The organism is Deinococcus sp. Arct2-2 (assembly GCF_004801315.1).
GTDB lineage: Bacteria > Deinococcota > Deinococci > Deinococcales > Deinococcaceae > Deinococcus.
Genome location: NZ_SSNW01000027.1, coordinates 1 through 55,453, shown reverse-complemented (window position 1 = coordinate 55,453; position 55,453 = coordinate 1). Strand labels below are relative to the sequence as shown.

The 55,453-nt window shown below is 62.2% G+C and carries 55 protein-coding genes and 1 riboswitch; of the genes, 23 read left to right on the top strand and 32 right to left on the bottom strand.

Annotated elements, in window-relative coordinates:
- Window positions 1–372 precede the first annotated feature (372 nt).
- The 5 genes from E7T06_RS12420 (at window position 373) to E7T06_RS12400 (ending at window position 6,090) form a co-directional block, all read left to right on the top strand.
- Window positions 373–894: a DUF4388 domain-containing protein gene (locus E7T06_RS12420; RefSeq protein WP_136366099.1), complete on the top strand. Its 522-nt coding sequence runs from the start codon at window positions 373–375 to the stop codon at window positions 892–894.
- Between the two features lie 154 nt (window positions 895–1,048).
- The gene (locus E7T06_RS21805; RefSeq protein WP_240741036.1) at window positions 1,049–1,843 is read left to right on the top strand and encodes a hypothetical protein; all 795 of its coding nucleotides are present in this window, start codon (window positions 1,049–1,051) and stop codon (window positions 1,841–1,843) included.
- 385 nt (window positions 1,844–2,228) lie between these two features.
- Entirely contained in the window at window positions 2,229–2,738 is a 510-nt protein-coding gene (locus tag E7T06_RS12410) for an NUDIX domain-containing protein (RefSeq protein ID WP_136366098.1), read from the top strand.
- A complete protein-coding gene (locus tag E7T06_RS12405) occupies window positions 2,731–5,559 on the top strand; it encodes a valine--tRNA ligase (RefSeq protein ID WP_240741035.1) in 2,829 nt (942 codons plus the stop codon). The genes E7T06_RS12410 and E7T06_RS12405 overlap by 8 nt, the downstream gene beginning before the upstream one ends.
- A gap of 69 nt (window positions 5,560–5,628) precedes the next feature.
- On the top strand, window positions 5,629–6,090 hold the full coding sequence (locus tag E7T06_RS12400) for an AAA family ATPase (protein ID WP_136366097.1): 462 nt from the start codon (window positions 5,629–5,631) through the stop codon (window positions 6,088–6,090).
- 110 nt (window positions 6,091–6,200) lie between these two features.
- Here E7T06_RS12400 and E7T06_RS12395 read toward each other — a convergent pair whose 3' ends face one another.
- Window positions 6,201–6,737: a TetR/AcrR family transcriptional regulator gene (locus tag E7T06_RS12395; protein WP_136366096.1), complete on the bottom strand. Its 537-nt coding sequence runs from the start codon at window positions 6,735–6,737 to the stop codon at window positions 6,201–6,203.
- Window positions 6,738–6,905: 168 nt separating this feature from the next.
- Between E7T06_RS12395 and E7T06_RS12390 the strand changes: the two genes are divergently transcribed.
- Entirely contained in the window at window positions 6,906–7,718 is an 813-nt protein-coding gene (locus E7T06_RS12390) for an SDR family oxidoreductase (protein ID WP_136366095.1), read from the top strand.
- Between the two features lie 202 nt (window positions 7,719–7,920).
- On the opposite strand, the gene E7T06_RS12385 is transcribed toward E7T06_RS12390, so the two are convergent.
- The 5 genes from E7T06_RS12385 to E7T06_RS12365 all read right to left on the bottom strand — a co-directional run bounded on the left by E7T06_RS12385 (window position 7,921) and on the right by E7T06_RS12365 (window position 12,568).
- On the bottom strand, window positions 7,921–8,538 hold the full coding sequence (locus tag E7T06_RS12385) for an HD domain-containing protein (RefSeq protein ID WP_240741034.1): 618 nt from the start codon (window positions 8,536–8,538) through the stop codon (window positions 7,921–7,923).
- Window positions 8,535–9,668, bottom strand: coding sequence for a cysteine desulfurase family protein (locus tag E7T06_RS12380; protein WP_136366093.1), 1,134 nt, complete (start codon window positions 9,666–9,668; stop codon window positions 8,535–8,537). The genes E7T06_RS12385 and E7T06_RS12380 overlap by 4 nt, the downstream gene beginning before the upstream one ends.
- Window positions 9,669–9,692: 24 nt before the next feature.
- The gene (locus tag E7T06_RS12375; protein ID WP_136366092.1) at window positions 9,693–11,435 is read right to left on the bottom strand and encodes a PASTA domain-containing protein; all 1,743 of its coding nucleotides are present in this window, start codon (window positions 11,433–11,435) and stop codon (window positions 9,693–9,695) included.
- Window positions 11,436–11,612: 177 nt separating this feature from the next.
- Window positions 11,613–11,909 (bottom strand): AzlD domain-containing protein, encoded by a 297-nt coding sequence (locus tag E7T06_RS12370; RefSeq protein ID WP_136366091.1) that lies wholly within the window; start codon window positions 11,907–11,909, stop codon window positions 11,613–11,615.
- On the bottom strand, window positions 11,906–12,568 hold the full coding sequence (locus E7T06_RS12365; protein ID WP_136366106.1) for an AzlC family ABC transporter permease: 663 nt from the start codon (window positions 12,566–12,568) through the stop codon (window positions 11,906–11,908). Before E7T06_RS12365 ends, E7T06_RS12370 begins: the two co-directional genes overlap by 4 nt.
- A gap of 410 nt (window positions 12,569–12,978) precedes the next feature.
- Here E7T06_RS12365 and E7T06_RS12360 point away from each other — a divergent pair, with 410 nt between their 5' ends.
- A complete protein-coding gene (locus tag E7T06_RS12360) occupies window positions 12,979–13,731 on the top strand; it encodes a MerR family transcriptional regulator (protein WP_136366090.1) in 753 nt (250 codons plus the stop codon).
- Window positions 13,732–13,853: 122 nt separating this feature from the next.
- Here the strand turns inward: E7T06_RS12360 and E7T06_RS12355 are convergent, their stop codons facing one another.
- Window positions 13,854–14,549, bottom strand: coding sequence for an amino acid ABC transporter permease (locus tag E7T06_RS12355; protein WP_136366089.1), 696 nt, complete (start codon window positions 14,547–14,549; stop codon window positions 13,854–13,856).
- The gene (locus E7T06_RS21255) at window positions 14,546–14,695 is read right to left on the bottom strand and encodes a hypothetical protein (protein WP_168733513.1); all 150 of its coding nucleotides are present in this window, start codon (window positions 14,693–14,695) and stop codon (window positions 14,546–14,548) included. The genes E7T06_RS12355 and E7T06_RS21255 overlap by 4 nt, the downstream gene beginning before the upstream one ends.
- 537 nt (window positions 14,696–15,232) lie before the next feature.
- Between E7T06_RS21255 and E7T06_RS12350 the strand changes: the two genes are divergently transcribed.
- The 3 genes from E7T06_RS12350 (at window position 15,233) to E7T06_RS12340 (ending at window position 17,450) form a co-directional block, all read left to right on the top strand.
- On the top strand, window positions 15,233–15,628 hold the full coding sequence (locus E7T06_RS12350; RefSeq protein ID WP_240741033.1) for a multidrug efflux SMR transporter: 396 nt from the start codon (window positions 15,233–15,235) through the stop codon (window positions 15,626–15,628).
- Entirely contained in the window at window positions 15,625–15,948 is a 324-nt protein-coding gene (locus E7T06_RS12345) for an SMR family transporter (RefSeq protein WP_136366088.1), read from the top strand. The genes E7T06_RS12350 and E7T06_RS12345 overlap by 4 nt, the downstream gene beginning before the upstream one ends.
- Window positions 15,949–16,253: 305 nt before the next feature.
- Complete coding sequence (locus E7T06_RS12340) at window positions 16,254–17,450, top strand: ABC transporter substrate-binding protein (RefSeq protein WP_136366087.1); 1,197 nt, start codon at window positions 16,254–16,256, stop codon at window positions 17,448–17,450.
- A 46-nt stretch (window positions 17,451–17,496) separates the two neighbouring features.
- On the opposite strand, the gene zapE is transcribed toward E7T06_RS12340, so the two are convergent.
- Window positions 17,497–18,501 (bottom strand): cell division protein ZapE, encoded by a 1,005-nt coding sequence (zapE, locus tag E7T06_RS12335; RefSeq protein ID WP_136366086.1) that lies wholly within the window; start codon window positions 18,499–18,501, stop codon window positions 17,497–17,499.
- A gap of 171 nt (window positions 18,502–18,672) precedes the next feature.
- The gene (locus E7T06_RS12330) at window positions 18,673–19,371 is read right to left on the bottom strand and encodes a S4 domain-containing protein (protein WP_136366085.1); all 699 of its coding nucleotides are present in this window, start codon (window positions 19,369–19,371) and stop codon (window positions 18,673–18,675) included.
- A gap of 85 nt (window positions 19,372–19,456) precedes the next feature.
- On the opposite strand from E7T06_RS12330, the gene E7T06_RS12325 reads away from it, so the two are divergent.
- The 4 genes from E7T06_RS12325 (at window position 19,457) to E7T06_RS12310 (ending at window position 23,257) form a co-directional block, all read left to right on the top strand.
- Window positions 19,457–19,927, top strand: coding sequence for a DUF3197 domain-containing protein (locus E7T06_RS12325; RefSeq protein WP_240741032.1), 471 nt, complete (start codon window positions 19,457–19,459; stop codon window positions 19,925–19,927).
- A 431-nt stretch (window positions 19,928–20,358) separates the two neighbouring features.
- Window positions 20,359–21,849 (top strand): sensor domain-containing diguanylate cyclase, encoded by a 1,491-nt coding sequence (locus E7T06_RS12320; RefSeq protein ID WP_136366083.1) that lies wholly within the window; start codon window positions 20,359–20,361, stop codon window positions 21,847–21,849.
- A gap of 566 nt (window positions 21,850–22,415) precedes the next feature.
- On the top strand, window positions 22,416–22,871 hold the full coding sequence (locus E7T06_RS12315) for a VOC family protein (RefSeq protein WP_168733512.1): 456 nt from the start codon (window positions 22,416–22,418) through the stop codon (window positions 22,869–22,871).
- On the top strand, window positions 22,868–23,257 hold the full coding sequence (locus E7T06_RS12310; RefSeq protein ID WP_136366082.1) for a VanZ family protein: 390 nt from the start codon (window positions 22,868–22,870) through the stop codon (window positions 23,255–23,257). Before E7T06_RS12315 ends, E7T06_RS12310 begins: the two co-directional genes overlap by 4 nt.
- Window positions 23,258–23,286: 29 nt before the next feature.
- Here E7T06_RS12310 and uvsE read toward each other — a convergent pair whose 3' ends face one another.
- The 4 genes from uvsE to E7T06_RS21250 form a co-directional block, all read right to left on the bottom strand.
- Complete coding sequence (gene uvsE, locus E7T06_RS12305) at window positions 23,287–24,345, bottom strand: UV DNA damage repair endonuclease UvsE (protein WP_136366081.1); 1,059 nt, start codon at window positions 24,343–24,345, stop codon at window positions 23,287–23,289.
- Complete coding sequence (locus tag E7T06_RS12300; RefSeq protein ID WP_136366104.1) at window positions 24,342–24,509, bottom strand: DUF2256 domain-containing protein; 168 nt, start codon at window positions 24,507–24,509, stop codon at window positions 24,342–24,344. The genes uvsE and E7T06_RS12300 overlap by 4 nt, the downstream gene beginning before the upstream one ends.
- 356 nt (window positions 24,510–24,865) lie before the next feature.
- Complete coding sequence (locus E7T06_RS12295) at window positions 24,866–25,960, bottom strand: 3-deoxy-7-phosphoheptulonate synthase (RefSeq protein ID WP_136366080.1); 1,095 nt, start codon at window positions 25,958–25,960, stop codon at window positions 24,866–24,868.
- A 101-nt stretch (window positions 25,961–26,061) separates the two neighbouring features.
- Window positions 26,062–26,202, bottom strand: a complete 141-nt coding sequence (locus E7T06_RS21250; protein WP_168733511.1) for a hypothetical protein — start codon at window positions 26,200–26,202, stop codon at window positions 26,062–26,064.
- A gap of 82 nt (window positions 26,203–26,284) precedes the next feature.
- Here E7T06_RS21250 and E7T06_RS12290 point away from each other — a divergent pair, with 82 nt between their 5' ends.
- Together E7T06_RS12290 and E7T06_RS12285 are read left to right on the top strand one after the other, a co-directional pair.
- Window positions 26,285–27,022, top strand: a complete 738-nt coding sequence (locus E7T06_RS12290; RefSeq protein ID WP_136366079.1) for a hypothetical protein — start codon at window positions 26,285–26,287, stop codon at window positions 27,020–27,022.
- Between the two features lie 537 nt (window positions 27,023–27,559).
- Entirely contained in the window at window positions 27,560–32,065 is a 4,506-nt protein-coding gene (locus tag E7T06_RS12285) for a DUF11 domain-containing protein (RefSeq protein ID WP_168733510.1), read from the top strand.
- Window positions 32,066–32,319: 254 nt separating this feature from the next.
- On the opposite strand, the gene E7T06_RS12280 is transcribed toward E7T06_RS12285, so the two are convergent.
- Together E7T06_RS12280 and E7T06_RS12275 are read right to left on the bottom strand one after the other, a co-directional pair.
- On the bottom strand, window positions 32,320–32,544 hold the full coding sequence (locus E7T06_RS12280) for a hypothetical protein (RefSeq protein ID WP_136366077.1): 225 nt from the start codon (window positions 32,542–32,544) through the stop codon (window positions 32,320–32,322).
- Complete coding sequence (locus E7T06_RS12275) at window positions 32,541–34,469, bottom strand: alpha-amylase family protein (protein WP_136366076.1); 1,929 nt, start codon at window positions 34,467–34,469, stop codon at window positions 32,541–32,543. The genes E7T06_RS12280 and E7T06_RS12275 overlap by 4 nt, the downstream gene beginning before the upstream one ends.
- Before the next feature lie 232 nt (window positions 34,470–34,701).
- On the opposite strand from E7T06_RS12275, the gene E7T06_RS12270 reads away from it, so the two are divergent.
- Entirely contained in the window at window positions 34,702–35,118 is a 417-nt protein-coding gene (locus E7T06_RS12270; RefSeq protein WP_136366075.1) for a hypothetical protein, read from the top strand.
- 198 nt (window positions 35,119–35,316) lie between these two features.
- Here E7T06_RS12270 and E7T06_RS12265 read toward each other — a convergent pair whose 3' ends face one another.
- The 11 genes from E7T06_RS12265 to E7T06_RS12215 all read right to left on the bottom strand — a co-directional run bounded on the left by E7T06_RS12265 (window position 35,317) and on the right by E7T06_RS12215 (window position 47,398).
- The gene (locus E7T06_RS12265) at window positions 35,317–37,686 is read right to left on the bottom strand and encodes a penicillin acylase family protein (RefSeq protein ID WP_168733509.1); all 2,370 of its coding nucleotides are present in this window, start codon (window positions 37,684–37,686) and stop codon (window positions 35,317–35,319) included.
- Window positions 37,687–37,776: 90 nt separating this feature from the next.
- The gene (locus E7T06_RS12260) at window positions 37,777–38,973 is read right to left on the bottom strand and encodes a permease prefix domain 1-containing protein (RefSeq protein ID WP_136366074.1); all 1,197 of its coding nucleotides are present in this window, start codon (window positions 38,971–38,973) and stop codon (window positions 37,777–37,779) included.
- Window positions 38,970–39,299, bottom strand: a complete 330-nt coding sequence (locus tag E7T06_RS12255) for a PadR family transcriptional regulator (protein WP_136366073.1) — start codon at window positions 39,297–39,299, stop codon at window positions 38,970–38,972. The genes E7T06_RS12260 and E7T06_RS12255 overlap by 4 nt, the downstream gene beginning before the upstream one ends.
- A gap of 168 nt (window positions 39,300–39,467) precedes the next feature.
- The gene (locus tag E7T06_RS12250; RefSeq protein ID WP_136366072.1) at window positions 39,468–40,430 is read right to left on the bottom strand and encodes an acetyl-CoA carboxylase carboxyltransferase subunit alpha; all 963 of its coding nucleotides are present in this window, start codon (window positions 40,428–40,430) and stop codon (window positions 39,468–39,470) included.
- A complete protein-coding gene (accD, locus tag E7T06_RS12245) occupies window positions 40,430–41,329 on the bottom strand; it encodes an acetyl-CoA carboxylase, carboxyltransferase subunit beta (RefSeq protein WP_136366071.1) in 900 nt (299 codons plus the stop codon). Before accD ends, E7T06_RS12250 begins: the two co-directional genes overlap by 1 nt.
- A gap of 466 nt (window positions 41,330–41,795) precedes the next feature.
- A complete protein-coding gene (gene sugE / locus E7T06_RS12240; protein WP_136366070.1) occupies window positions 41,796–42,116 on the bottom strand; it encodes a quaternary ammonium compound efflux SMR transporter SugE in 321 nt (106 codons plus the stop codon).
- Window positions 42,117–42,132: 16 nt separating this feature from the next.
- Window positions 42,133–42,202: riboswitch (guanidine-III (ykkC-III) riboswitch) on the bottom strand.
- A 265-nt stretch (window positions 42,203–42,467) separates the two neighbouring features.
- On the bottom strand, window positions 42,468–43,175 hold the full coding sequence (locus E7T06_RS12235) for an ABC transporter ATP-binding protein (RefSeq protein WP_136366069.1): 708 nt from the start codon (window positions 43,173–43,175) through the stop codon (window positions 42,468–42,470).
- Window positions 43,168–44,028, bottom strand: a complete 861-nt coding sequence (locus E7T06_RS12230) for an ABC transporter ATP-binding protein (RefSeq protein ID WP_240741031.1) — start codon at window positions 44,026–44,028, stop codon at window positions 43,168–43,170. The genes E7T06_RS12235 and E7T06_RS12230 overlap by 8 nt, the downstream gene beginning before the upstream one ends.
- Entirely contained in the window at window positions 44,021–45,049 is a 1,029-nt protein-coding gene (locus E7T06_RS12225) for a branched-chain amino acid ABC transporter permease (RefSeq protein ID WP_136366068.1), read from the bottom strand. The genes E7T06_RS12230 and E7T06_RS12225 overlap by 8 nt, the downstream gene beginning before the upstream one ends.
- Complete coding sequence (locus E7T06_RS12220; protein WP_136366067.1) at window positions 45,049–45,909, bottom strand: branched-chain amino acid ABC transporter permease; 861 nt, start codon at window positions 45,907–45,909, stop codon at window positions 45,049–45,051. The genes E7T06_RS12225 and E7T06_RS12220 overlap by 1 nt, the downstream gene beginning before the upstream one ends.
- Window positions 45,910–46,222: 313 nt before the next feature.
- Window positions 46,223–47,398 carry an ABC transporter substrate-binding protein gene (locus E7T06_RS12215; RefSeq protein WP_136366066.1) on the bottom strand — a complete coding sequence of 392 codons (1,176 nt, stop codon included), beginning with the start codon at window positions 47,396–47,398 and terminating at the stop codon, window positions 46,223–46,225.
- A 650-nt stretch (window positions 47,399–48,048) separates the two neighbouring features.
- Here E7T06_RS12215 and E7T06_RS12210 point away from each other — a divergent pair.
- Entirely contained in the window at window positions 48,049–48,501 is a 453-nt protein-coding gene (locus tag E7T06_RS12210) for an acyl-CoA thioesterase (RefSeq protein WP_136366065.1), read from the top strand.
- The gene (locus E7T06_RS12205; protein ID WP_136366064.1) at window positions 48,498–49,130 is read left to right on the top strand and encodes a histidine phosphatase family protein; all 633 of its coding nucleotides are present in this window, start codon (window positions 48,498–48,500) and stop codon (window positions 49,128–49,130) included. The genes E7T06_RS12210 and E7T06_RS12205 overlap by 4 nt, the downstream gene beginning before the upstream one ends.
- Before the next feature lie 236 nt (window positions 49,131–49,366).
- Here the strand turns inward: E7T06_RS12205 and E7T06_RS12200 are convergent, their stop codons facing one another.
- The 3 genes from E7T06_RS12200 to E7T06_RS12190 are packed head-to-tail and all read right to left on the bottom strand — an operon-like array spanning window position 49,367 to window position 50,909.
- A complete protein-coding gene (locus E7T06_RS12200) occupies window positions 49,367–50,053 on the bottom strand; it encodes an HD domain-containing protein (RefSeq protein WP_240741030.1) in 687 nt (228 codons plus the stop codon).
- Window positions 50,050–50,352, bottom strand: a complete 303-nt coding sequence (locus E7T06_RS12195) for a hypothetical protein (RefSeq protein ID WP_136366063.1) — start codon at window positions 50,350–50,352, stop codon at window positions 50,050–50,052. The genes E7T06_RS12200 and E7T06_RS12195 overlap by 4 nt, the downstream gene beginning before the upstream one ends.
- Complete coding sequence (locus E7T06_RS12190) at window positions 50,349–50,909, bottom strand: DinB family protein (RefSeq protein WP_136366062.1); 561 nt, start codon at window positions 50,907–50,909, stop codon at window positions 50,349–50,351. The genes E7T06_RS12195 and E7T06_RS12190 overlap by 4 nt, the downstream gene beginning before the upstream one ends.
- 81 nt (window positions 50,910–50,990) lie before the next feature.
- On the opposite strand from E7T06_RS12190, the gene E7T06_RS12185 reads away from it, so the two are divergent.
- The 3 genes from E7T06_RS12185 to E7T06_RS12175 are packed head-to-tail and all read left to right on the top strand — an operon-like array spanning window position 50,991 to window position 52,692.
- Entirely contained in the window at window positions 50,991–51,320 is a 330-nt protein-coding gene (locus E7T06_RS12185; RefSeq protein WP_136366061.1) for a helix-turn-helix transcriptional regulator, read from the top strand.
- Window positions 51,317–51,931 (top strand): hypothetical protein, encoded by a 615-nt coding sequence (locus E7T06_RS12180; protein WP_136366060.1) that lies wholly within the window; start codon window positions 51,317–51,319, stop codon window positions 51,929–51,931. The genes E7T06_RS12185 and E7T06_RS12180 overlap by 4 nt, the downstream gene beginning before the upstream one ends.
- A 20-nt stretch (window positions 51,932–51,951) precedes the next feature.
- Window positions 51,952–52,692 (top strand): GNAT family N-acetyltransferase, encoded by a 741-nt coding sequence (locus E7T06_RS12175; RefSeq protein WP_136366059.1) that lies wholly within the window; start codon window positions 51,952–51,954, stop codon window positions 52,690–52,692.
- A gap of 142 nt (window positions 52,693–52,834) precedes the next feature.
- Here the strand turns inward: E7T06_RS12175 and E7T06_RS12170 are convergent, their stop codons facing one another.
- Window positions 52,835–53,356, bottom strand: a complete 522-nt coding sequence (locus tag E7T06_RS12170; protein WP_136366058.1) for a multidrug DMT transporter — start codon at window positions 53,354–53,356, stop codon at window positions 52,835–52,837.
- 118 nt (window positions 53,357–53,474) lie between these two features.
- Window positions 53,475–54,665, bottom strand: a complete 1,191-nt coding sequence (locus E7T06_RS12165) for a S1C family serine protease (protein WP_168733508.1) — start codon at window positions 54,663–54,665, stop codon at window positions 53,475–53,477.
- Window positions 54,666–54,826: 161 nt separating this feature from the next.
- Here E7T06_RS12165 and E7T06_RS12160 point away from each other — a divergent pair, with 161 nt between their 5' ends.
- On the top strand, window positions 54,827–55,300 hold the full coding sequence (locus tag E7T06_RS12160) for a gamma-glutamylcyclotransferase family protein (RefSeq protein WP_136366057.1): 474 nt from the start codon (window positions 54,827–54,829) through the stop codon (window positions 55,298–55,300).
- The last annotated feature ends 153 nt before the right edge of the window (window positions 55,301–55,453 follow it).

Sequence of the window (55,453 nt, the reverse complement as noted above, 5' to 3'; positions counted from 1 at the left end):
ATCGCTGACCCTCTTCCCCTGGATTAAACATGTTCTGGACTCATTTTAGTTTGGTATTAGACTTGAAAAGCTCCGCAGGAGAGGGGAGGATCCAACAGCTTTTGCACTCCCCTTTAAGGGGGCTGGCTGCGAAGCAGACTGGGTGGTTTACACGCGACTTAAATCTGACTTGGCGAGTGAACCCCCCCGTTGCTGCGCAACGCCCCCCCTTGAGGTGGGGACAAAAGCTGTTGTAGCTCCCATTTAGGCAGGCTGGTTGCTGGACAAACTGGGCGCTTTCTCGGAATCGTCAGTCAAATCTTCCCTCCCCCCCCGTCAGCTCAAGCCGCCCCCTGCCTTTTCAAGTCCCCAGCCCCTAGAATGCGTTTACTCATGGTACGTGGCGATCTGGCTATTTTTCCCCTGTTGTCGGTGATGCAGATGCTGCTGTCTAGTGGCCGGGCAGGCCGCTTTAGCGTCGAGCACCCACGCGGTGGGGCGCTGTGGCTCGATCCCGGCGAGGTTATTCATGCCCAAGCGGGCAACCTGAGCGGCGAGGCAGCCCTGCAAATGCTCGCCAGCCTAGACGGCGGTCAGTTTCAATTCGAGCCGAACCTGATTCCACCCTCCCGCACGCTGGCCCTGCGGCGCGACGCCACCCTCAGGCGCATGCTGGACGACAACGAAGCGTGGATTGTCTTGCTGCGCTCCTTTCCGGATTGGGAAAAGCCAGTGCGCTTTACCGCCCGCTGGAACGACAGCCAACCCGTGACCCGCAACCAATACCGCGCCCTGAGCCTGATCCCTGACGGTGTGGCCCTGCGCACCTTGCTAGACCGCAGCGGCCTTCCCCCTCGCCAAGTGCTGGATACCCTCAAGCCGTTTCTGACGGCAGGCCTGATCGAAGTCGGCTGAACAACAGGTGGGGCAGACGATCCTTGAGCGTTGGCTGCTAGGATGTTCATCCGGTCATGTGGATCACGCCGAACATAAAGATGAGCTTGGTGTGTGGACGCTCTTTCCCACGCATCAACAAGCTCAGGCATGATGGGGAAAGTGGAGGACACGCATGAGCGCGATCACATCTAGACCCGGCACGCACAATTCAGAGCCGCAGACTCAAAAGGAAATCGCGGAGCGCGGGGCAACGGCTGCCGCCGGAGCGCATCCCAGTTGGCAATACCAAGACCGATTCGAATTGTGGGTGGACTGGATGCAGCGCGGTTCGGGCGGCCACTGGCAACCCCACGAACCCGTGCTGCAACGGGCTTTTCGTACCCGCGAAGAAACCTTGTTGCAAGCCGAACGCTTTATTCAGCGCGGCGATTTTCCGATGGGACAGCGCAGCACAGGCGGCACCACCGCCCCCGTAACCCTGATGAAAAACCGACGCGCCGCCCTGCTGCAAGCCTTCCGCGAGGCCGAGGGCGACGGCGTGACCCTGATCCGCGAAGTGGTGTTTCCGATTGGGGAATATGCGCTGGCGGTGAAGGTGACCCGCGAGCGCCTGCCCGACGAAATCCGCACGGCCTTTGAACAAGACGCCAACCCGCTGCGGAGCTTGGTGGGCCAACAGGTCAAGCTGACGGTCATGATTCAGCACCCGTATGACGTGCTGAGCCGCGCTGAAGGCCTGCTGGACATCGGGGACAGGAGCGCCCGCGTAGGCAGCGAAGTGCTGACTTTTCCTGTGGGGGCCGCTGTAACGGGTGTGCCGTACCGCACGGTAACGGTAGCCGTGCCGCGTGGATTCATGAAGAAGCCGCTACTGTACCGCTTCGACATCGCCGATTTACCCAGTGCCGATTTGCCCAATGCCGCGTTGCCGAGTGCTGATTCGTCCTCTGCGCCCGCTGGGGAATAAAGGCACGTCTTTCGCCCCCCTCACGCCGTATACTGAATGTGCAGTGACCGGGAAGAGTATCTGGACGTTCTGATCGGAATGATCGTAGTTGAACTTGGCCCCACAGGAAGCCCCGCCGAGACTGAGAGCCGGGGCGGGTAAGCCACCAGAGAACGTCGCCCGCGAGCATGACGGCAGAACGGCCCGCCCTCATCCGGCATCGCAGGCCCAGTAGAGCCGTCCGGGTGCGCCCGCTATAGCGCAGCAAGAGCGCCCTACATTCAGTAGGGAAGTGCGGTGGTACCACGGGATACAGAGCTTAACGTCTCGTCCGCGTCCGGAAGCAATTCCGGCGGACGAGACGTTTTTTGTTATCTCTGAGGGCCAAAAGGATGGAGGTGAAGCGGTGGTCACATTCTACAATTCCGAAGTTCAATCTTCTGAAGCACAGGCACAGGCCGACGCCCAAGCTTTGGGCCTGCGCGAGAAAGTCCTCTGCTTTGTGCATGACGGCCAAAAGCTGCTGGTCTTCGATCATGTAGATGTATCCGATGCAGGCGTGCAAGTGCCTGCGGGCAGCGTGGAAGTGGGCGAAACCCCAGCGCAAGCCGCCGTGCGTGAACTGTGGGAAGAATCTGGCCTGACGCTCAGCTATCCGCACTTTCTGGCCGCCTACCGCTGGGAAGCCCAGACGCCCGAACGCTTCACCCGCCAAGTCTGCTACGCCTTCGCATTTACCGCCCCTGACGACTTACCCCACAGTTGGATGCAGCACGCAGACGGCCACCGATTCGCCTTCCGCTGGGCCGACTTGAACCGCCCCAAACTGGATTGGGAAATGGACGCCGCCTTACCCCACTTACATTCCTTCCTTGCCGAAACGATCCACTCAAACAGGAGCCTCGCCCATGACTGACCCCACGCTTGCTGAGACCGCCCCCACCGAAACTGCCCCCACCGAGTTGCCCACCGAAACACCCGAAAACACTTCCGCCCTTGCCAAGCAGTTCGACCCCGCCGCCATTGAACCCGCTTGGGCTGGACGCTGGCGCAGCGAACCCTTCCGGGCCGATGCCAACAGCGGGAAGCCCCCCTTCACCATCGTGATTCCGCCGCCCAACGTGACCGGAAACCTGCACTTGGGGCATGCGCTGGACAACACCCTCATTGACACGCTGATCCGCTTCAAGCGCATGCAGGGCTTTGAGGCGCTGTATTTGCCGGGGATGGATCACGCGGGGATTGCGACGCAGGGCGTGGTGGAAAAGCAGTTGCGGGAAGCGGGGCAATCGCGTTTTGATTTGGGGCGCGAGGAGTTCCTGAAGCGGGTGTGGGACTGGAAAGGGCAGTCGGGCGGCGTGATCTTGAGCCAACTGACCCGTTTGGGCGTGAGCGTGGACTGGACACGCGAGCGCTTTACGATGGATGAAGGCCTGAGCCGCGCCGTGCGTGCCCAATTCGTGCGGCTGTATCACGAGGGGTTGGCCTACCGGGGCGAGCGGATTGTGAACTGGGATCCGGCGGCGCAGACCACCCTGAGCGAACTGGAAGTTGACCGCGAGGAACGCAAAGGCAAGATGACCACGCTGGCCTACAAGCTAGAAGACGCCAGCCAGCCCGCCAGCAACGGTGAGATAGGCGAAATCCGCATCGCCACCGTGCGCCCCGAAACGATTTTTGCCGATCAAGCTATTGCCGTACATCCCGACGACGAGCGGTTCAGGCATCTGGTGGGTCAGCAAGCCCGCATTCCCCTTACGGGCCGCCTGATTCCGATCATTGCCGACCACGCCGTAGAAATGGGCTTTGGCGTGGGCGCACTGAAAATCACGCCTGCCCACGACGCCACCGATTTCGAGGTGGGCGAGCGGCACGGTCTCCCCCGCCCCAGCGTCATCGATTTGCAGGGCAACCTGACTTCGGACTTAGTTCCCGAAGCCTTCCGGGGCATGGAACGCTTCGCGGCGAGAAAAGCCGTCACTGCCGCTCTCATAGAAAGCGGCGACCTGATCGAAGAACGCGACCACATCACTGCCATTGGCCTGAGCGAGCGCACCAAGGTTCCGGTGGAGCCGATCATCAGTACGCAGTGGTACGTGAACGTGAAACCGATGGCCGCCAAGGTGCTGGAGGGCTTAGAGCGGGGCGAAATCAAGCTGACGCCGGAGCGCTACGCCAAGGTAAACCGCGACTGGCTGGAGAATATCCGCGACTGGAACATCAGCCGCCAACTGTGGTGGGGCCACCAGATTCCCGCTTGGTACGACGAGGAAGGCAACGTGTACGTGCCTGACGCGGGGAATCCGGAACTGGACTGCGACAAAGACCCCCGCTACGCCCACTTGACCTTGCGCCGCGATCCCGACGTGTTCGACACTTGGTTTTCCTCGAACCTGTGGCCCTTTTCCACGCTGGGCTGGCCCGACACCGACAGCGAAGATTTCCGCAAGTTCTACCCCACGCAGGTGCTGGTCACGGGCTACGACATCCTGTTTTTCTGGGTCACGCGCATGGAGATGGCCGGTTACCACCTGACCGGGCAAGCGCCCTTCAGCACGGTGATGCTGCACGGCCTGTATCTGGACAGCAAGGGCAAGAAGATGTCAAAAACTACGGGTAACGGGATCGACCCGGTGGATTTGTTCGACCAGTACGGCGTGGACGCTTGCCGCTTCGCCTTTGCCAGCCTCAGCACGGGCGGGCAGGACATCAAGCACGATCCGCGCCGTTTCGAGCAGGGGCGCAACTTTGCCAACAAGCTGTGGAACGCGGCCCGCTTTGCGCTGATGCGAATTGGCGAAGCCGCGCTCGCGCTGACGGGTGAAGACGACCTGACCCGCTACGTGCGGAGCGCCACCCCCGAAGCTCAGCAGGATGCCGACCGGCACGGCTCCGACCCGCTGCGCTCCGGCGACGCGCTGACCAAGCTGAAGGCCCGCGCCGACCTGACGCTGGCAGACCGCTGGATCATCAGCCGCCTGAATGCGGTGACAGTCGAAACAGCGGCACACTTGGACGCCTTCGACATCGGCGCGGCCATTCGCACGCTGTACTCGTTTACGTGGGATGAATTCTGCGACTGGTACATTGAGGCCGCCAAGCCCACGCTGAGCAGCGGCAACCTCGGCACACTGGCGACCCTGAAGGCCGTGCTGGAGCATATTTTGAAGCTGCTGCATCCCTTTATGCCTTTCATTACCTCGGAGGTGTACGCCGCGCTGGGCCACCGCCGCCAACTGGCGCTGCACTCGTGGCCCAAGGAAAATGCCGCGCTGCACGACCCCGAAGCCACCCGCGCCTTTGCCGCCCTGCGCGGAGCCGTGAGCGCCGCCCGCAGCCTGAAAGCCGAACTGGGACTGGCCCCGCAAGACCGCCTCGGCATGACGGTGGAGGGCGAGCAGGCCGCGCTGGTCACGCAAAACGCCCGGGTGGTGGAAACGATTGCCCGCGTGACGCTGGTGCCCTCGCTGGAAGGCCGCACCCTGAGCGCCGTGGAGCAAGGCGTGCTGGTTCGCGCCCCGTTGGAAGGCACCGTAGACGTGCAGGACTGGCTGGGCAAGCAGCGCAAACGCCTGACGGAACTTGATAAACAGATCAAGCAGGCGCAGGCCAAGCTGGACAACGCCGGATTCGTGGCCCGCGCCCCCGCCGAAGTGATCGAAGAAGAGCAGCGCCGCGTACAGGACTTCGGTGTGCAGAAAGAAAGACTGGAAGGCGTGCTGGCGCAGTTCTCTTAAGCATTTTCAGTACGGAACACGCCCCCGCGCTGGAAGGTGTCGGGGGTTTGTTTGCTCTAGATTCGCCCTATGACACCCACCCTGTTTCTCCTGTGTGGCCTGCCCGGTGCGGGCAAAACCACGCTGGCAAGGCAACTGGAGCAAGAACATGCGGCCCTGCGCCTGACTCCCGATGAATGGATGATGCCGCTGTTTGGGGCGAGCGACGGCGAGGGCGGAGGCAAACGTGACATCATGGAGGCGTTGCTGTGGGGTATAGCAGCGCGGGCGCTGACACTGGGCCTGAATGTAGTGCTGGATTATGGCCTGTGGGGGCGGGGAGAACGCGAGAACTACCGGGCACGGGCTTGGAGCGTGGGCGCACGGGTCAAATTGCTGGCCCCGCAGGTCACGCGGTCAGAACTGCTGGCCCGTCTGGAGGCCCGCAACCGCGACTTGCCGCCGGGGACATTCCACATTCCTGCCGCCATGCTGGATGAATATCTGCAGATTTTTCAGGCTCCCAGCGCGGAGGAGTTGGCTCTGGAATAAATTCTGACTTACCCCAGCAACCACCCCATCAATCCCGGCAGTAGGCGGTGAACACTGACGCCGCAGACCCCATCAACGTGGGCCTTAAAACCTAAGACTTTCCCCCAACATCACCCAGCTTTGGCAATCAAGCTGACCTGCAACGCAATAATGTGCCGGAGTCCGGTGTCATCTTTGATGTCCGACTTGAAGGCTTTGAGCGACGTGACCAACAACAGAGCCAAGTCGTCTGCGGCAGCGGCGTGACGCCCATGCTTCATTAGAAGGCGGCTCAGGAAGGCCCGAAAATCGTCGTACAACTGGGTCACGCCGCCGAACTTGGTATCGAACAGGTCAGCGGCGTCTGGGTAAGTGCTGGCAAGCTGTCTGCCTCTCAGAATCCACTGCAAGCAGGCGTGGTTCAGTTGGCTTTCCAAATCAGGGAGGGCGTCCAATTCGGCGGCGAGTTGCTGTAAGCCCTGCTCGCTCATCCACCCGATCACCGCTCTGAACAGGTCTTCTTTATTGGGAAAGACCAAGTACAGCGCGGGGCGAGACATGCCCGCCGCCTGCGCCAGATCGCCCATCGTGGTGCGGCTGTAGCCGTAGCGGGCAAAAACCTCATAGGCTTGCTGGATAACAAATTGGCGTTTGGGGTCTGGTGTCATGGGGGATGTGGGCCGTGTTCAGGCGCTCTCCTGACCAGTAAAGCACACTCTTGACAAATTCTGTCACCGCGTCAATACTAACCACACGAACACCCTGACAATTTGATAAAAACTGTCAGAGTGAACAGACTACTGCCCTTCCGCCCTCTCTGTCTCAGGAGACTGACCATGCCTAAAACCATCTTTATTACCGGAGCTTCCACTGGCTTAGGCCGCGCCACCGCCCTGCTCTTTGCCGAACAAGGCTGGAACGTGATTGCCACCATGCGGACTCCCGAAAACGGTGCAGACCTCGCCGCGCACAGCAAGATCACCGTGTTGCCGCTGGACGTAACCAACCCGGAGCAGATTAAGAGCACCGTAGCGCAGGCACTCGCGCAGGCCGATGTGGACGTGGTCTTCAACAACGCGGGTTACGGTTTGGCAGGCCCCCTCGAAGGCATGACCGACGCCCAGATGGTGCGCCAGATCGACACCAACCTGCTGGGCGTGATGCGGGTCACGCAGGCGTTTTTACCTCACCTGCGGGCCAAAGGCTCAGGGCTGATCGTCACGACTACCTCTATTGGCGGCCTCGTCACCTTCCCTATGAACTCGGCCTACCACGCCACCAAGTGGGCGCTGGAAGGCTGGAGCGAAAGCCTCGCCTTTGAACTCAAACGGTTTGGAATCGCCGTGAAAACCGTGTCTCCCGGCGGCATCAGCACCGATTTTGCCAGCCGCTCGCTGGATATGGCGATGCACGAAGCCTACGCTGAAGACATCCAGAAAGTGTGGACGGCGTTCACCGATCCCACACGCGGAACGGGAAGCTCGACTGCCGAACAGATCGCGGCGGTGGTCTGGGAAGCCGTGACCGACGGCAAAGAGCAACTGCGCTATGTGGCGGGCGCGGACGCTCAGGCCCTCTACGCTCAGCGCCTGCAAGTGGGCGACGAAGCCTTCCGCGCAGGCATCCGCCAAACCTTTTTGGGCGACTGACACCAAGACATTGGGCGGGTTCGCCACTGGTGGCCCCCTCACCCCGCTGCGGTGCAGCGCCCCTCTCCCACAAGGGGCGAGGGAATAGAAATCAATACAACGCTCTAGTTGCTGAGTTTTCCCCCATCCCCACTCACCCTCTGCACCGCTACCGACACCGGATTGAAGGCCTCCCGTTTGGGCTTTCCATCCGGTTTTCGTTTTACGCCAGCAACCGTTCTACGAATCCCGGCAGCAGGCGGTAGATGTTGACGCCGCAGACCTGATCGAAGTGAGCTTTGAGGGCCAGCTTTGCCCGCCATTTTTCCGGCGTTCGTCCGTTGACGGTGTAGCGCAGGGCCACATCCAAAATCCGCTCCTGAATGGTGCAAAAGCCGTCTGGGAGCGCCAGCATGTCGCACAGTTGCAGCAAACGGTCTTCTTCCGACAGGGTAACTGCGGCCAACAAGTTTCCCAGCCGGGTCAATTCGTCCGGCGTGCCGTCCCACGCGCCTTGCAGGGTGGCGACATCGGGAATCACGAAGGAATGGGTCAGGGCAATTCGGGCCGCGTCTTCATAGCCCAACGTCGTTAAAAAGTCGTAGCCGTCCAGAATATGACGGTCTTTGTTCGGCCCAGTACGGCGGCCTATGTCGTGCAGCAGGCCCAGCGTGTGCATCCGCTGAGGGTCTAGGGTGGGGTGGTGCTCAGCAATGGAGCGGGCGGCCAGAGCGACATAGCGCGAGTGCGGCACCCACCCGCCGGGGTTCAGGGCTTCGGCGTCCAGCAGCAATTGTTCGGCCACCTCACGGCTGGGCAGCGCAGCACCAAGAAGGGTCAACCCCGGCTCCATGCTGCCGCCTGCGCCAGAGCCTCTGCCGCTAGGTCTACTTCTGCGCCTGTCGTGGCCCGCCCAAAAGAAAAGCGCAGGCTGGCGCGGGCGTCGGGTTCACTCAGGCCGAGGGCGGTCAGCACATGGCTGGGCTGCATAGTTCCGGCGGCGCAGGCACTCCCGGCACTCGCGGCGACGCCCAGCATGTCCAGATTCATCAGCAGGGCTTCTCCATCGGCCCCCGGCACTGTGACCGACACGACTTTGGGGCTGCCTTCGGGCGGATGGTTGACGCGCAGACCGGGAATGGCGGCGACTCGGCTCAGAAACCGTTCGCGCAGGGCCGACAGGTGGGCAAACGTCGCTTCGCGCTCGGCCTCGGCGTGGGTGAGGGCCACACCCGCCGCGTACACGCCCGCCGTGTCCTGCGTGCCGGGGCGCAGGCCGCCTTCTTGCCCGCCGCCCAGCGTAAGTGCGGGCAGCACCGTGCCGCGCCGCACGTACAGGAAACCCACGCCACGCGGCCCGCCCCATTTGTGGGCGCTGATGGTGGCAAAAGTCACGCCCCACGCGGCCACATCCAGCTTCAGCACGCCGGGAGCCTGCACCGCGTCGGTGTGGTACGGCACGCCCCGCGCAGCGGCCACCGCAGCCAGCGCGGGCGTGTCCTGCACGGTGCCAATCTCGTTGTTGGCATGGTGAATACTGACCAACGCGGTATCGGGGCGCAGGGCTTCGGCCAGTTGATCGGGGGTGTAGCGGCCATGCGCGTCGGGGGCCAAGAACGTGACGGCCCAGCCGTGCGCGGCCAACCAGCGGGCGGGGGCCAGCACCGCCGAATGCTCGGTGGGCGTGGTGATCAGGTGGCCGGGGCTGCCGTGCTGTTCCTCCCACGCCCGCGCCATGCCCAGCAACACATGGTTATCGCCTTCTGTACCGCCGCTGTTGGCGATCAGATTGCGGGGATCGGTGTTCAGGGCGGCGGCCACCCGCGCCCGCCCCTCTTCCAGCCGTTCGCGGGCTGCCTGCCCCGCCCCGTGTACGCTGGCCGGGTTGCCGGGAAGCGCCGCTGCCTGCGCGTAGGCCGCCAGAGCCTCCGGGGTCATGGGGTGTGTGGCCGCGTAATCGAGGTAGATCATCTGGGGCTTAGTCTGCGCCAAACCTTACGGCGTAACGGTAGCGTAGTCCTGTCCGTCGCGGCGGATGATGAATACGGTGTCTCCGCGCACTGCCAAGTCAGTTTTGGTCGCGGTGGCTTCGGCCAGTTGCCCGCTGTCGGTGGCCGACAAGATTTCGCGCTCGCCGTCTAGGTCGCGCACCACGATGGTGTAGCTTCCAGCGGGCAAATCGGCGGGAAAGAGGTACTTGAAATTGATGTTACGGGAGGCCGGGGCGTTGGCGTCCGGGGTGGCCGGATCGGTGGCCGGGGTAGCCGGGATGCTGTCGGGTGTGACGGGTTCGGCGTCGGGCGTGGCCGGATCAGGTGTGACTTCCGGCACAGGATCGGGCACGACTTCCGGCGTGGGATCAGGCTGAGCAGGCTCCGGCACAGGCGTTTCGGGCTGCACTTCAGGCTGTACAGGCACGGGCGGCACATAGGGCGGCGGCAGGGGCAAACTGCCTGCGGGCAGGCTAGGGGCGGTATAGCGGGCGGTGGCAACGGTCAGCGTGACCGGGCTGCCCACCGAAACCCGCACATACGGCGCGGGCGTTTGCTCCAGCACGGTATTTTCGGTGCGGTCGCTGGCCTGCTGCGACACTTTGGTGACTACCAATCCGGCGGCGCGGGCGTGTTCGCGGGCCTGCGCGTAGGTCATGCCCGTCAGGTCGGCAATCCACGTTTCTTTGCCCTGCACGCCCGTAGACACCATAATTTGCACGGCCTGCCCGCGCTGCATGGTAGAGCCGGGTTCCGGCAACTGCGCGATAATCCGGCCTTCGGGCGTGTTGGTCAGGCTGCCGTCGACTTTCACGACTTTGCCCAGCACCAACGACAAGTCGCGCAGGGCGGCGCGGGCCTGATCGGGCGTCAGTTCTTCCAACCGGGGCACGGTCAGCGGGGGCGGATTGTTGACCGTCAGGACGACTTGGCGGCCTACCGGCAGGTTGGTTCCGGCGGCGGGGTCTTGGCGAATGACTGCCCCCACTGGCAGGCCCGCACTCTCACCGTCGGTATATTCCACCTGAAATCCGGCTTTGGCGAGGGCCGTCGCCGCTGTTTGGGCATTCTGGCCTGTAACTGCCGAAACCTCACGCACGGGCGGGTTGAGGTACACCTGCGCCGCCTGCGCTCCCAAGTACCCCGCGCCGCCCAAAAACAGCAGGCCGGGAATGAAGGTAAGCCACGCCCCCGGCTGCCGCTTGCGCTTGATTTTGCCGCCCAACAAGGGGGCCAACGTGGTCTGATTCAGCGCAATGACTTCTTCGGGCGTGCGGGTAGGCGGGGCGGGGCGCAGGTAGGCCACACGCGGCTCTAGGCCGTCCAGCACCACATCGGCGTCGCTAAGGGCAAAGCCGTTTTCGGCCAAATTGGCGGTCAGTTCGCGCAGGGCTTCTACCGTTTCTTCCTGCTTTTTGGGCTGGGCCAGCAGGTCGGCTAGCGGCATTCCGGCTACCGGTTGCCACACCGCGTAATACGCTCCGGGCCGCGCCACCACGTCGGTCAGGCCCGCAGGCTGAACTGCCCTCAAGGCCGTGCGGTACGCATGAAACCCTTGCCGATCTGCGGGTGTGGTCACATCGAACCACGCCACGCGCCGCGTTACGCCTTCGCCCGCCCGCACTTCGCTGACTGTGACGTTACCCTCACGAGAAACCTCGCGCACGACCTCATATTTGCCGTCGATGACTACCGGAGACGGCAGCGTCCCGATCTCTGATTGTGTGCGTGGTTCCGGGCCAGTCATGCGGGGAATAGCATAGCGCGGGGAACGGTGAGTGGTAAGTGGGGTGTGGGGAAGACGTGGGAACGTGGGAAGGGCGCAGGTGGGCAGAAAGATCAGGGTGTTCAGTCTTGAACTTTGGCAACAACCCTAGAGATTCATTTCACATCTCCACGATCCACGATCCACGATCCACCGCCCCTACAGTCCCAACAACCGCGCTCCCCAATACGCCGCGAACCCGCCCAAGATTCCGGGGGCCAAACTCCCTGTGCGCCACATCAGCAGGCCGCCCACCACGCAGGCCACGAGGCGGCGCGGCCATTCGGGGCTTCCTAGCACTTCAGGCAATACGAGGGCGGCGAACACGCTGACGGGGACGAATTGCAGGAACGACAGCCAGAACGGGGGCAGATGCAGGCGGCCCAGGCTCAGGCCCAGCCAGCGTACCGGGTAGGTCACGGCCCACATCAGGAAAATAGCGAGCAGCACGCTCATGCTTGGGGTTCCGTGTTTTGGCTGCGGGTGGAGAGCAGCGCCCCCAACAGCGCCCCACCGATTCCGGCCAGCAGAATGACCAAGCCGCCCGGCAGTATGCGCGACAAGCCCCACGCGCCTAAGCCCGAGGCCAATGCCACCAGCACGGTCAGACGGCCTTTAAGGAGCGGCACCAGCAGACCCAAAAACGCAAGCGGAAACACGACAGCCACACCCAACGCCGCCGGATCGGGCAACACCGCACCTGCCAACGCACCCAGCAACGTAGACGCATTCCAGATGAAATACAGGCTCAGTTCCGCGCCCAGCAGGAAGGCGAAGCTGAGGCCACCGGGTTCCTGCGGGCCGCGCACCACCGCCACGCCGTAGGCTTCATCGGTGAGGAATTGGGCGGCCAGCACACGCTGGGGCCGGGTCAGCGGCAGCGTGCGCGAAAGACTGAGGCCGTATAGCACGTGCCGCGCATTGAGCAGAGCAGTGGTGGCGACGATAGCCAGCGCATTGGCTCCGCTGGCAAACAGACCCGCCGCCGCAAATTGGGACGCGCCCGCGAACACGGTGACGCTCATCAGTTGCGTTTCCAGCACGCTGAGGCCCGCCGCCCGCGCCGTGACTGCGTAAGCCACCGCGAAGGGAATCATGCCCAGCCACAGCGGCATCAACGCACGAAAACCGCGCCAGAACGGGGGCCAGAAGGCGGAGAGCGGGGCAGTGGGAGCAGACACGCCTCAGAGATTAACGCCGCAACACGATCTGACCGCTGTGGCATCTGATTTATTTGGTGCTACCCAATTGGACAACACCTTGAAGCTTGAGCAGATCAACCCCCCGTTGCTGACGCAACGCCCCCCCTCAAGGGGAGGACAACTGCTCTAGCTGCGGAGCAGACTGGGGCGTTGGCCCGGAACCCTCAACGCTGGATGCTTGCCGAACTTGGCAGCCTCGAACCAGACAAGATCATCCGCCCTTCCCCACTTGACCCTCACGCGGGGTCAGCCCCTACGCTGTGGTCAGGAGGTGAACAAGCATCAGCCCGCAACAGACTACAGAAACGGATTCAAATTGGACGGTGGGCGAACTGTCCAAACTGGCCCGCGTCAGCATTCGCACGCTGCACCATTACGACGAACTGGGGCTGCTGAGGCCATCGGCCCGCACGGAGGGCAATTACCGCCTGTATTCAGGAACTGATGTAGAGCGCCTGCACCGCATTCTGATGTTCCGGGAACTGGGCTTGCCCCTACAAGAGATTCGCGCCGTGCTGGACGATCCCGACGCCGACGAAGTGCAAACGCTGAAACTTCAGCGCAAGTTGTTGCAGGAGCAGGCCAAACGCAATCAGGCCATGCTGGACGCCCTAGACACCCTATTGGCCGCCGCCGAAGGAGCAAAGACCATGACCGACATGAGCAAAGAAGACCTGAGCAAATTGTTCGACGGCTTCGACCCCGCCGAGTACGAGCAGGAAGCCAAAGACCGCTGGGGCGAAACCGACGCCTACAAGCAGAGTTCCGAGCGCGTGAAACGGTACACCAAGCAGGATTGGGAAGGCATCAAAGCAGAAATGGCCGCCATTACCGCCGCTTACATCGGCCTGATGGACGCCGGGACGCCGCCCGGCTCACCCGAAGCCAGCGCCGTGGTTGCCCGCCACCACGCGCACCAGTGCCGCTGGTACTACGATTCCTCGCCCGAAATGTTCTCCAACGTCAGCGAAATGTGGGTGGGCGACCCCAGATTCACCAAGAATATTGACAAGGCGCGGGCGGGATTGGCGGCCTATCAGTATGCGGCGGTGCAGGCGTGGGCGAAAGAGCAGTGAGTGTGGTGTGTGGATCGTAGAACGTGGGAAAAGCGCAGGTGGGTGTAAACGTCAGGGTCTTTGACTTTGAATATTGGCAACCCACCTAGAGATTCATTTCACATCTCCACGATCCACATCCCCTAAATCACCCGGCGCGACGCCACCGCTTCTCCCCGGCTCACCCGCCGCTCCAGCAACCGAATCAGGCGCGTGAGGATAAAGGTCAGGAGGAAATACACCACCGCCAGCACGGCGTACACCTCGAACTGGCGGTAGGTGACGCCCGTGATGTATTTGCCCTGCGCGAACAGTTCTTGCAGGGTCACGGCGCTCGCTAAGCTGCTGCCCAGAATCAGGCTGATGAATTCGTTGCCGAGGGCGGGCAGGGCCACGCGCCACGCTTGCGGCAGCACCACGAAGCGCAGCGACAGCCCCCGCGAAAGCCCCAAGCTGCGGGCCGCTTCCAGTTGGCCCAGCGGCACACTGTTCAGGCCGCCGCGCACGATTTCGGACGTGTAGGCCGCCGAATACAGGCCCAGCGCCACCACTGCCGCCGGAAAGCCGTCCAGCGTGAGGCCCAGCGCGGGCAGGCCGTAATACACCACCGACAGCAGCACGATCAGCGGAATACCGCGCACCACTTCGACATAAATGTTGCCCAGCACGCCCAAGACCGGAACGCGGAACACGCGCACCACGCCCAACAGCGTGCCCACCACCACCGACACGCCCAGCGCACACAGGCTGACGGCCAGCGTGACCCCCAGCCCAGACAGCAGCAGGCGCGGATAATCTCCGGCAAAAATGGTGCGGAAGCCTTCTAAAACATCGGTCATCCAGTGCCCTTCTTGATGACCAAGCGAAGCGAGTAGATTTGGACGAGCAGTGCGGACTTGAAAAGCTGCAACGCGGAGAATGGAGCCGACGGAGATGGGTTATTCCGGCGGTGTAATTCGGAGAACTGCTCAAGCAGCGCGGCCATCAGATCAGGATACGGGGCAGCGGGCGGGAGAGGGCGGCGGGCGTATAAGCCGTGCTTCAGCCGCTTGCCCCCAACAGGGCCACCCGATAGGCTGCTCAACATGTATTTCAAATCAGCTTCGGCTCACCGCGTGCTGACACCAGACCGCTAAACTATGGGTGTCGGACTGCTGCACGCGGGTCACGCGCCAACACAGCGCCTAGCCCCGTGACCGTTCCTGCACGAAATACGTGCGGTGAGACTGTGTAGTCTGCTCTCCCCTCCAGCCCAAGCCCCTGTTTGCGGGTATGGCCTACAAGGAAGCGTGAAAGTACGTGTTGGTAACAATCTCTTCTGAGCAGAACGAACGGGTTCCATTACTCCCGGCTGCACTGATTGACTGGCTCTACGTCCATTCTTGGACTTAGCGGGTTTTAAACCCTGCCGTCAAGCCTGGCGAACCTGATTCTGGCAGCTCTATCTAAAAACTATTGATTTGTTGTGCAAGTCGCCCAGAATCCCATCAACCGAGGATTCGGGCAAAGGATTGGTGTAGTTATGCGGTCTTGGATCGCGCTCTTTACGGCCATCACATTTGAAGTGACGGGCACATTGTCTTTAAAGCTGTTCTCTATGCATACGCCGGGGCTGGAACTCATCATCACTTACGCGTTCCTCGCCGCGTCCTACGTGCTGCTCTCCAAAGCCTTCCGGCAGATTCCGGTGGCGGTGGCGTTTGCCGTGTGGGAAGCGGTGGGGTTGGTGCTGATCAGCGGGCTGGGCGTGCTGCTGCTGGGCGAACACCTGACGCCGACGCATCTGCTGGCGCTGGTGGGCCTGCTGCTGGGCGCAACCTTGCTGCACCGGGGAACGGTTGGGCATGGGGCTGTCCCTGCCCACACTCCCCGCCTGACTCCTCTGACTGGGCCTGCGTTGTCCGGAGAGGGCGCATGACCCCCTTTGCTCTGCTGCTGATCGTGGGCGCGGTAGCACTGGACGTGGCGGCTAACGTGCTGCTCAAGCGTTCCGATGGATTCCGGCACAAGGGGCTGGGCATAGCGGCGGTGGCGTTGGTGCTGCTGGCCTTTACGCTGCTGGGCGTGGCGGTGCGCGAAGTGCCTGTGGCGGTGGCCTATGCCGCGTGGGGCGGGCTAGGCATCGTGACCACCGCCCTGCTGAGCCGCCGCCTAGACGGCACACGCCTGACGCCGACGGCTTGGGCGGGCTTGGCCCTGATTCTGGGCAGTGTGGCGTTGCTGCATTCGCACGGGTGAGGGCGGGGAACGTCTGAGGTTGTAAGGGGGTGGGGCGGGTTCATCGCGGAATTGCCCCCTCACCCCGCTGCCTTGCAGCGCCCCTCTCCCACCAGTGGAGAGGGCAAACGGCAAAACCAAAGGCTTTGTGTTACTCCCTCACCCTTGAGGGGGGAGGGCTGGGGAGGGGGTGAGTGAGCGCCAGCGATTGCCCTGCCTCAGACCCTTGACCCTTAGACCCAGCCACATCAGACACAGCTTCTACCCCCCCACTCTGAACGCCCTGCCATCAACCCCCCGTCACATTGCCCCGCTAGACTCGGTTCATGCTGCGTTTTGCCCTGCCCCTGTCCCTGCTCCTTGCCGCTTCTGCCCACGCTGCGCCCGTTCGGGTGGAATTTTGGCACGCGATGGACGGCGTGCAGGCCAAAGTCGGTGACTATGCCCGCGAATTCAACCGCTCTCAAACGGAATATGAGGTGGTGCCGACATCGTTGGGCAACTACCGTGAGTTGCTGCCGCGCCTGCAAACGGCCCTGAAAACGGGCAAAGCCCCGGCGCTGGTGCAACTGGAATACACCCAGTTTTCGCGCATGGCCGCCGATGGGCAACTGGCCGACCTGACCAAGCCCGTAGATGCCCTGCCCGACGCGCTGACCCGTGACTTTGCCCCAGCCGTCTGGAAGGCAGGAGAAACAGGCGGGCGGCGCTTGGGCCTGCCGTGGAACGTGAGCGTGCCTGTGCTGATGTACAACGCGGGCGCACTGAACCGCGCCAAAATCACGGCCCCCGATACGTGGACGCAACTGGAAAGCGCGAGCCGCAAACTGGCAGGCGGCAGCAAGCGCCCGCTAGTCGTCGCTGCCGACGCTTGGACATTCGAGGCCAATGTGCTGGCACGCGGTGGCAGCCTCAGCAGCGGCACGCAGCCCACGCTGAACGGCCCCGACGCCGTAGAAGCCCTGACCCAACTGGCCCGCATGAGCACCACTGGACTGGCCCAGCCCCGCACCCTCAGCGAAGCTACCCGCGCCGCCTTCGACTTTGCACGCGGCCAAAATACCTTCGTGCTGGCCAGCGTCGCCAACTGGACGGACGCCAAGAAACTGCCCTTTTTCAACCTCGGCATCGCGCCCTTTCCGTGCGAGAAGATAGGCAACTGCACCGTACCGCTGGGTGGCGCGAACTTGGCGGTTCCGCGTGGCACGCCTGCCACCGAGCAGGCCGGAGCCTTGGCCTTCTGGGCTTACCTGATGGAAGCACCCCGTTTGGCCGATTGGGTCAAGACCACCGCCTACGCCCCGCCCCGCCGCGCTGTGACCCCACTCTTGGCCGACTGGTACGCCAAAAACCCCCAACTGCGGGCCGCCCACGAACAACTGGCCCGCGCCGTGCCGCGCCTGAATACGCCGGATGCAGGCCAGTGGGCCAGCTACCTAGAAGACGCGCTGACCAAGGCCACGACGGGCAAAATGACGGCGAAAGCGGCGCTGGACGAGGCTCAGGCAAAAGCGCTGAAGTGAGTTGATCGTGGAGCGTGGATCGTGGTCAAAGATTTTTCCACGATCCCTACCCTGCCCGCGCTTCCCGCAGCAACTCACTCACCCGGCTCAGGCATCGGCTGTACTTTTTGGCATACGCGCCGTGCCGGTAATCGTCGTTGAACAGGGCATTCAGGGGCACTCCGGTCAGGGCAGCGGGCAGGCCCAAGTCGTACAGCTTGTCTATGAAATGCACGAAGCGCAGGGCCACATTCTGATCGGACATGGGGGCCAAATCGTGTAGGCCCACCGCGCCCACGCCCGCCAGCATTTTGGCAAAACGGCTGGGATGCACCTCCAGCAAATGGCGGTTCAGATCGCGGTGAGATGTGAGTGCCAGTGTCGCTGGGTCTTGCTTGGCCTGCCACACGGCCCATTCTGCGGGCGACAGCGGGCCTTCGGCAGCCGTACCGCGTTGACGGTAATCGGGGCCGTCTACCCGGTGGGTTTCGAAGCGGCTGGCGATGCCCTGAATCTGGCGCTGAAAATCGGACGCATTGAAGCGGCCCTGACCGAGTGCGCCGGGTTCGGTGTTGCTGGTGGCGACGACGCTGGTTCCGGCAGGCATCAGTTGGCCCAAAAAAGTATTCGCCATGTGGGTATTGCCGGGATCGTCCAGTTCAAATTCGTCGATCAGGAGTAGTTGGTGGCCCCGGAACGCTTCCACCGCCCGCACCATGCCCAAAGACCCGATGATGTACATCAAATCCTGAAAACTCATCAAGGCGCGGACGCCGTGTGCCGCGTGATAAGTGCTGGCGAGCAGGTGCGTTTTGCCTACGCCGAAGCCGCCGTCCAAATACAGCCCCCGGCCTTCTGGGGTGGCCCGCCGAAACAGCCGGAAACCGCCGGGCCGTACCTGCGCCCCCTGAAGAAACGCCTGCAAACTGGCCCGCGCCCCCTCCTGACTGGAAAAATCGGGATTGGGCCGGTAATTCTCGAAGCGCACGCCCTGAAAGCGGGCACTGGGCGTCAGACCCGCCGTCAATTCTTCGGGCGAGAGGCTGGGGTTGCGGGCCAGCAGATCGATCATGGGAGCGGCGGTAAGACACCGCGCTTGGTGAGGGGTGAGTGATCAGTGGTGAGTGGGAAAGGCGTGGTGGCCGAAGCATCCCAACGCCCCGCAAGCATGGAGGCTGTGGACTGAATCAGGCTCAGACCAGACAATCTTTTTCCACGATCCACCCTCCACACTCCGCTCTGCTCACCGATGGACATCCAACTCCACCTTGTAATTCCCGCGCCGCGTTTCGTTCACCACGCGCTTGAAGTCGATGCGGCCTAAGCCCTCGGCGCTCAGGCTGTCTCCTTCGCGGATATCGCTGCTGGAGCGGGCGGGCTGACCGTTCAGGCGCACTTTGCCGCCCTCTATGCCCTGCTGAAAATAGGCGCGGCTGACGCCGAAGCCTTTGGCTCCCACCACGTCTACGCGCATAGACGGCACCACTACTTCACGCACGCGGCTGCTTTTGCCCGCGCTTTCACCCACGTCTTCTACCTCTAGGCCGCGCCCGCCCAGTTCAGTCAGGGCGGCCAACGCTTGTGCGGCTTTGCCCGTAGCGGCAATCAAGAACGCGCCCCGGTCTTCACGCACATCCCCGATCTGCTCCTCTTTCAGGTCAAGTTTCCGCAGTTGCACGGTCAGGTCTTGTACGTCCCACACGGGCGCGGCTTCTTCGGGCATCACGCGCAGCACGGTTACGCCGCTATCGACTTCTGGAATATGGGCCGGATAAATCGTAAGAATCACGCGCCGGGCATCGGGAAAACCGCCCGCGATCTTGTGGCGTATCTCGTCGTCCTGCAACAATCGGCGGTCTATTTCGTCGCCGTCTACAAATGGCGTGCGAACCACGCGCCCGCCCCGCGCCTGCGCGACCAATGTGACCAGTTTCTGCTTCATGAGGGCAAGATAGCGCCCCGCCGTGCCCGCCGCCCAGAAGAACACGGCATAGGCATGCTGGCCGATACGCCGCTACACTGCATCCATGCTGCCCACCCACCGTTCACCCATAGACCTGCAAGTCTCTGATCCGCTGGGCGTGGCGGGAGCGCCGCAGGAAACGTGGGGCGCGGTGCAAGCTCACCTTGCCGACTCGGCGCGGGCGGGTGGCCGCCTGATTCTGGTCACAGACCGCCAAGGAGACCGCTTGAATGCGGCGTATGCGGCGCTGTTGGTGCAGGGCAAAGAGGCCGTCATCGCCGCCCCCGCTTTTGGCCCGCGCTATGGCCGCCCCGGCGCAGAAGCGTTGGCCGAACTGGTGAAGTGGGCACAGGAACGCGACTGGCCCGTGCGCGAAACGGTGCTGAATCCTTCGGACTTTGTGCGTGTGCTGGCCGAACCGGACGCCGAAGAAGTGGGCCGCCTGATTGCCGCGAGTACCCCCAGCGATCCCGGCATCTACACCACGCTGCCTAAGCTGAAAAACCTAGATGACGACGGCTGGGACGAAGTTTAGATCAGGCGCAGTTTAGATCAGAGAAACTTTAGATCAGAAAAAGTTTAGATCAGACTGACCTTATTGATTTTTGCTTGGGTTGACAACATCTGGGGAACATGGAGTTGGAAGGTGAACCCCCCGTTGCTGGCGCGGGCGAACCCCCTTAAAGGGGAGGACAACAGCTGCTTCGCTCCCCTTCAAGGGGGGCTGGCTGCCAAGCAGACTGGGGGGTTCACCCGGAATCATCGACGGTCAATGCTTGCCACGTTTGGGCGCTGCTCAGGCGGACAGGAATCAATAGTTCAAAAACCAAATCTACAAATTCTGACTGGAATAAAGTCTTCCCCCGCTTCCACAGACCACCCATCTATCTATCCACCTAGCTCTTTATCAACCAAATTTCTGTGCCCCGTCAGAAGATCGTTGGAGTGGTTCGCTACACTGCTGGGGTGTCTAATCCCAAATCCGCTTCAGAATCTGAACGACTGAAGGCGCTTGCCCGCCAGCAGATTTTGGACACGCCTCCAGAAGCGGGCTTTGACCGGATTACGGCCCTGATTGCGCGGATTTTGGATGTGCCTTACGCGGCGATCAACTTTATGGACGGCACGCGGCAGTGGTCTAAATCGTGTCACGGGATGCCGCCGGGCAGTATTCCGCGTGGCTTTGCGCCGTGCGATTGGGTAGTGGAGGGCGGTGAAGCCCTGATTATCGGCGATATGGCCCAAGACGCCCGGTTTTCTGACACGATGGCCGCCCCGCCCCCCAACGGCCCCGGCCTGCACACCTACGCGGGCGTCCCGCTGAAAACCGAAGATGGCCTGAGCCTCGGCACGCTGTGTGTACTGGATCATCAGGTGCGCGAATTTGGGCAAAAGGAACTGGACGTGATGGCGGCGTTGGCCGAAGTGGTGATGGATGAACTCGCGCTGCGTTCCAGCACCCGTGACCTCACGCTGGCCCGCGATCACGCATCTACCCTGCACGACCTTGCCCAATTGATGCAGCGGCCCCTGACCCCCGAAGACACCGCCCGCCAAGCCATGCTGATCCTGAAAGACTGGCTGGCCTTCGACTGGTTTGCGCTGATGTGCGTGACGCCCAGCGGAAGCACCATTTTGCACGAGCTGACCAGCAGCCGGGGCCAAGAACGGCTGGAACTTTTGCACCGCCGCATCGTGAATCTGCCGCCGCAGGCCCGCGAACGAATGCTGGCGCAGCCCAGCCGCTTCATAGACGATTATCCGGCCTACGAACACGCCTCGGAAGACCTGATCCGGGCGGGCGTGCAGCAGGCGGCGTGGCTGCACTTGTTCCATGCATCTAACCAACAGTCCTTTGTGCTGGCGCTGGTACGCTGCGGAGAACGCGGCGCGTGGACACCCGAAGAACGAACCCTGCTGGAAGCCGCCGCACACACCGTTCATGTGGTGCTGGAGCGCACTGGGCACATGCAAACGCTGGAGCGGGCCGCCCTGACCGACTCGCTGACCGGGTTGGGCAACCGCCGCGCACTGGATATGGCGCTGGATGAAGCCACCCAATCGGGGGAGCCGTACACAGTGGCAATCATTGATCTGGACGGCATGAAACGGGTCAACGATACCCTCGGCCACGCCAGCGGCGACATGCTGCTGCGCGAATTTGCCCACTCCTTGCACTCGCCCGCTGTGAGTGCCTACCGTTTGGGCGGCGACGAATACGCCCTGCTGCACCTGCAAGGCGCAGAAACCGGAGCCGAGTTGCTGCTGGAGGTGGTGGCGCGGGCCTCGGCGCATGTGCGCGACGCGGGCTATCCGGCCAGTGCCAGCACCGGGGTTGCGGGCGTGCCACACGACGCCCCAGACGCCACATCTGCCCTCAGAACCGCCGATCAGCGCATGTACGCTCAAAAGCGGGAACGGAAAGCAATCCGCGAAGTGTCGCCCGTTCATTCTTGAAGCGTCGGTTTTCCGAGAGTAGTACAGCGTTTCAACAGTCTTGAAAGTCGAACTTGCTCGGTGGCCCCCTCACGCGTTGCTCTCGCAACGCCCTCTCCCACAAGGGGCGAGGGGGGATTCAAACGAGTTGCGAACATGTGTTGTTGCCCTCTCCACTCGTAGGACTCGCAGAGCTGCGAAGCACAGAGGGGCGCTTGGGTTGCAGCGGGGCGAAGGGGCAGTTCAGCGGCCTTCCCGCCCAAGGCAAGGTATTTATTTTAATTTCGCATCAGCAATGGTTCGGACAGTTTCCAACTTTTGCTGATCCTTGTCCAAGAACACGGTGTCTTTAGCTCCTCTCCCCTTGCGGGGGAGGTTGGGAGGGGGGAACGGGCAGGGCGTCCCAGACGGCCTCTTTCTCTGGCCTATTTTTCAATGCCTAAAATTGTCCACACCATTGATCAGGGGAATTGACCCAAATTTTCGGCGCTCAACGCTTCCCAAGCTTGGCAATCGTCAACTGGTGCCAAAGTGCAAATGAATGGACAACCGCCCTCGCCTCGGCCGCTGCTCTAGTCTGCGGGCCTATGGACGCTCCGCACCCACCTCATTCTCTAATTCCCGCTGACCTGACGCTGGATCACGTTGCCATTGCCACACCTGACCTAGACGAAGGCAGCCTGCCTTACCTTGCGCTGGGCCTCGTGCCAGAAGGGCCGGATGAGGAAGTCGGGTCTCAGGGGGTGCGGGTGCGGGCGTTCGTGGCGGGCCACACGCTGATAGAACTGTTGGCTCCCACCCGCGAAGACAGTCCTATTGCCGCCTTCCTTGCGCGGCGCGGGCCGGGACTGCACCACACCGCCTACCGCGTGGCCGACTTGGACGCAGAAATGCAGCGGTTGCGGGGCTTAGGCGCACGCTTTTTGCAAGACGCGCCGACGCCGGGGCGGGCAGGCACGCGGGTGGCGTTCCTTCACCCTAAGTGGGGGGCGGGCACGCTGATAGAACTGGTAGAGCATCCGTTACACCCCGCAAGCCGATGACCGCCACTCCTCACCCAGCGCGGCGCGGCCTGTGGTGGGCCGCTTCCCTCATCATCATGGCCGTGATTTGGGTGCTGAGCGCCGGAAGCGATACGCCGGGGCCGCCGCTGCATCATCCGCTGGACTGGATCGTTCATTTTCTGGCGTATTTGGCGCTGGCTTTTGCCTTGGGCCGCGCAACCGGGCGCTGGCAAGTGGCGTGGGTTATCGCCGTCTGGTTCGGGGCAACAGATGAAGTCCATCAGTCGTTCGTGCCGGGCCGCGAAGCCGGAATTTTCGATTGGGTTTTTGATGCGGCGGGCGCGTGGGTGGGGTCACGCTTGGGGGCCAGAAGAAGGGCCAAGAGAGGGGAAGACTTGCCGAGTCAACTGGAAAAGTCGCCCTGACAGGCCAGAAACTCCATCCACCGCCCTCACTAACTTACAGGCTCCAACACCGCATTCTCTGAAGTCGTCGCCCCCTTCTTGATCCGTTTCTTGACTGGCTTTTTGGGAGCGCTAGCCTGTGCCACAGCTTCGACAGACAGGTCTTCCGCTTCGGCTGGCACGGCAACGGGCTGAAACACGCTCGCCAACTCCGCCAACTCTCCCCGCATCAGCGCGGCCACTGCTTCTTCTTTGCCTTTGGCTTCCACTTCTATCCACGGCACATCCGAATACGCGCTGGGCAGATGCGAAATCAGATGGCTGTGGCGGCGATCTTGCGGGCCGTCTATGCCGTTGCTGAGGTGAACCACTTGCCACTCCGGGGGCGTCCACGTATCGCGGGCGGCCAATGTCCACTGGCGCACGCTGGGGTCATTAAGGTCAGGCAACTTATCGTGAACGACGTGGTGGTGGGCATCGAAGACCAAGGGCACACCCGCCGCCTGACAGACGGGCCACAAATCGGCCACCCCGTAAGCGTGTTCGTCGTTTTCTAAGGCCAGCCGCAGCCGCACGCCATCGGGCAAATCGGGAATCAGGGCGGCCAACTCTGCGCCGCGCCCGCCTTTGCCGCCGTGCAGCAGCAGCAAATTCCATGTACTGCGGGCCAGTCCCATTCTGTCCATCACGCCCGCGTGGGCCTCTATGGCCCGCAAACTCGATACCCGTACTTCGGGGCGGTCACTGTTCAGCACGATAAATTGCTCAGGGTGCATCAGCACACGGATTCCAGCATCCTCAAAGGCGTGGCCCACGTCCAGCAGTTGCGGTTTCAGGTGATCCAGCACCGCCGCGCCCGTGTCGTCGCCCACCAGATCGGACATGGGAAACAGGCTGGAACTGAGGCGGTACAGCCGGATGCCCCGCGCCGCGCAAAAAGCCGCCGCCGCCCGCACCCGCGTAATGTTGTCGGCGTACAGGTTCAGCAGCGTCTCCCCGCGTTCCTCCGGCTTCAGCATCCGGTAGCGCGTGAGCGTAATGGTGCGGAAGCGCACTTCCGGCCCGATGGTCATGCACACGAGGCCATATGCCGGAGTGGGCAGGCTCATGCGTTGGCCCCCGCGCCTGCACCTTTTGCGGACATACGGCATCTATCCGAGCAGTATTTCACGCCTTCCCAGTCGCGCTCCCACTTTTTGCGCCAACTGAAGGGCAGCCCGCAGGCCACGCAGATTTTAGAAGGCCGTTCGCTGGGTTTGCGGCCCCCACCCATTGTCTTTTCTGCTGCTTTTTCTCCGTTCGTGCGCCTTGCCATACGTCAATATGACGGCTGGCGCGGCGCGGGAAGGTGGGGTTGCTGCCCGAATGAAGGAAGTGGGTAGGTTTTGGGCGTTGGGTTGGCGTGTAAACTCCCCCGTTGCTCCGCAACGCCCCCCCTTAAAGGTGGGGACAAGGGCTGTTGCGCTCCCCTTTAAGGGGGGCTGGCTGCGAAGCAGACTGGGGGGTTGCCTTCCAAACTTGGCGTGTGAACCCCCCCGTTGCTGACGCAACGCCCCCCCTTAAGGGGAGGACAACTACGCTGTTGCGCTCCCCTCTAAGGGGGGCTGGCTGCGAAGCAGACTGGGGGGGTTACACGCGACTCAAATTAAACTTGGCGTGCGCTTCCAGCAACAGCGCTTCGGTTTCTGCCCAGCCGATGCACGCATCTGTCACGCTGACGCCCGCTTTCAGGTCAGACAGATCGGCGGGAAGAGTCTGCTTACCGGGGTTGATGTTGCTTTCGATCATCAGGCCGCGAATGGCGGTTTGTCCGGCGAGGCGCTGCTGCATCACGTCGCGCCACACGAGGCTTTGGCGGGTATGATCCGAGCCGCTGTTGGCATGAGAGCAGTCCACCATCACGGCGGGTTCCAGTTTGGCCGCCCGCATCAAGTCGGCGGCTTCCTTCACGAATTGCGGCGCGTAATTAGGGCCGCCGCGCCCGCCGCGCAAGATGACGTGGCCGTCGGGGTTGCCCCGCGTATGTACGATGCAGGCCTGCCCATCGTCGTCTACGGTAAAAAAAGCGTGCGGATTCTGCGCGGCGACGATGGCATCCACGGCCAATTTCAGGCCGCCGCCTGTGCCGTTCTTGAATCCCATCGGGGCACTGACCGCGCTTGCCATGACCCGGTGCGTCTGGGATTCGGTGGTGCGTGCGCCGAGGCAGGCCCACGCCACCGCATCGAAGAGGTACTGCGGCGCAAAGGGGTCGAGCAGTTCGGTGGCGACGGGCAGGCCCAATTCCGAGACGCGAATCATCAGATCGCGGGTCAGGTGCAGCCCCTTGTTGATGTCGTTCGCGCCCGTCATATCGGGATCCATCAGGTAACCGCGCCACCCCACCGTCGTCCGGGGCTTATCGACGTACACGCGCATCTGTACTTCTAGACGGTCTTTCACGCGCTCACGCAGGGCGGCCAATCTATGAGCGTAAGCCAGCGCTTCATCAAAATCGTGGATGGAACAGGGGCCGACCACCACCAGCAAGCGGTCATCCCGGCCATGCAAAATGTCTTGCGAAGCGCGGCGGCCTGCCAGCACCACGCGCTCGGCGGCGGCACTCAGGGGCAGCGCGGCCTTCAGCGCACGCGGCGTCAGGAGCGGCGTAAAACCCGTGACGTTCAGGTTTTCGGTGCGGCCTGCTTGAATAATCGGATGTGGCGCTTGATCGGTGGGGGTCATGGATTCTCCTAAACATTGAGGGACAGAAATGATGGGGTAAAAAGAACCGCCCGGAAGCTCTTGGCTTGACCGGGCGGTCTAGGGAAACACTCAACGCAACGCTAGGCCCGGCGACTCCCGAACCAATAAAAAAACGCTGCAAGGTCAAACTTCATGTCGGGAGTGTACGCCGCGCCGTGTGCATGCGGGCCGGGGTGGTCTAGTCGTGCGCTGTTCTGATCGGGCGCAGGCTGGGGCTTCATCTGGCCTATAGATCGGGCCAAACAGGCGACAACTGTCGTTGATGTGGGAACGCAGACAGCCCGCACCCCGTACCCTAAGCTGATGAAGTCTCCACGTTCAGCTCTCTCTTTCCGCTTGATCTGCTCCGGCCTCCTGCTCACGCTGGCCCTCGGTTCTGGCGTGGCCGACGCTGCCCGCCGTTCTGGGGGCGGCTTTGGCGGCAGCAGAAGCAGCAGTGGCAGCACCTACCGCGCCCCTACACCCCAGTACCGTGCGCCTACCCCGCAATACCGCGCACCTACCCCGCAGTACCGTGCGCCGCAAAATACCGCGCCCCAGTACCGCGCCCCAGCCCCCGCGCAGCGCACGCCCGCCCCCACCCAGCGCAGCACTACGGCCACACCCGCACGCACACCCAACACCGCAGCCGTGCCCAACGTCAGCGCCACACAGCTCAACGGTTGGAAGAGCGTCAAGCTTCCGGCAGGCGTGCCCCGCACGGCTATTACGTACAGCACGGCCAAAAACAGCCAATATCAGTACCAATTGCAAAATGGGCGCTACTACCCCTACCCCCAGAGCTATTACCGCAGCCGGGGCATCGGCGCAGACATCTTCAAATACGCCCTGATTTATACGGCAGTCAGCAGCCTCACCAATGCAGGCGCGACAAACGTAGTGGTCAACAACGTGCAACCGGGCGGCGAACTCAGCGGCCTGACCTACGACACGCCCGTGAATATCACGCAACCTGCCGGGCCGAGTATTTGGACTTATGTGTTCGTCGGATTCTTGGCCGCCGCTGCGGGCTGGTTTATGTTCGGGCGGCGCAAGCGCTAAAGCGTTCTCGGTTCAACCGACTCATTCAACTTAGAGGTGTGAAGGCCGCCGGGGGCGCGACTCCCGGCGGCCTTCTGCTGCTCCCATTTCACTGATAGACGCTGACTGGAAAGACATTTGCACCAACATCTGTCAGAGTTTTGCGACAAACCAGACAGACCGAATTGAGCACCAGACAATAGGTGAGCAAAGCCCAACTGTTAGGACAGATAACGAACCGGTCAGTCACAAGAATTGAGCGTGTGAGTAGGCGTGGATGTCCAGTTTTCCCACCGACTGCACTGCCGCCCTTCTGCGTTGCAGGTAAACATTTGACTGACCCGCTGGTCGGTGTCTACACCCCCAATCGGGTGTTATACAGCGTGACAGGCGCGTAAATGAGCGTCATAAGACCGTATGGGCACCAAAATATACTTCGCCTTATTACTTCGTACATATCGGACTCGCTGTTTTGCCCACTATCAAAAGATATTTAGAGATATTCAGCTCCTCGGCCACCAGCTCAATCTTCTCAGTTCTGACTTTCTGGAGTGTACGTTGACCCTCTTCCCTTTGGTGCGCCAGCTCTGCTGTATTCTGGCCTTCTGCGGTCTGATTCTCGCCTCTCCTGCTGCCTGCGCCGAGGGAAGCAAAGAACTCAACGGCGGCGGCGGCAACCGCGTCTTTCTGGAATGGAATCCGGGTGCTTTTTTGGGGGGCAATCTGGCGCGTCGCACCCGGATTTTGGTGTATGCCCAAGTGGGCGAAACCATCAATCTCGGCTCTAGCATCAGCAGCAGCACCGACAGCAAAGACATCGTGTACAGCAGTCCATCGGGGGCGCAAGCTGGAATTTGCGATGTGCTGGCGGGGGGCTACGGCCTGATCAATACCCTAGCCAAAGAGAAGGCGGGGCCGCTCCCCAACGCGGGGGGGTATACCCCGTGCGTCGTCACGGCCACCGAAACGGGTGTGTACGCCATAGAGTTCCACAGTGGCGGCACAGGTGACCCTAGCCCCCAACTGGCTACCGCCGAGATCACCGGGGCCAACCAAGGGGCCAGCGTCGCGGCGTGGGACGTGACGGTTCGGAGCGGTGCGGTCGCCTTTACCGGACGGGTCTTTACTCCCTATTTGTCCGTCAACATGGGCAACACCGGCCAGTCGCTGAGCAGCAACGTGTACGTACAAACGCGGGACGGCTACCAGTACCGGGTAGATTTCAACGGCGTAGACCCCTACGGCTTTATTTTGGTAGCCAACCGCACCGGAATTACCCTGAACGGCAAACCCACCTTTCAGTCGTTGCAGCTTCCCTCTGGCAGCAACGGCGCGGGCATTCCCGCCGGGTACGCCATCGGCAACGAAGATGTTCTCGATCTGAATTCATTTCACAAGATCTACTTCAACCCGCCCAATCCGAGTTTGCCCACCACTGCGGCGGCTCCGGGCGGCAGCATTTGGCTGCATCCCCCAACGGCCCTCCCCGGCGACATCAACACCGTGACGTTTACCGGAGTAGACGGCACACCCGGTCAGTTTGCCCCCGGTATGGGCGGCACGTTTTCCTACAACGCCCTCGGCGCAGGTACGGTGCAGTTTGCGCTTGACCTGAACAACGACGGCATTTACGGCAACGCCAATGACCGGGTGCTGTTCGGAACCGCAGAACTCGGCGCGAATACCCTGATTTGGGACGGCAAAGATGCACAGGGCGTTGCCGCAGCCTCCACCGCCACCATCCGGGTGCGGGCCGAACTCGCGGCGGGCGACGTGCATTTTCCGTATATGGACGCGGAAACCAATACGCCGGGATTGATCATCGAACGCCTGACCTTTCCGGATGCCAACAAATACACCGTGTACTGGGACGATACGTCGCTTGATTCCAGCGTGGCGACGACTTTTCCAAGACTGGGCACACAAGGCACGAGCAGCGTGGGCGGCGCACACCGTTATCCCTCTGGTTACGGCGACAACCGGGTCATCGATACATGGGCGCTGTACCCCTCCGGGCGGCCTCTGTTTCAAGATTTGGCGACCCCCGGCATCGTGGATGTCTCTGTGACCAAAACCCACAGTCCTGCCGTATTGGTGCCGGGGCAACCCGTGACCTACACCATTACGGTCACCAACACCTCCACCCTAGCGCGGGCCAACGGCGTGAAAGTGACCGACACCGTGCCTGCCGCCGTAACAGGCGTAACATGGACGTGTGTGGGTACAGGCGCGGCCATCTGCGCTCCAGCGAGTGGCAGCGGCAACACCATCAATGCCGTTGTAAATTTGCCGCGCAGCACCAGCGCCACCTATACGGTTTCGGGGACGCTCGACAGCACCTATGCCAGCAGTACCCTCAGCAACACGGCCAACGCCACACGCGGCAACGACACCACCGACCCCACCCTCAGCAACAACACCGCCACCGACCTTGCCCCAATAGACGTGGCCGATGTGGGCGTGGTCAAAACAGGCTTTACGGCTGCCGCACCCTTATCGGACGTGACCTATACGCTGGTGTTTACCAACAACGGCCCAGCCAGCGCCACCATTACGCCCAAAGACACCTTCAGCAACTCTACGTTTGTCAGTGCCAGCGACAGCGGCACGGCTGCAGGCGGCGTCGTGACTTGGCCCACCGTGACCCTCACCAACGGGCAAAGCGTGACCCGAACGGTGGTACTGAAGATGCCCAATCCAGCCACAAGTTCCAATTCGCTCAATACAGCTTCGTTTACGAGCAATAAGGCCGATTTGGTAGCCACGAACAACAACAGCGCCGTAACGACGAATGTGCGCCCTGCCAGCGGCGCAGATATGGTGGTGCAAAAAACGGGTACAGCCCTCGTTCGGGGTCAAAACAGTACGTTTACTCTCATCCCCCGCAACATTGGCTTAGCGCCCACCAGCGGCGTCATTACCCTGACAGACCCACTGCAAAACGGCCTGATGTTTGTCAGCGGTGGAGATGCGAATTGGACATGCAGCGCGGCAGGATCGACCGTGACCTGTGTCAGCACCAGCGGCTTCAGCATTCCGGCCCGCACCGACGGCTTACCTCTGACCATTACGGTCTTCACCCCTCTGAATGCCCAAAATTCTATCGACAACACCGCCAGTGTGAAGGACGGCAGCGGTGGTGAGACTGTGACCGCCAACAACAGAGGCAACACCGTCACGTTTCCCGTGAGTAGCCTGACCGACATCCAACTGACCAAAACGCCGACGGGCACGGCCACCCTCGCAGGCACCAACATCGTCTATACCCTCACAGCGTCCAATCTCGGCCCCAGCAACGCCGCCGGAGTGACCATCTCCGATCCGCTGCCCAGCAACGTGAGCTACGTCAGTTCCAGCAACAGCGGCGTGTACGACGCAGCCGCCCGCACCGTGACTTGGACTGTAGGAGCAGTGAATGTGGGAACGCCTGTCAGCCGCACCGTCACCGTTACTCCACCACTTAACGGCAGCGTCGTGAACACGGCCAGCGTAACCACCAGCACGCCTGAAACCAAAACGGGCAACAATAGCGCGACTTCTACCCTCACTGTGACTCCGGTAGCCAACCTAGAAATTCGTAAGGAAGGCGTGGCCAATTACGGCCCGCTTGCCAACCTGACCTATACGCTGCGGGTGGCTAACTTTGGCCCCAGCCGCGCCGAAAACCTGACCGTCACCGACCCTTTGCCCTTAGGCGCAACCTACGTGAGCAACACCGGGGGCGACGTGTACGACGCAGCTACTCGCACCATAACTTGGACGGCGGCGGCCCTAGATGTGACCGGGCCAAACAGCAACCTGACCTACACCGTGACCGTGTTGACGCCCGCGACGGGAACCCTGAGCAACACCGCCAGCGTGAGCAGCATAGGCAACGACCCCACCCCCGGCAACAACACCAGCACAGCGGCCACCACCATCGTTCCTGTGGCCGATGTGCAGGTCAGCAAAACTGGGCCTGCAACAGTGCTGCCGAACGGCGATATCACCTACACCATCAGCGTGCTGAACGCGGGGCCAAGTCCTGCCACTGCTGTGACCGTGACTGACCTGTTGCCCAGCGGAATCACCGTGCAGAACACGGGCGGCGGCACACAAACGGGCAATACCATCGTGTGGACGTTGCCCTTGTTGGCTAGCGGAGCCACCCAGACTTACACAGTGGTGCTGGGTGCGCCCAATACGTCTGGCACCGTAGTCAACGGCTCCAGCGCCAGCAGCCCAGTCTCCGATCCCGACCTCAGCAACAACAACGGCACCAATCCCGAATCGCAGGTGATGACCACCATCAACGTGATTGCCGACGTGCAGATCACCAAAACTGCGCCCCCTATGGTGCGCGGCGGCACGGCCCTGAGCTACACCATCACCGTGACCAATGCTGGCCCAGCCGATGCCAACGGCGCGGCCCTCAAAGACCCGGCCATTCCCGGATTTACCGCTACTGCCATCGCTTGTACGGCCAGCGGCAACGCCACTTGTCCGGTAAGCCTCAGCATGGGCACCTTGCAGGCGGGCACCACCATTCCGGTGTTTCCGGCGCTGGGCAAACTGATCATAACGCTGAGTGGCACGGCGGCCAACGGCGGTCAGATCGTGAATACGGCCACCGCGAAGGCCCCCAGCACACGCACCGATCCTACCCTCGTGAATCTGACCAACACCGCCGTTGCCACCACCGACACCGTGAACCTGACCCTCAGCAAAACCGTGCAGAACATTTCGGCGGGCGGGAGCGTCAGTACCACCAGTTCGGGCAAACCCGGCGAAACGCTGGAATACTGCGTCATCTACACCAATATCGGCAGTGCGCCCCTGCCCAATCTGACTCTCAGCGATCCGCTGCCCCCCAACACCGAGATCTTGCCCAGCGCCGCTTACACTCCGGGCAGCAACATCAAATTCACTCGGACGCCCGCACGGACGCCCACGCCCGATACCCTCAATCCCAGCAACGCGGCAGACACCGACGACGGCACGCTGGATACGGCGCTCAGCTTTAAGGTAGGCACCGCCGCACCCAGCGAAACGGGAACCGCCTGTTTCCGGGTCAAGGTGAAGTAGCTGGGCAGCCCAGAAAACGGGAAGACACCGCACAGATGGATAGACGCAACATTGGTCTGTCCATCTGTTTGGCGACATGTTGGGGCATCACGTTGGAAGGTGAACCCCCCCGTTGCTGACGCAACGCCCCCCTTAGAGGGGAGGACAACAGCTTTTGCGCTCCCCTTTAAGGGGGGCTGGCTGCAAAGCAGACTAGGGGGTTCGCCCACACTCATCAACTCTAGACGCTCGCCCCGCAACCGCTCAGTTTGGCCCTAGCCTTTCTTCTGCTCTCCCCTGTTGTGGGGCGCGTTTTTGACGGCCTGAAGCAGTTTGGCAATGGCGCGGGCCACATTGGTCGCTTCTTCGCGCACCTGTGGGTCACGGCTCAGGTCAGCCAGTTTTTGGGCGGCGCTGCGAGCGGCGTTCAGCAGGGCTTCGGTGGGGATTTTTATTCGGGCCTTGCCCGGTGGGGGTGGGCCGGAAGATGGGCGGGTCATGGCAAGACCTCGGCCTGAAGGAGCCACAGGGCGCGGAAGGGAGCAAGGCGCGTGGTAGCCCGCTGCAAGGTGAAATGCGTGCCTGCAACGGCGTCTATGGCGTGTTCGCCCAACTGGTCGCGCAGCAGGTAGGTGGGAAAGGCCACCTCGTGTTCGCTGAAGTTGTAGACGCACAGCATGACGCCGAGCGGATGATCGCGGCGCAGCAGCAGCACGCGGGAATCGGGGCTAGGTACGGCGCGGGATTCGATGCTGGCGTGCAGGTGCGGCGTGCGTTGGCGGGCGGCAATCAGGGCGCGAATTCCGGTGTTGACTCGTGCTGCTGGCGTGGCCGGGTTGTCCTGCACGGCTTCGGCCAAAGCCCAATCCATTTTGGGGCGGTGAACCCAGCGGTTGTCGGGCGCGTGGGCAGGATCTTGGGCAAAGGTGTAGTCGTTGAGGAGCGCGAGTTCGTCGCCCATGTACAGCAGAGGCACGCCGCCGAAGCCGAGGGTGACGGCGTGGGCCAGCAGCAAGCGCCGCACCGCGTGGTCTGTCCATTCGGCGTGGCCTGCGTCCAGCGCGGCTTCCAAGCCCGCCAAACTGGCCGCGCTGCCGCTGATTCGCCGGTCTCCGGTGGCGGGGTTGTGCTGAAACACCAGCCCCCGCGCAAAGCTGCCGGGGTGTTCGCCGCTGTAAAAGTCGCTGAGAAAGTGGCGGTGGCCGGGGCCGCTGAGGCTCACGCGCCCCGCATCCTCATCGCTGATGGCCCACCCGATATCGTCGTGGCAGCGCACATACATGCCCCAAGTGGTGTTGGTGGGCTTGGGCGGAAAGGCCAACAGCGCCGTTTCGAACAGGCGGGTATCGCGGCTGGCGAGGCTGCTCCAAATCTGCACCATCAGGCTGTTTTGGTAGGCCATGTCGCTGACCTTGCCGTGATGATCCCGCGTGCCGAGGTAATGAATTAGGTCGGCGGGGGCCACGATGGCTTCGGCCTTGAACGCTACCGCTGGGGCCACGATGCGAATGGCCGCCCGCAGCGCCCGCGTCAGGTGATGGACTTCGGGCTGGTTCTGGCTGGCGGTGCCAAGTCGCTTCCACATAAAGGCGATGGCGTCCAGCCGGAACACCTCTACACCCCGGTTGGCAAGGTGCAGAATCAGGTCGGTGAACTCGCGGAACACCGCCGGATTGCCCCAGTTGAGATCCCACTGGTAGGAATTGAAAGTCGTCCAGACCCAGCCACTTGTTTCCGTATCCCACGTAAAGTTGCCGGGGGCAAAGTCGGGGAAGACTTCGGGCAAGGTGCGCTCATAGGCGTCGGGTTGGGTGCGGTCAGGATAGATATGGAAGTAGTCGCGGTAGACGGGGTCGCCCGCCCGTGCTTTCTCGGCCCATTCGTGTTCGCGGGCCACATGGTTTAGCACCAGATCCAGCACGAGGCTGATGCCGCGCCCGCGCAGTTTGAAGGCTAGCGCCGAAAGATCGTCCATGTCGCCGAGGTCGGGCCGCACGGCGCGGTAGTCCTGCACCGCGTAGCCGCCGTCGTTTTCGCCCTCACGGGGCTTCAGCAGCGGCATCAGGTGCAGGTATTTGACGCCCAATCCTTCTAGGTAATCCAGCCGCTCCTGTACGCCGCGCAGGGTTCCGGCAAAGCGGTCTGTGTAGGCCACGTAGCCGATCATTTCGGGCACTTGCAGCCAGTCGGGGCGCAGCAGGCGGGCCTCGTCCAGCCGCTTCAGATCGGGGGCGCGGGTGTGGTGCGCGTGAATCAGCACTTCTAAGAGTTCCGCCATCAGCGTGTCGGTGGCGTCGCCGTACACCGCCCGCAAACTGCCCTCCAGGTCAGCGCCGTAGCGTTCCAGCCGCAGCAGAAAGGTTTCCGCATCGCGGTCATCATCAAAAGCGGGCCTCAGCCGCGCCGCCAAGTCCGTCTTTAGCACGCCTCCTAGCATACGACGCGCCGGGTGGGAACGGTTCCAGTTGGCTTCTCTGACGCCTGTATGACGCCAGCGCTCTCCCTGATCACGCTGCGCCCGTTGCCGATCATGGGACGTTCACGGGGGCCTGAGTACGCTTGATTTACCAGAAGGAGCAACGCATAAGCGCCCGCTGGGACGGCCAAAACCTACCCTCTATCCCCACCCGGCCCCACGAGGCCAAAGGAGTTCCATCATGACCAACTTGCCCCGCATCGCCCTGACCGCCCTCGCCGCCCTGACCCTCGCTTCTTCCGCCCACGCTGCCACCTCCGACTTTGTAGGCACGTGGACGAACACAAACGCCGCCACACGCGGGATTACGCGCCTGATCTTTACCCCCAACGGCGACGGCACGCTGAATGTGCAGGTGTTTGGCAAGTGCAGCCCCACCGACTGCGACTGGGGCAAGGCGGGCGTGCTGACCTACGGCACGAGCGTGTCGGACAGCAACCACTGGCTGGGCAGCGCCGTGTACAACAAAGGTTTTTCCAACACCATGTTGGTCATGAACCTGTTCCCAAACAAAACTATGAGCGTGCAGAGCATGACGCAGTTTGTAGACAAGAGCGGCCGCCAGAACTACGCCAACCGGGAAGTGTTCAGGCGCTGAAGTGTTGACACTAGGCGGGTGAGGCAGCCCCCCATTCGGTGACGAGGTGCGCCGGGTGAGGCTACAGGCAAAGAACATTAACAATAAAAGCGCGGCCCTTGTCGGAGGTGACGGGGCCGCGCTTTTTGGCTGGAGTTGGAAGGTGAACCCCCCGTTGCTGACGCAACGCCCCCCCTTAGAGGGGAGGACAACTGCTGCTTATTTCCCCGCTTCCAACGTCAGTGTCACCGTCTTCCCCCAATCTTTCGCATCCGTACTCATGGGCAGGTATTCGCCCGCCACCCACATTTTTTGCTGGTCAGACACGTTGTTGCCCAGCGGGTTTCCGCTTTGGCCGAGGCTGCCCACGTACAGGCTGCGGTTGGGGGCGCTGAGATCCACGATTTGGCGGTAACTGGCTCCGTGCGTTTGGCGGTAAGTACCCACTTCGGGGCGGGCCACATTGACGGTACTGGTGCCGCCGGGGGTCGGGGCGCTGTGATTGAACAGCCACGACAGGGCCGATACGTTGCCAAAGGCGCGGTGGTTGCTGGCAACCGTGTGCAGCTTGCCCGCGCTCCAGCCACTCAGATCAGAGCCGAGGCGGGTGCTGAGGTCATCTACCGCTTGTTTGAGGGTGGCGGTCAGCGTGGCGGCGCAGGTGCTTAAGCCCGCGCTCTCGCTTTGGCACAGGTCGCCGTCTGATTTCAGTTGGTTCAGCACGGCCAGACTGTTGATCTGGGTGTCGTTGCCGAGTTCGTCGCGGGCCATGCTTTGCAACTTCATGAGCCACGCTTCGAAGATGAGACTGGGGACGCTGGACACGGTTTGGTTGCCGTCCCAGCCGCGCAATTTCTCCAGCGCCCGCGTACTCAGGTCACCGTCAGGGCGGGCGGCCTGCAGCAGCGGTTTTAGGTCACGCCACACCAGACTTTGGGTGTCCAGTTGCACCCGGCGCACCTCTTCCACCGTCCAGCCCTGCGCTTTGGCGGTCAGCAGGTCGGTAATGCGCTGGGCGCGGTACGGCTCGGCCCAGTTGCGAACATTGGCGAGGTCGAAGCGGTAGGCGTCGGGTGTGACGCGGTTGTTGGCCGTGACCACGAGGCCGTCGGCGGGGTTGTAAGTATGCGGCAACTGCTCGAAGGGCAGGTAGCCCGCCCACTCGCGGGAACCGTCGCCCGACACGGGTAAAGAACCGTCCCAGCCGCTACGAATCGGCACGCGGCCCGGTGCGTAGTAGCCCGTATTGCCGTCGGTGTCGGCGTACACGAAGTTCTGGCTTGGCCCCACGTAGCTTTTCAGGGCCGCCGTGAACTCTGTCCAGTTCTGCGCGTAATTCAGGCCCAAAAAGGCGTCCATAGTGGTGTCGCCGGGTTGCAGCGCCGTCCATTTCAGAGCCACACGCGGTCCCACGTCGGCGGCCCCCGCATCGCTGATGATCGGGCCGTGACTGCTCTCACGCACCACTATTTTCACGTCTGCGCCGCCCTTCACCTTGATGGTCTCGATGCGTTCGGTCAGCTTGGTTCCTGCTGGTTCTATGTACAAATCCTGCACATCGGGGTTCACGTTGGTCACGCCCCATGCCACGCGCTCGTTGCGCCCGATCACGATGGCGGGCAGGCCGGGAATGCTGGCCCCGATGGATTTTAGGGTGGGGCCTTGAAGGTCGGCCAGATACCACAGCATCGGGCTGGTGAGGCTCAGGTGCGGATCGTCGGCCAAAATGGGTTTGCCGCTGGCGGTGCGGCTTCCGGCCATGACCCAGTCGTTGCTGCCTTTGCCCGGTACGGCCTGCAAGCCCAGTTCCCGCGCCGCCAACAGGTGAGAGCGCAGGGCGGCAAGAGTTGAATCCGGCAGAGTGGGAGCCGCCGCCAACGCTGGGGCGCGAGTCTGCGCGGTGGTTCCGGCAGGCAACTCATCGGCGCTCAAAATGGTCGGGCCGTCTTCGGGGTATGACGGCATGATTTCGCCTAGCCCACGTTCGCCTAGGCGCTTCACCGTGCGTGCGCCCAGCACCTCATCCTCGTAGTTGCCGCCCAGATCGTAGGCCATCAGCTTGCTCCACGCGATGCTGTCTACGTCTGTCCACGGCTCGGGGGTGTAGCCCAGAATGCGGAACTCCGGGGCGGTTTTGCCCTGCTTAAAACCCGCATTTACGCCCGCCGTATACGCGGCCACCATCTGTTTGCTCCGCGCAGACAGGGCAGGCAGGGCCGACTGAGCCGCCCGGTAAAAGCCCCACGTTCTGAGGAATTTATCCTGTGCCAGTGCGGGTGCGCCCAGCACTTCCGACAGGCGGCCCTGAGTCACGCGCCGCTGAAAATCCAGTTGCCACGCCCGGTCTTGGGCATGCACGAACCCCAGCGCGAACACGGCGTCTTCATCGCTGGCGGTGGCCCGAATGTGCGGCACGCCCCAAGCGTCGCGGGTGATGGTCACTTGGCCCGACACGCCCGGCAGCGTCACGCTTCCCGAAACACGCGGACTGGACGTACCCCGCAGCCACAGCACCGCCGCCAACGCCAGCACCAGAATGACCAGAATCAGCCACAACAGACCCCGCCCCAACCGTCCTAAAATTCTCACCCATTCACCCCTTTGGTGGCCCCAGCGAGAGAGCGAGGGCCACACTTGCCTACTTTGTAGTGAGTACAAGATAGGGCGGGGGAAGATGATTTAGGGAACGGGTTGAAGGCTCTTGGCCGGAACTGGGGTCAGCTTGAGGTTTCGCAGGTCGGCAGCGTTAAGGCGGTAGACCAGCACTGCTTCTTGGCCTTTGGCTGTGGCCGCAATCAGTTCGGCGGGCGTGTTGACGATTCGGCCTTGAGGGACAGCCAGCAGGCCCGCCGATACTGCCCGCACTCGCAGCAGGTAATACTCCTTGGCTGTGGCACTGGACTTGGCGACTAGACGTGCATTGCTAACGGTGGCAAACAAGGCTTGGTCAGGGGCGGTCAGCTTAATCTGTGGGGTTTGGGTCTCGCTGCCATCATAAACAACAGCCAGTGAGATAGGCGTTCGGGACAGGTTCTTGAGTTGTGCTTCCACCACCCCAAGCAGCGGGAGCAGGTAAAAATCTGTGGCCCTGACAGGCGTGGTCGCCGTTCCCAGTTGCAAGCGGGCCGGGCCGATTTCCAGCACCGGATTGTCAATGCCGCTTAGACGCAAAGGGATGTCAGAAGGAAGGGCATAGCGGAGTAAATCGACCAGTGGAGCGGCTTGAATATAAGATTGTTGCCCAATCATCTTGAAACTGCCACTCAGGTCTAGCCCCTGAATATCCTTCCTACCCGGAAACGTGAGTTGAAGATAGCCGTCAAAGCCCGGAACGGTGCTAACCACGATTCCACCTTTACGCAAGGCAGCCAGCAGATCGGCCAGAGACAAGAGGGTGTTGACTGGCGCTGGAATCATGGCGCGGCATTCGGCTTCCAATTTTGCCCGCTGACCCGGTTGTGCCAGCTTGAGCCGCAGTGCCGCTGCATCAGATAGGCTCATTCGGTTCAACATCGCTTCGTCGTGTCGGCAAGTCTGTGCTAACTCCTGTGGATCAGGAATCGCCCGCACCATCGGCACTTGGGCCACCGCTTGTAAGCCCAACAATGTGCCAATTCCAGCCAACAACAAACTCCGGTACACGGTGGGCAAGGTATGCACGGCATTCAGGTCACGGGCGACGGCGGAGGCGCTGCCAAAGTCGCGCAGGGCCGCAGTCAGCGCCGCGTGTTCATCCAGCCCCAGCAGGCGGTGACGGTGAATCTTGTCTTCTAGTGCGCCGCGAAGTTCCTGCTGGGCATCCTGTCGGCGTGGGCCGCGTAATCCCCGTGTAGCCTGCCGAATGTAGCCCTCAAGTTGGCGCTCCACATCCTTCATACCGCGCCCCCGATGACGCCCTGCACGGCGCGGCGGAACTGTTCGTAGCGTTCGCGCTGGGCCTTCAGCTCTTGCTGCCCGCTGGGAGTCAGGGTGTAAAACTTGACCGGGCTGCCCCCACGCGGCAACTGCTCGAACGCGCCGCTGATCCACCCGGCTTTTTCTAGGCGGTGCAGGGCCGGATACAGCGTGCCTTCGCGCAGGCTGAAATAGCCGTCAGTGGCGGCCTGCACGTCGGCAATAATCTGCCCACCGTAGCGCGAGCCTTGTTCTAGGGTTGCCAGCAGCAATAAATCCAAGTGGCCTTTCAATTGTTGGGCGTCCATACGGCTCCTCTCTGCCCCGGCGTCTGCTTGGGCAGCTATCGCTATACGATGTTGTACCGACATCGTAAGGCAATGTGCATCGGAAAGCAAGAGTGCTAGGCAAAAGAACGCCCGCGATTCAGCCGGAGGAATGCCGACTGTGGCGCGGGACGTTCTGGCTTGCCTCTCTCAGCTCTCTGTAAACGCTCCCAAAGCCCGGAACCGTGCGGCCCGCTGCGCTTTCAGTTCCTGCTCGTTCAGCAGGCTCAGTTCGTCCAGATGGCGGCTCACCACTTCGCCTAGTGCGGCGGCGGCAGCGTCCAAGTCCAGATGTGCGCCGCCTACAGGTTCGGGAATCACTTCTTCCACGATGCCCAGTTCCAGCAAATCGGGGGCCGTCAGCTTCAGGGCCTCGGCGGCTTTGGGGGCCTGCGCAGAATCGCGCCACAGGATCGCCGCACAAGATTCGGGCGAAATGACGCTGTACCACGCATTTTCCTGAATCAGCACGCGGTTGCCCACGCCAATCGCCAGCGCCCCGCCGCTACCACCCTCGCCAATCACGGCGCACACGGCAGGCACTTTCAGGCGCACCATCCGCTGAATGCTTTCGGCAATGGCCCACGCTTGGCCGCGCTCCTCGGCTTCTATGCCGGGGTACGCGCCGGGAGTGTCGATCAGGCACACCACGGGCAGGCCAAATTTGTCGGCCAAATCCATCAGGCGCATGGCTTTGCGGTAGCCTTCGGGGTTGCTCATGCCAAAGCGGCGGCGCACGCGGCTCTTGGTGTCGCGGCCTTTTTGCTGCATCAGGAGCATCACAGGGCGGCCCTGCCAGCGTCCCGGCCCGCCGATCAGGGCGTGGTCGTCGGCAAAATTGCGGTCGCCGTGAAGCTCGGTGAAGTCGGTCACGAGGCGCTCGGTGTAATCGTGCGCGGTGGGCCGTCCCGGTGCGCGGGCCAGTTGCACCCGCTCCCAGCGCGTCATGACACCGTTGGCTGGGGCCGTTCTCAGGCGCTCTACTTCGGCCCGCAAGGTATGAATCGTAGAATCCAAATTCTGCCCGGTTTCACGCGCCGTCACTTCAAGGTCGTGGACGCGGGCTTCCAGTTTTTTCAGGGTGGCTTTGAGGTCGGTGGATGGGGTCGTCATTACGCGGGGGCCTCGGCGGAGGGTGGGGCGGGCTGTTCGGCGGGAGGGGCGTCGGGGGCGCGGCGGGTCAGCACGCCCAGCAATCCGGCCAAAAAGTTGCGGTGGTTGCGGCGGTCGACTACATCGTCGATCATGCCGTGTTCCAGCAAAAATTCGGCCCGCTGAAAGCCTTCAGGCAGGCTTTGGCGGATGGTCTGCTGAATCACACGCGGCCCCGCGAAGCCGATCAGAGCGCCGGGTTCGGCCATGATCACGTCGGCAATGGTGGCAAAACTGGCCGTGACGCCCCCGGTGGTGGGGTCGGTCAGAATGCTGACGTAGGGCAATCCCCGCGCCGTCAAGCTTTCGAGGGCCACCGTCGTTTTTGCCATCTGCATCAGCGACAACGCACTTTCCTGCATTCTGGCCCCGCCACTGGCTGCCACGAGCACAAACGGCGTGCCGATTTCGGCAGCATGTTCGGCGGCGCGGCTGATTTCTTCGCCCACCACGCTGCCCATGCTGCCACCACTGAAGGCGAAATCCATGACGGCCAGCGTTACTGGCAGGCCTAAAATGCTGCCTGTGCCCGTCAGAATCGCGTCTGGACGGCCCGTTTTCTTCTGGGCACGGCTCAGGCGGTCTACGTAGGCCTCGGTATCCTGAAAGTTCAGGGGATCGGTGGGATGCACGCGGCCCGACAACTGCACGAACGAGCCTTCATCAAGCAGCACCTCCACACGCCGCCCCGCCTCTAGGCGCAGGTGGTGGCTGCATTTGGGGCACACCCAAAGGCTGGCCTCTAGGTCGCGGTTATAGACACTTTCCTTGCACGCAGGACACTGCGTCCACAGGTCTGGCATGTCGCTGCCCGCTTGCTGCTGCGGGCGGCGTCTGCGAAAAAAACGATCTAACGCCATTCAGGGAACACTCCTTGCCCCCATTCTAGACGCCACTTGGTCTAGGGGTTGCACCGGGTTCAAGCGGGAGGCGGGAAGGGCAGTCTAAGGGAGGGGGGTTTGAGGGTCTAAGGGAGGGCAGAAGTGGATCGTGGAGTGTGGAAGGTGGGAAGGGCAATCGCTGGCGCTCACTTCCCCCTCCCACTGCTTTGCAGCGCCCTCCCCCGCAAGGGGAGAGGGCCAACAGCAAACCCATACCGTTACCGCCACATCCGTGTGAGGCCGTCATCCGCGCAGCGGGTGGGCCAATTCCAGATTCAAGACGACTGGCAACTGCGCTTCAAATGAAGGATTCAGCCGAGTCTGGACGCGACAAGATCAATCCTCCTCAGCGGAGCGACCAACTCCCCTGCACCCTTTGGGGGCGGGGGCTGGGGGGTGGGGGAAAACGTAGGAGAAGCCCAAAAACTTAACCTAAATCCTTTCCCTAATGCCCACTCGTCGCCTTCAACCCCACAATAGCCACCACCATCAGCGCCATAAAGCCGAGGCGGGCGGCACTTGCAGGCTCCTTAAACAGCACGATGCCCAGAATGGCCGCGCCCACCGCACCAATGCCCACCCACACGCCGTAGGCCGTACCAATCGGTAGCGTCTTGGTGGCGAGGCCCAGCAGAGCAATGCTGGCAATCATGCTCGCCAACGTGAGTACGGTGGGCAATGGGCGCGTAAAGCCCTCGGTATATTTCAGACCAATGGCCCAGCCCACTTCCAGCAGTCCAGCCAACACCAGTAGCGTCCATGCCATATCCAACACCTCCGCAGGTGCGCCGTCTTGTCCTGACCGGGTACGGCGGTTCTCTCGTCCGGAGTCTGGTTCCGATGGAACGACTGAACCCAGTGTAGCGGCAGGCGGTCAGCACTGGATAGGCAAAAAGGGAGCGGAGTGTAAGGCAGTGCTTACACTCCGGCTTGGAAGGTGAACCCCCCCATTGCTTTGCAATGCCCCCCCTTAGAGGGGAGGACTAAAAGCTGTTGCGCTCCCCTTTAAGGGGGGCTGGCTGCGAAGCAGACTGGGGGGTCACCTTCCAACGCAAAACACCTCCGTACCCCTCACCCCGCCTTCCTCAGACCCTTAGACCCCAGATCCCTCTGCCCCTCACACCCCCAAGTAAGCACTCCGCACCCGGTCATCGGTCATCAATTCGTGCTGGCTGCCCTGCAAGCTCACGCAGCCACCCTCCAGCACGTATCCCCGGTGGGCAATACCGAGGGCAGCAAACGCATTTTGCTCAGCCAGCAGCACGCCCACGCCCGCAGCATTCACGCGCTGCACAGCCTCAAAGACCTGCTCCACCACCAGCGGCGCGAGGCCCAACGAAGGCTCATCGAGCAGCAGGAGTGTGGGGCGGGCCATCAGGGCGCGGGCAATAGCCACCATCTGTTGCTGGCCGCCCGACAAACTGCCTGCCGGAACGTTGCGCTTTTCCACGAGGGCCGGGAACAGTTCGTAGACGCGCTCCAGTTCGCGGGCCGTGCCTGCCGCGTCTTTGCGGTGCACGAAGGCTCCCAGCCGCAGATTCTTTTCCACGCTCAGTTCGGGAAACAGCAGGCGGCCTTCCGGGCACTGCGCGACACCGTTGGCAACGTTGAATTCGGGCTTGCCCCCGGTCAGAGACACCCCATTCCAAGTGGCCGTGCCGCCCGATGGCCGTTGCAAGCCCGACAACGTGCGAAACAGCGTGCTTTTGCCTGCGCCGTTGGCCCCCAGCATCACCACGATTTCTCCGGGGCTGACGGTCAGGTTCAGGCTGTGCAGGGCCGTAAAGTGGCCGTAATTGACGCTCAGGTCACGGATTTCAAGCATGGGGAGCCTCCCCTGTTGCCGCTACGGTGGCCTGCCCCATCTGCCCGCCGTGCGCGTGCGAGCCTAAGTAGGCCTCAATAACCGCCGGATCGCGGCTGACCTGTGCAGGCACGCCCTCGCTGATTTTTTGGCCGTGATGCAGCACCAAAATATGATCCGCGAGGCTCATCACGAGGCTCATCTTGTGTTCTACGAGCGTCACCGTCAGGCCGCCCGCCACCAGTTCGCGGATCAGGGCCATCAGGCTCACGGTTTCTTCGGGGTTCATTCCGGCGGCGGGTTCGTCCAGCAGCAGCAATTTAGGGTTGCTGGCGAGGGCCATAGCAATGCCCACGCGCTTCTGGCCCTCCTGCGTCATGGCTCCGGCGGGGCGGCCCGCGTGCGCGGCGATGCCCACGCGGGTCAGGGCGGTCAGGGCGGCGTCACGGCTCTCCTGCTCGTCCTTGCGCTCGCGGCCAGTCCGTAAGAGAGCGTCCAGCAACCCAGCGCGGGTACGCACTCGGTGGCCGATCATGGCGTTTTCCAGCACGCTCAGTTCTTTGTAAATGGTGGTGGTCTGAAAGGTGCGGGCCATGCCGCTCGCCACCACTTCATGCGTTTTCAGGCGCGTGATGTCTTCGCCCCCAAAGATGATTCGGCCCGTGGTGGGCTTATAAAACCCGGAAATCAGGTTGAAGAAGGTGCTTTTGCCCGCACCGTTGGGGCCGATGATGGCCGTGATCTGGCCTGCCGGAATGGTGGCGGTCACGTCCTTTACAGCGTGCAGGCCGCCAAAGCGGATGCCCAAGCCTTCTACGCGCAGCAGTTCAGTGCCTACAGAGTTGGAGCCTGTCCCCACAGAAGAATCAAGCACGTTCGGCTCCCTTTTTGCCCGTTACAGCCGCCAGTTCTCGCCGCGCCTGCGCTTTCATCCACAGTCCGGCCAAGCCCTGCGGCGCGAACATGATCAGCAGCACCAGCAGCGGCCCGAACACGATGTATTGGTAATCTTGCAGCCCCTTGAGGCTCTGAGTCAGGGTGTACAGCAGCGCGGGGCCGATCAGGGGGCCAGCCAGGGTGCCCAGCCCGCCCGCCAACAGGTACAACAGCACCGTAAAGGTCATAGCCGGGCCAGCCGACGCCGAACCCAAAAAGCCCACGTACACGGCATATACGCCGCCCGCGAAACCTGCGATGGCGGTAGACAGCATCATGGCCCGCAGCTTGTGCGTAAACACGTCTATGCCCGCACTCCGCGCCAAATCTTCGCCGCCGCGAATGGCGATCAGCGAGCGCCCGAACACGCTGCCCCGCGCCCGCGCTACGGCCAGCACGGTCAGAATCAGGGCAATCAGGGCCAAGTAGTAAAAGCCCGCCGACAGCTTCAGGCCCACGCCTTTAGACAAAGCCTCCAAGCCTGCGGGCGGATTGATGCCGTTCAGCCCCTCGTTGCCGCCCGTGAGTGCGTCCCATTTGTTGATGACCAGCATGATGATGACGCCCACGCCGAGGGTAAAAATGGAAAAGGCGTCGCCCTTGGTGCGGAAGGCCACCAGACCCAGCAGCAGCCCCAGCACGGCACACAGCGCCACCGCCACAGGCCACGCCAGCCAAAAACTCCAGCCCGCCTTGAGGGTTAAGATGCCCACCGTATACGCACCGATGCCGAAAAAGCCCGCGTGGGCCAGCGGCAACTGCCCGGTGTACCCTAGCAGCACGTTCATGCCGTAGGCCAACATCGCGTAGATCATGATGTTCACGCCGATGTCGAGCAGGTAGCCCGATGGCCCGAACAGCGGCACCAGCGCGGCCAGCACGAACACGGCCACCCAGCCCCAGGTGCCCAGTTTGAAGCGGGCTGCTCCTGCACTGTTTGCCCCAGCATTGCTCAGCATCAGGTTCCCCTCTTAAACAGACCCTGCGGCTTGAGGGCCAGCACGATCACCAGCATGGCAAATCCGATGACATCCGAGAAATCGAGGCTGATGTAATAGCCGCCGAACACTTCCGCGAGCGCCAGCAGGAATGCGCCCACAATCGCGCCCGGTACGCTGCCCATGCCGCCCAGAATAATGATGGCGAAGACCTTCAGGTTCATGACCTCGCCCATGCTGGGAGACACCGAAATAATGGGCGCGATCAGGGTGGCGGCAGCGGCAGCCAACGCCCCGGAAATGGCAAAGGTCATCATGCCGACGCGGTTGGTATTCACGCCCACCAGTCGTGCGCCTTCCCGGTTTTGGCTCATGGCCTCGATGGTGGCCCCGGTCAGCGTGCGCTTGAGGAAATAATTCAGGCCCAGCATGACCACCACCGACGCCGCGATGACCAACAGGCGCTGCCAAGTGACGATGACGCCGCCGACGTTCACGATTCCGGGTACAGGTTCAGTGATCTGCTTGAAGTCCGGCCCCCAGACCAGTTGCACGGCGGCTTCCAGAAAAAACAAGACGCCGATGGCCGCAATCATGGGATGCACGTGGGGCGCATTTCTCATCGGATAAAAAATGACGCGCTCCATGAAGGCGGCCAGCAGTGCCACGCCCACCGCCGAAATGAGCAGCGCAGGCACGTAGCCCCAGCCCAGCCCAGTCAGAACCGCGTAACTGAGGTACGCGCCCAGCATGTACAGCCCGCCATGAGCGAAATTGGGCACGCGCATCACGCCGTAGACCAACGTGAGGCCGAGGGCCACCAGCGCGTACACGCCGCCCAGCGCCAGCGCATTGAACAGTTGTTGCAAAAATGTAGACAAGGGCAGGTCTCCTGATAAGGGGGATGATTGAGGGCGTGTTAAGGGGAAAGAGTTTCGTCAAGTCGAGTGTGAAGAGGCATCAATAAGAATCTCAGACCTGTACTTTTCCCTCGCCCCTTGTGGGAGAGGGCATTGCGAAGCAACGGGGTGACTCGCAGAGCTGCGGAGCAGAGGGGGCCACCGGGCAAACTCAACCTTTAGTCCCTATCAACCAAAACGCGCCCCAACACGGATGCGGGGCGCGGACAGTGGATTCTGGGTCAAAGAGGTTGGCTCAGGTGGGCCGCCGCTTGTGCCTCGGCCCGGCCCAGCTTTACTTCAGAACCGTCTTCACGCGCAGTTTGGTGTACACGCCGTTCTTCACGCTGGCAATGATGAATTCGGCGTCGGCATGTCCAGCCGCCGAGACGCCCAGCATCTTGTACACGGTCTTGCTTTGGGGCAAGGCTTTGGCCGCCGCGTTCAGTTGGCCGCGAATGGCCTGCGCGTCGTCGGTGGTTCCGGCAAGTTCCATCGCTTTGGCCACCACGTTCATGCCCATGTAGTTCAGGGCGGCTTCACTGGTGGGAATCTTCTTGTAGGCCCGCTGGTACTGCGCCACGAAGACTTGCGTACCCGCGAATTCTTTGGTGGGCAGCACGCCGACAGAGCCGTCGAGGTAAGAGCGCGGAACGATGGTGTCCATCTGCTCGAACTTGGCCTGATCCATCACGATGAAGCCGCCCTTGAAGCCCTGCTCGCGGGCTGCCTTGACCACCAGCGCGGTGGGCTGGCTGGGGCCGCCGATAAACAGCACGTCGGGTTTTTCGGCCAGTGCTTTGGTCACGGCAGAAGAGTAATCCACGGTGGTGGCGTAATCCACGCCGTTGTTGGTGCCCACCGTGCCGCCCTGTTTCGTCCACTCGCCCATAATCGCTTCGCCCCACTGCTTGCCGTAAGCGCTGGTGGTGCCGACCATCCCCAGCTTCTTGCCGAACGCCTTCATCTGCGTAGACACGAAGGGCTGGAGGTAGTTGTCGTAGCGGGGAGGCAGCATGAACGTCAGGGGGTTTTTGGCATCCAGAATCTTGGGCTCGCTGGAGTAGGCCACCAGCAGGAATTCGGGGTCACGGGTAGTGAGGGGCTGCACGGTCAGGATGCCCCCGGCGTGCGGCACGAAAATAATGTCGATGCCCTGAGACGTCAGGCGCTTGACGTTGGTGGCGGTTTCGTTGGGCAGGTAGCGGTCATCGAGGGCCACCAGCTTGAAGGTCACTTTCTCGCCCTTCACGGTCACGCCGCCCGCCTTGTTCATTTCATTGATGGCCATATCGAGGCCCGACTGCACGTCTTTGCCGTAAAACGCCGCGCCGCCCGACAAGGGGCCGCTGTAGCCGATGTTCACGACTTTATCGGCCAACGCCGAGGCACCGAGGAGGGCGACGGCAAGGGAAGCGAGTTTGAGGCCGGTGCGCTGCTGACGACTGCTGTTGCCTAAAAGTTGCTTCATAGGTGATCCTCCTGCCGGGTACAGACAGCTATGAGGGTAGATAGGCCTACCGCCTTAAGACTGACTGCTCCAGACTCTTGTTAAACGTTATGTGTAATGTTCATGCTGGCACGCAAAAATAGGGGTGTCAATTCATTCTGTTGCATTCCGCCCCCTTGCCCCCAATCTTTGAACTGGCCTTTTAAATCTCATATTTTACTCATTTTAAGTATGGATGAGTTATTTTGTCCGATGTGGGGCGATTTTTGGGGATGGGCTGTAGGGTGGTTGACGCGTCTTTCCATTTGTTGGTTCTTGCCCCGCTTATTGACATCGGGTGGAAGGTGAACCCCCCCGTTGCTGGCGCAACGCCCCCCTTAGAGGTGGGGACAAGGGCTTTTGCGCTCCCCTCAAGGGGGGCTGGCTGCGAAGCAGACTGGGAGGTTTACACGTAGCTCAAATTTAAGTTGGAAGGTGAACCCCCCCGTTGCTGACGCAACGCCTCCCCTTAAGGGGAGGACAAAGGCTTTTGCGCTCCCCTTTAAGGGGGGCTGGCTGCGAAGCAGACTGGGCGGTTTACACGCGACTTCAACGCCCAATGCCCACCGAACCGCGCAACTCTCGCCACCTTCTCTAGCTGGCCTGTGCTTTAGACGCGATACTGCACGGCGATGAACGATCAGCCCGCTCCGATTGCCCCCGCCCCGCGCAGCCGCGCCCGCATGCTGGAACTGGTGTTTCCCAAAGACAGCAACTACCACGGCACGGCGTTCGGCGGCTTCGTGTTGTCCTTGATGGACAAGGCCGCGAGTGTGGCCGCCGTGCGCCATTCCAGAGGCAGTGTGGTCACCGCCCGCATGGACGGCGTGGATTTCCATGTGCCGATCCGGGTAGGCGACGCGGTGGCGCTGGACGCCCGCGTGGTGCGTGTGGGCCGGAGTTCTATGACCATCCGGGTAGACGTGTACCGCGAAACGATGGCCAGCGGCGAGGTGCAACTGGCGACCACCGGGCATTTCGTGTTCGTGGCGCTGGATGAACAGGGCAAACCGCGCCCCGTACCCCCCCTGCACGAAGGCGCAGATTTGGCCCAAAACGACCCCAACTTCGAGGAACGGCCATGACAGGTGACCCCCTCCATCTGACCCTTGTGCGGCACGGGGCCACCGACTGGAACGGCATAGGCCGCTGGCAAGGCTGGACCGATACGCCGCTGGGCACGCTGGGCGAGGCTCAGGCAGAAAAACTGGCCGCCCGCCTGAGCAACCAGACCTTCGACGCCGTGTACAGCAGCGACCTGAGCCGCGCCGCCCGCACCGCCGAACTGAGTTTGCCGGGCGCACCGCTACGCCTAGACGTGCGCCTGCGCGAAATGCACTTTGGGCAATACGAGGGCGTGACCACCGACGCCGTGACCCATGACCCCGACTACGCCGATTGGCAGCGCGACCCTTGGCTGCTGCCTGCTCCCGGCGGCGGCGAGAGCCTGCGCGTGGTGGCTGACCGCATGCAGGACTGGGCCGAAGGATTGGAGGGTGGGCGCGTGATCGCCTTTTCGCACGGGGCCGCCATTCGCGCCCTGCTGTGCGGTCTGTTCGGGTGGCCCGCCTTGCCTCAACCGGACTATGTGCTGCCTTTTCCGTACCAGTTGGCCCACACGGGCCTGACTCGCCTTAGCCGCACCAATTCAGCCTCCACAGGGGGCCGCTGGACGCTGGTGGGTTATAACGACGCGGCGCACTTGGAGGAGTGAGGGGCTGGGTTGGAAGGGGCTTGGTCTACGGGTGCTGTGTCTAAGGGTCTAAATGTCTAGGGTCTAAGGTGTTGGGGCAGGTTCGCTTACTGGGTGGCCCCTCTGCTTCGCAGCTCTGCGAGTCCTACAAAGGAAGAGGGCTAAAAGCAAGAGCTGGAATCTTAGACTTTTGGCCCCTCACCCTTGAGGGGGGAGGCTGGGAGGGGGTGAGTGAGCAAAGCGATTACCCTCCCCCCTCACCCCAAAAACTCCACTCCCACTTCTTCCCCCAAATTCGCCAAGAATGCCCGCATGACCGCCGTGCGCCGCGCCGCTTCTACCTTGCCTACAGCCGTCTGAAAGGTGGATTCCAGCCGCAACAGCTTGGTAAAAAAGTGATCCACGGTGTATACCGCGTCGTTGGGCGTGCGGGCGGTGCAAAAGGGATCGGTGGCGTGCAAGAGAGCGCGTCTCATGCTGCCGCCTGCCGCTGCGGCCCGCAAAATGCCCAGTGCGCCCAGCGCGTCTAGGCGGTCTGCGTCTTGCAAGGCCGCACCCAACATGGTTTCCGGTGTGGCCCCGCGAGAATAGGAATGATCGCGCACGGCGGCGGCCACCGCTTCGGCCTCCACTTCATCAAAACCGAGGCTGGGTAGCTTGGCCCGCACTGCATCGGCAGCCAACGTGCTGGCCTGCGCCCGCTGGGGGTGGTTTTTGGGCAGGTTAATGACATCGTGCGAGAGGGCGGCGGCCACCGCGAGGCCGGGAGCCAACGCCGGGGCGCAGCGCAGCGTCCAGCGGGCCACCCGTGTTAGGTGGGCAGTGTCATGGGCGGCATCAAAAGTCATGGAGGATTCCACCCAGTCCCACACGGCGGGCAGGCGCGGGTCTTGCGCCAGCAGCGGCCCCAGCAACATCTCCGAATCGGATACGGCTAAACTCAAACGCCCGCTCCTGTTCCTACCCCTGCCCCTGAAAAGGCTTCCAGCAAGCGCACCACGATCACCAGCGCACTGAATCCCATCAGGCCCAGATACAGCCAGCGGGCTTGGCCCATCTGCCCGGTGCGGGCGTGGCGTACCCGCCGCCATTGGGTGTAGGCCCAGTAACCCAGCCCGCCGTAAATCAGGATATGCAGGCCCGCATACAGCAGCGGCGTATTGCGGGTGGCGGCCAGCAACACCGACAGGGCCAGCCCCGCCACCACCATCAGGGCCACGCCCATCCAAGGGGTGCGTTTCATCGGGCCACCTCCAGCCCCAGCGCCAGTTGGGCATGTGCGAGGTGATGGCGCAGGTGCCAGTCGTGCTTGGCGACCAAGCGCCAGAGGGTCTGCTGCCCTTCCTGCGGGTGCAGAATTTGTTCGTTGAAAGCCTGTGGATCGGTGCCCCGCAGCAGGGCAGCCCAGCGCACATTCAGACCGTCCATCAATGTGAGGGCGTCTTGCACGGGCGCGGCAGTCGTGGGCAGGGCCAACCAAGCATTCTCATTCATGGGCTGAATGGTGTAAGGCTGCTCGGCCAGCCCGTAGCTGAGGCGCACCAGCCCGTGCAGATGGGCGTCGGCGGCGTGGTGGGCCAGTTCATGCACCGTCCAACTGCCGGGGCGGTAGCGCCTACCCAAGTCGGCTTCGGTCAGGCCAGACAGCAAAGTGCGCCATGCCTGCGCCGTTGCCAGCATTCGCGCCGCCACTGCATCCAGCGTGGCCCGGTCTTGCCCCGGCAGAGTGGGAATCGGCCCGATGGGGTACTGATCTGCCGAAGAGTCTGCCAACCGATCTGCATGGGGCGAGGCTGTCATGCACGCAGTATTGCAGGATTTTTGGGACAAGTTCGAATGCATTGACTTTCAATACATCCACTTTAGAGGTATGCTGACTCCATGAACACCCGCGAGCGGTTGCGCCTGCTGATTCTGGCGGTGCTGGAGCGTCAGCCCGAACACGGCTACGCTATCGCGCAGGCCATTCACGCCCGCAGCGAGGGGCTGCTGACGGCCCGCGAAGGCACGCTGTATCCGGCCCTGCACGCGCTGGAAGGCGAGGGGCTGATTCTGAGCGAAGAGCGCGAAGTGGGCGGACGCCTGCGCCGCGAGTACCGCCTGACCGAAGCGGGGCTGGGGGCACTGGCCCGCACACGCACCGACTGGCAGGCACAAATCCGGGCCGTTCAGGCCGTGCTGGGTCTGCCGCAACAGGAGGCACAATCATGACTTCCCCAAAACCGATGACGCTGCACTACTGGCTAACGGTGGCGCTCAAGGACTTGCCGGAGCCTGTGCAACTGCGTCTAGAGGATGAATACCGCGCCCACTTGCTGGATTCCGAATCTCCGAACGACGTGCAGGGGGTGTTGGGCGACCCAAACATGGTTAAAAAGCAACTGGGTAGCTTGTACTTCACTACTTACAAATTGAAAGAGTTGGAGCAAGCCAAACGGGGTAGGAACATCTTCGTCCATACTTTTGTCGCGGCTATGGCTTTGCTGGGCAGCTGGATCGCTTGGGATTCGCACGGAAAGGACTTGACCCAATTGTTCGGGCCAGTATCGGTATTGCTCATCTCAGCAGTGGTTTGGGGTTGCTCTGCCCGATCGCCCCTCATCAAACGTCAATTCGTGCGCTCAAGCTGGACGGTCAGCGCCCTTCAGATCATGTTGTGGTCTGGCTGGACAATTTCCCTACTGAGTGGACAATCCTTGGGTGCGTTCATGGGCTACTACGTAGCCTTATTTCCCGCCCTCATGCTGTATCAATTCTGGGACGCCCGCCAAAATTACTTGCGCCTAGACCGCACTTTGCGCTTGGTAGGCACACCCAACTAAGCCCCAGCTATTCTGCTTCCATGTCCTCTCCCCTCTCCGTCACCGTGCGCCGCGTGCTTGACCCGGCAGACCCGGCCCTCCCTGCCTTTGGGCGCGTGCAGGACGAGAGCTACTACGATCCCGACACGCTGATGCCGCCACAGATGTTTCCGCGCCTTGTTTCGGGGCCGCGTAACCGGGTTCTAGTGGCCGAAGACGAGAGCGGGCAAGTGCTGGGCGGCACCGTCTTTCATCTCATGACGGCAGCCGGATTCACATCGTTTACGGGGGTGGCGCGGCAGGCGCAAGGCCGGGGCGTGGGCTGGGCGCTGCACGCCGCCAAGCTGGAAGAAGTGCGTGCAGCAGGCTTGGCAGGCATCTTTGCCGATAGCGTATTTGCGGGGCGGCAAGATGCGGAAGACCGGGAGGCCGAGGCAAAAGCTGGCAGCAGCGCCACCGCCCGCCGCGCCGCGCTGCACGCTTGGGGCCTGCGCACCGTAGACATTCCGTATTGGCAACCTGTGGGCGGCCCGAATGGTGGCCCGCTCACCGACTTGGATTTGCTGTATCAGCCGTTAGATGGATCGCAAACGGTGCCGCTGGACTTGGTGACGCAAACGCTGCAAGCCTACTGGAACGGCTGGCTGGGCCAGAAACGTGCCGCACAAGAAGCCCAAGCCTTGGCAGACCGGGCCGAAGCGGAGAGCCTGCGCCTGTTACCCGCGACTGAAACGTCGTCGTATTGGCAGGAACGCACACGAATCGAGACGAAGGAGACCTAAATCCTACAGGTGGTCGAGAAATTCCCTTTCGTGGGTAAACGCAAAGACCTGCCTTTGACCTTCCTTTAGACCCCGCCCGACTAGACCTCACATAACACAAAAAAAGCCGCCCCCTTCAAGACGGCTGATGCAGCAAATCGAGTTAGGCGGCAGGCTGATCGGCGCTGCCCGCGTCGGCTTCGGCGCTGCGGCGGGGGCGGGCGGCGCGTTCGGCATTGGGCGCAGTTGCAGCCGGGGGCGCTTCAGGAGCGGGTGTGGCGGCAGCCGGGGCCACAGCGGGCGTACCAGCCGTAATGCGGGTCAGGGTGTCGGTGAAGGCACGCAGAGCGTCTCCGGCTTCTAGGTCGGCTACGGCGCGGGCGTTCAGTGCGCCGAGTTCCTCACGGGTCACGGCGTATTCGGGGGCGTCGTGGCCCTTCAAGGTACGTAGCACGGCGTAGGCGTTCCCCGACACGATGGTTGCGCCTTTGGTGGTGGTCACGTTCGGCGCGGCGCTCTGCTCGCTGCCGATCAAGGTAATGGTATCGGGGCTGATGAGGGTCACGCGGTCGCCCCGCTCTTCCATATGTGCGGCCAGTTGCAGCAGCCCGCGCAGGTGCAGCATGTGGTGAAAGAGGTCGAGGTGGGCCAGCATCGCGCCTGCTTTCTTAAGTGCGGAGTCCATACGTCACAGTATTCTGCTCCGCACAGAATTGTCAAGCTTAATTATAGATTAATAGTTCTGTATCTAACAGAATATCAAGGCAGAGAAAAGGGCCGATGCTTCCGGCCCTCCCTGACGATCAGTTCTGCACAGTTACTCGCGGGATCAGCACCAGCTTCACTTCGATGGTTTTGCCCGCCCTCAACACGCTTAACGTCACGGTGTCGCCGGGGGCATAGGAGCGCACGGCAAACTGAAATTCCGTGAAGTTGACGATGCGTTTGCCGTTTACGGCAGTCACGATGTCGCCGCGCACGCGCTTGCCGTCTTCGTTGTATTGAAGGGGTTGCAGGCCCGCTTTGGCTGCCGGGCTGCCCGCCGAGACGCTGGTAAAAAACGCGCCGGGCGTCGTGCCCAAATCCAGTTCGAGGATACGGTTGGCCTCGGCAAATTCGCGCTCGCTGAGGTCGGTCAGGGCAGCCAAATCACCGCCGATCCCAATCCCGATAATGGGCGCGTCCCGTTTCTCGCCGCGTTTCAGGGCGGCAACGCGGGCGTCGTTGGTGGTCACGGGCACGGCATAAGACTGAATCCGGCGCACGCCACCTTGCCCCTGCACGCTGATGTAGCTGACCACGCCCGTCACTTCGCCCTTGGTATTCAGAATCGGGCCGCCGCTGTCGCCGGGAATCAGTTGGGCGTTCAGTTCCAGCGTGCCAGCCGGGAAGTTGGCACGTTCTGCGGCCACGTCCAGCGCGGTCAGGCGGCCTGTTTTAGAGGTCAGGAAGGCTCCACCGCCGTTCCCAATCGCCAACGCCGAATCTCCCACTGCCGGACGGCTGGCGGCCAGCGGCAAAAAAGGCGTGCCTTTGGGGACTTTCACGCGCAGCAACGCCAGATCGGACTGGTCGTCGTACCCGATCACTTCTACGGCATAACGCTTTTTGTCTACGGTTTGGGCGCTCAGATTTTTGGCCTGAAACACCACATGGTAGGCCGTAAGCGCCAACCCATCGGCACTGATCAGGAAGGCTGTGCCTACGCCGTCCGAATCGGCGCAGTTGGTGGGTGGGCACTGCTCGATGCGTAACGTGGCGGCGCGGCTTTTGGTAAAGAGGGCGTTCAGAGCGGCTTTTTCGGCGGTGGTCAGGGGAGCGGGCGTGCTTCCGGCGCGGCGCTCGGCGGGGCTGGTGGGCTGCGCGGTGCCGGGCTGAGCCGACTGCGGCACAGCCTGAAGCGCCACACTGGAAGAGAACAACACAGAACCGCCCACCAGCGCGGCAGAGAGGGCCAAAGCTAGAGGGCGGACGCGTGCGTTCTGAAATTTCATAAGTCAGTTTGGACGGCGAACGAGGCCCGGTGTGTGGGGTTGGTTTCGTTCCTGACCGCAGAGAATTACAGTTGTTCTTCATGATAATTTTTTGTGCTGAGCATGAGCCGTGCATAGACCGCTTTCCGCCCCAATCTGGCCGCGCCGCTAGCATGTAGCCCATGACTGTTCCCGTTGCTGTACCCGGAATTGGCCCGCTGACCACCGTTTTCGTCTACGGCACCCTGATGCCCGGCGAGCGTAACGCGGGAGTAGCGGCACGGGGCGGCACGTTTACAGCCCAGCCCGCCACCTTGCGCGGCCACCGACTGCTTCACCTCACGCCGGAAGCGTACCCGGCAGTCATTCCCGGCATTGCACAAGACTTTGTGTTGGGCCACGCATTGACCTATACGCCTGCCGACTGGCACGCCGCCCTACCCTTTTTGGACGCGCTGGAAGGCACAGAAGAAACGCCGCCGCTGTATACCCGCGAGCAGGTGGAACTGGATGTAGAGGGCGGCCAACTCTTGCCCGCGTGGGTGTATCTGTATGCCCGTGCAGACCGTCTAGAGCAGCCCGGAGCCGACGCCATTGCCAGCGGCGATTGGCGCGAGGCCCCAGACCGGATGCGGCCCCGGCCTAGCGATAGGTGAGGAACGGTGGGTGATTAAGCTTGGAAGGTGAACCCCCCCGTTGCTGGCACAACGCCCCCCCTTAGCTCGACTTTGGCCATTGACAGGGGAAGCAGCAGGCTGCTTCCCCTGTCAGACTTGAGCATGACACGGCTTCCGACTTGGTTCACGGGG

Excerpts from the sequence above, each read along its gene's own strand:
- E7T06_RS12180 (WP_136366060.1), top strand. The coding sequence starts at position 51,317 with ATGACTTCCCCAAAACCGATGACGCTGCACTACTGGCTAACGGTGGCG.
- E7T06_RS12175 (WP_136366059.1), top strand. The coding sequence starts at position 51,952 with ATGTCCTCTCCCCTCTCCGTCACCGTGCGCCGCGTGCTTGACCCGGCA.
- E7T06_RS21250 (WP_168733511.1), bottom strand. The coding sequence starts at position 26,202 with ATGAAGCCCCAGCCTGCGCCCGATCAGAACAGCGCACGACTAGACCAC.
- E7T06_RS12185 (WP_136366061.1), top strand. The coding sequence starts at position 50,991 with ATGAACACCCGCGAGCGGTTGCGCCTGCTGATTCTGGCGGTGCTGGAG.
- E7T06_RS12355 (WP_136366089.1), bottom strand. The coding sequence starts at position 14,549 with ATGACCGATGTTTTAGAAGGCTTCCGCACCATTTTTGCCGGAGATTAT.
- E7T06_RS12280 (WP_136366077.1), bottom strand. The coding sequence starts at position 32,544 with ATGACCCGCCCATCTTCCGGCCCACCCCCACCGGGCAAGGCCCGAATA.
- E7T06_RS12370 (WP_136366091.1), bottom strand. The coding sequence starts at position 11,909 with ATGAGCGTGCTGCTCGCTATTTTCCTGATGTGGGCCGTGACCTACCCG.
- E7T06_RS12250 (WP_136366072.1), bottom strand. The coding sequence starts at position 40,430 with ATGACGACCCCATCCACCGACCTCAAAGCCACCCTGAAAAAACTGGAA.
- E7T06_RS12340 (WP_136366087.1), top strand. The coding sequence starts at position 16,254 with ATGCTGCGTTTTGCCCTGCCCCTGTCCCTGCTCCTTGCCGCTTCTGCC.
- E7T06_RS12260 (WP_136366074.1), bottom strand. The coding sequence starts at position 38,973 with ATGAAGGATGTGGAGCGCCAACTTGAGGGCTACATTCGGCAGGCTACA.
- E7T06_RS12395 (WP_136366096.1), bottom strand. The coding sequence starts at position 6,737 with ATGACACCAGACCCCAAACGCCAATTTGTTATCCAGCAAGCCTATGAG.
- E7T06_RS12315 (WP_168733512.1), top strand. The coding sequence starts at position 22,416 with ATGGACGCTCCGCACCCACCTCATTCTCTAATTCCCGCTGACCTGACG.
- E7T06_RS21805 (WP_240741036.1), top strand. The coding sequence starts at position 1,049 with ATGAGCGCGATCACATCTAGACCCGGCACGCACAATTCAGAGCCGCAG.
- E7T06_RS12300 (WP_136366104.1), bottom strand. The coding sequence starts at position 24,509 with ATGGGTGGGGGCCGCAAACCCAGCGAACGGCCTTCTAAAATCTGCGTG.
- E7T06_RS12325 (WP_240741032.1), top strand. The coding sequence starts at position 19,457 with ATGCTGCCCACCCACCGTTCACCCATAGACCTGCAAGTCTCTGATCCG.
- E7T06_RS12215 (WP_136366066.1), bottom strand. The coding sequence starts at position 47,398 with ATGAAGCAACTTTTAGGCAACAGCAGTCGTCAGCAGCGCACCGGCCTC.
- E7T06_RS12210 (WP_136366065.1), top strand. The coding sequence starts at position 48,049 with ATGAACGATCAGCCCGCTCCGATTGCCCCCGCCCCGCGCAGCCGCGCC.
- zapE (WP_136366086.1), bottom strand. The coding sequence starts at position 18,501 with ATGATCGATCTGCTGGCCCGCAACCCCAGCCTCTCGCCCGAAGAATTG.
- E7T06_RS12270 (WP_136366075.1), top strand. The coding sequence starts at position 34,702 with ATGACCAACTTGCCCCGCATCGCCCTGACCGCCCTCGCCGCCCTGACC.
- E7T06_RS12225 (WP_136366068.1), bottom strand. The coding sequence starts at position 45,049 with ATGCTGAGCAATGCTGGGGCAAACAGTGCAGGAGCAGCCCGCTTCAAA.
- E7T06_RS12405 (WP_240741035.1), top strand. The coding sequence starts at position 2,731 with ATGACTGACCCCACGCTTGCTGAGACCGCCCCCACCGAAACTGCCCCC.
- E7T06_RS12160 (WP_136366057.1), top strand. The coding sequence starts at position 54,827 with ATGACTGTTCCCGTTGCTGTACCCGGAATTGGCCCGCTGACCACCGTT.
- E7T06_RS12170 (WP_136366058.1), bottom strand. The coding sequence starts at position 53,356 with ATGGACTCCGCACTTAAGAAAGCAGGCGCGATGCTGGCCCACCTCGAC.
- E7T06_RS12400 (WP_136366097.1), top strand. The coding sequence starts at position 5,629 with ATGACACCCACCCTGTTTCTCCTGTGTGGCCTGCCCGGTGCGGGCAAA.
- E7T06_RS12165 (WP_168733508.1), bottom strand. The coding sequence starts at position 54,665 with ATGAAATTTCAGAACGCACGCGTCCGCCCTCTAGCTTTGGCCCTCTCT.
- E7T06_RS12420 (WP_136366099.1), top strand. The coding sequence starts at position 373 with ATGGTACGTGGCGATCTGGCTATTTTTCCCCTGTTGTCGGTGATGCAG.
- E7T06_RS12350 (WP_240741033.1), top strand. The coding sequence starts at position 15,233 with ATGCGGTCTTGGATCGCGCTCTTTACGGCCATCACATTTGAAGTGACG.
- E7T06_RS12190 (WP_136366062.1), bottom strand. The coding sequence starts at position 50,909 with ATGACAGCCTCGCCCCATGCAGATCGGTTGGCAGACTCTTCGGCAGAT.
- E7T06_RS12205 (WP_136366064.1), top strand. The coding sequence starts at position 48,498 with ATGACAGGTGACCCCCTCCATCTGACCCTTGTGCGGCACGGGGCCACC.
- E7T06_RS12375 (WP_136366092.1), bottom strand. The coding sequence starts at position 11,435 with ATGACTGGCCCGGAACCACGCACACAATCAGAGATCGGGACGCTGCCG.
- E7T06_RS12345 (WP_136366088.1), top strand. The coding sequence starts at position 15,625 with ATGACCCCCTTTGCTCTGCTGCTGATCGTGGGCGCGGTAGCACTGGAC.
- E7T06_RS12290 (WP_136366079.1), top strand. The coding sequence starts at position 26,285 with ATGAAGTCTCCACGTTCAGCTCTCTCTTTCCGCTTGATCTGCTCCGGC.
- E7T06_RS12365 (WP_136366106.1), bottom strand. The coding sequence starts at position 12,568 with ATGCCGCTGTGGCTGGGCATGATTCCCTTCGCGGTGGCTTACGCAGTC.
- E7T06_RS12235 (WP_136366069.1), bottom strand. The coding sequence starts at position 43,175 with ATGCTTGAAATCCGTGACCTGAGCGTCAATTACGGCCACTTTACGGCC.
- E7T06_RS21255 (WP_168733513.1), bottom strand. The coding sequence starts at position 14,695 with ATGGCCGCGCTGCTTGAGCAGTTCTCCGAATTACACCGCCGGAATAAC.
- E7T06_RS12195 (WP_136366063.1), bottom strand. The coding sequence starts at position 50,352 with ATGAAACGCACCCCTTGGATGGGCGTGGCCCTGATGGTGGTGGCGGGG.
- sugE (WP_136366070.1), bottom strand. The coding sequence starts at position 42,116 with ATGGCATGGACGCTACTGGTGTTGGCTGGACTGCTGGAAGTGGGCTGG.
- uvsE (WP_136366081.1), bottom strand. The coding sequence starts at position 24,345 with ATGAGCCTGCCCACTCCGGCATATGGCCTCGTGTGCATGACCATCGGG.
- E7T06_RS12295 (WP_136366080.1), bottom strand. The coding sequence starts at position 25,960 with ATGACCCCCACCGATCAAGCGCCACATCCGATTATTCAAGCAGGCCGC.
- E7T06_RS12390 (WP_136366095.1), top strand. The coding sequence starts at position 6,906 with ATGCCTAAAACCATCTTTATTACCGGAGCTTCCACTGGCTTAGGCCGC.
- E7T06_RS12310 (WP_136366082.1), top strand. The coding sequence starts at position 22,868 with ATGACCGCCACTCCTCACCCAGCGCGGCGCGGCCTGTGGTGGGCCGCT.
- E7T06_RS12380 (WP_136366093.1), bottom strand. The coding sequence starts at position 9,668 with ATGATCTACCTCGATTACGCGGCCACACACCCCATGACCCCGGAGGCT.
- E7T06_RS12330 (WP_136366085.1), bottom strand. The coding sequence starts at position 19,371 with ATGAAGCAGAAACTGGTCACATTGGTCGCGCAGGCGCGGGGCGGGCGC.
- accD (WP_136366071.1), bottom strand. The coding sequence starts at position 41,329 with ATGGCGTTAGATCGTTTTTTTCGCAGACGCCGCCCGCAGCAGCAAGCG.
- E7T06_RS12255 (WP_136366073.1), bottom strand. The coding sequence starts at position 39,299 with ATGGACGCCCAACAATTGAAAGGCCACTTGGATTTATTGCTGCTGGCA.